At 57.2% G+C, this 57,671-nt stretch carries 48 protein-coding genes and 1 tRNA gene (1 of these 49 running past the window's edge); 15 read left to right on the top strand and 34 right to left on the bottom strand.

Annotated features, from left to right (window positions below):
* On the bottom strand, positions 1–599 hold the 5' portion of the coding sequence (locus tag AC2FJZ_RS08015) for a 16S rRNA (uracil(1498)-N(3))-methyltransferase (RefSeq protein WP_496776919.1). 127 nt of this gene lie to the left of the window's left edge; only the first 599 of its 726 coding nucleotides appear in the window; its start codon is at positions 597–599; its stop codon lies off the left edge, out of view.
* A gap of 12 nt (positions 600–611) precedes the next feature.
* On the opposite strand from AC2FJZ_RS08015, the gene ubiA reads away from it, so the two are divergent.
* The 3 genes from ubiA to AC2FJZ_RS08000 all read left to right on the top strand — a co-directional run bounded on the left by ubiA (position 612) and on the right by AC2FJZ_RS08000 (position 3,886).
* The gene (ubiA, locus tag AC2FJZ_RS08010; RefSeq protein ID WP_496776918.1) at positions 612–1,574 is read left to right on the top strand and encodes a 4-hydroxybenzoate octaprenyltransferase; all 963 of its coding nucleotides are present in this window, start codon (positions 612–614) and stop codon (positions 1,572–1,574) included.
* A gap of 64 nt (positions 1,575–1,638) precedes the next feature.
* Positions 1,639–3,564, top strand: a complete 1,926-nt coding sequence (locus AC2FJZ_RS08005) for an OmpA family protein (RefSeq protein ID WP_496776917.1) — start codon at positions 1,639–1,641, stop codon at positions 3,562–3,564.
* Position 3,565: 1 nt separating this feature from the next.
* Positions 3,566–3,886 (top strand): hypothetical protein, encoded by a 321-nt coding sequence (locus AC2FJZ_RS08000; protein ID WP_050603973.1) that lies wholly within the window; start codon positions 3,566–3,568, stop codon positions 3,884–3,886.
* A gap of 21 nt (positions 3,887–3,907) precedes the next feature.
* On the opposite strand, the gene AC2FJZ_RS07995 is transcribed toward AC2FJZ_RS08000, so the two are convergent.
* Entirely contained in the window at positions 3,908–4,675 is a 768-nt protein-coding gene (locus tag AC2FJZ_RS07995) for a trans-sulfuration enzyme family protein (RefSeq protein WP_496776916.1), read from the bottom strand.
* A gap of 124 nt (positions 4,676–4,799) precedes the next feature.
* Here AC2FJZ_RS07995 and AC2FJZ_RS07990 point away from each other — a divergent pair, with 124 nt between their 5' ends.
* Positions 4,800–5,330, top strand: a complete 531-nt coding sequence (locus tag AC2FJZ_RS07990; protein WP_050603971.1) for a hypothetical protein — start codon at positions 4,800–4,802, stop codon at positions 5,328–5,330.
* Between the two features lie 46 nt (positions 5,331–5,376).
* On the opposite strand, the gene AC2FJZ_RS07985 is transcribed toward AC2FJZ_RS07990, so the two are convergent.
* From AC2FJZ_RS07985 to pgsA, 3 genes are read right to left on the bottom strand one after another with little or no spacing between them, the layout of a single operon-like run.
* Positions 5,377–5,820, bottom strand: coding sequence for a molybdenum cofactor biosynthesis protein MoaE (locus AC2FJZ_RS07985; protein WP_050603970.1), 444 nt, complete (start codon positions 5,818–5,820; stop codon positions 5,377–5,379).
* 3 nt (positions 5,821–5,823) lie between these two features.
* A complete protein-coding gene (moaD, locus tag AC2FJZ_RS07980) occupies positions 5,824–6,069 on the bottom strand; it encodes a molybdopterin converting factor subunit 1 (protein ID WP_496668438.1) in 246 nt (81 codons plus the stop codon).
* 3 nt (positions 6,070–6,072) lie between these two features.
* Positions 6,073–6,741 carry a CDP-diacylglycerol--glycerol-3-phosphate 3-phosphatidyltransferase gene (gene pgsA / locus AC2FJZ_RS07975; RefSeq protein WP_050603968.1) on the bottom strand — a complete coding sequence of 223 codons (669 nt, stop codon included), beginning with the start codon at positions 6,739–6,741 and terminating at the stop codon, positions 6,073–6,075.
* Between the two features lie 174 nt (positions 6,742–6,915).
* Between pgsA and AC2FJZ_RS07970 the strand changes: the two genes are divergently transcribed.
* Complete coding sequence (locus tag AC2FJZ_RS07970) at positions 6,916–7,800, top strand: DMT family transporter (RefSeq protein ID WP_496776915.1); 885 nt, start codon at positions 6,916–6,918, stop codon at positions 7,798–7,800.
* On the opposite strand, the gene uvrC is transcribed toward AC2FJZ_RS07970, so the two are convergent.
* From uvrC to AC2FJZ_RS07940, 6 genes are all read right to left on the bottom strand, one after another.
* Positions 7,797–9,659, bottom strand: coding sequence for an excinuclease ABC subunit UvrC (gene uvrC, locus AC2FJZ_RS07965; protein ID WP_496776913.1), 1,863 nt, complete (start codon positions 9,657–9,659; stop codon positions 7,797–7,799). The two genes, AC2FJZ_RS07970 and uvrC, sit on opposite strands and share 4 nt — an antisense overlap.
* A 290-nt stretch (positions 9,660–9,949) precedes the next feature.
* On the bottom strand, positions 9,950–10,729 hold the full coding sequence (locus AC2FJZ_RS07960; protein WP_050603965.1) for an SDR family oxidoreductase: 780 nt from the start codon (positions 10,727–10,729) through the stop codon (positions 9,950–9,952).
* A 21-nt stretch (positions 10,730–10,750) separates the two neighbouring features.
* Positions 10,751–11,710, bottom strand: coding sequence for a calcium/sodium antiporter (locus tag AC2FJZ_RS07955; protein ID WP_050604224.1), 960 nt, complete (start codon positions 11,708–11,710; stop codon positions 10,751–10,753).
* Between the two features lie 171 nt (positions 11,711–11,881).
* Positions 11,882–12,679 (bottom strand): S49 family peptidase, encoded by a 798-nt coding sequence (locus AC2FJZ_RS07950; RefSeq protein WP_496777123.1) that lies wholly within the window; start codon positions 12,677–12,679, stop codon positions 11,882–11,884.
* Between the two features lie 113 nt (positions 12,680–12,792).
* Positions 12,793–13,554 carry an ABC transporter permease gene (locus AC2FJZ_RS07945; protein WP_050603963.1) on the bottom strand — a complete coding sequence of 254 codons (762 nt, stop codon included), beginning with the start codon at positions 13,552–13,554 and terminating at the stop codon, positions 12,793–12,795.
* The gene (locus tag AC2FJZ_RS07940) at positions 13,551–14,480 is read right to left on the bottom strand and encodes an ABC transporter ATP-binding protein (protein ID WP_496776912.1); all 930 of its coding nucleotides are present in this window, start codon (positions 14,478–14,480) and stop codon (positions 13,551–13,553) included. The genes AC2FJZ_RS07945 and AC2FJZ_RS07940 overlap by 4 nt, the downstream gene beginning before the upstream one ends.
* Positions 14,481–14,650: 170 nt before the next feature.
* Here AC2FJZ_RS07940 and AC2FJZ_RS07935 point away from each other — a divergent pair, with 170 nt between their 5' ends.
* Positions 14,651–15,739: a CaiB/BaiF CoA transferase family protein gene (locus AC2FJZ_RS07935; RefSeq protein ID WP_496776910.1), complete on the top strand. Its 1,089-nt coding sequence runs from the start codon at positions 14,651–14,653 to the stop codon at positions 15,737–15,739.
* An 81-nt stretch (positions 15,740–15,820) separates the two neighbouring features.
* Here the strand turns inward: AC2FJZ_RS07935 and hemE are convergent, their stop codons facing one another.
* A complete protein-coding gene (gene hemE / locus AC2FJZ_RS07930; RefSeq protein WP_496776908.1) occupies positions 15,821–16,855 on the bottom strand; it encodes a uroporphyrinogen decarboxylase in 1,035 nt (344 codons plus the stop codon).
* Positions 16,856–16,961: 106 nt separating this feature from the next.
* Here hemE and hemC point away from each other — a divergent pair, with 106 nt between their 5' ends.
* Entirely contained in the window at positions 16,962–17,927 is a 966-nt protein-coding gene (gene hemC / locus AC2FJZ_RS07925) for a hydroxymethylbilane synthase (RefSeq protein ID WP_496776907.1), read from the top strand.
* 222 nt (positions 17,928–18,149) lie between these two features.
* Here hemC and AC2FJZ_RS07920 read toward each other — a convergent pair whose 3' ends face one another.
* The 7 genes from AC2FJZ_RS07920 to AC2FJZ_RS07890 all read right to left on the bottom strand — a co-directional run bounded on the left by AC2FJZ_RS07920 (position 18,150) and on the right by AC2FJZ_RS07890 (position 26,961).
* Entirely contained in the window at positions 18,150–19,421 is a 1,272-nt protein-coding gene (locus tag AC2FJZ_RS07920) for an aspartate aminotransferase family protein (protein WP_496776906.1), read from the bottom strand.
* A gap of 1 nt (position 19,422) precedes the next feature.
* Entirely contained in the window at positions 19,423–20,526 is a 1,104-nt protein-coding gene (locus tag AC2FJZ_RS07915; RefSeq protein ID WP_496776905.1) for a mandelate racemase/muconate lactonizing enzyme family protein, read from the bottom strand.
* Positions 20,527–20,635: 109 nt separating this feature from the next.
* Positions 20,636–21,751 (bottom strand): mandelate racemase/muconate lactonizing enzyme family protein, encoded by a 1,116-nt coding sequence (locus AC2FJZ_RS07910; protein ID WP_496776903.1) that lies wholly within the window; start codon positions 21,749–21,751, stop codon positions 20,636–20,638.
* Complete coding sequence (locus AC2FJZ_RS07905) at positions 21,748–22,854, bottom strand: mandelate racemase/muconate lactonizing enzyme family protein (protein WP_050603955.1); 1,107 nt, start codon at positions 22,852–22,854, stop codon at positions 21,748–21,750. Before AC2FJZ_RS07905 ends, AC2FJZ_RS07910 begins: the two co-directional genes overlap by 4 nt.
* Positions 22,851–23,429, bottom strand: a complete 579-nt coding sequence (locus AC2FJZ_RS07900) for a dimethylsulfonioproprionate lyase family protein (protein WP_496776902.1) — start codon at positions 23,427–23,429, stop codon at positions 22,851–22,853. Before AC2FJZ_RS07900 ends, AC2FJZ_RS07905 begins: the two co-directional genes overlap by 4 nt.
* A complete protein-coding gene (locus AC2FJZ_RS07895; RefSeq protein ID WP_496776901.1) occupies positions 23,426–24,508 on the bottom strand; it encodes an alcohol dehydrogenase family protein in 1,083 nt (360 codons plus the stop codon). Before AC2FJZ_RS07895 ends, AC2FJZ_RS07900 begins: the two co-directional genes overlap by 4 nt.
* Positions 24,508–26,961, bottom strand: coding sequence for an FAD-dependent oxidoreductase (locus AC2FJZ_RS07890; protein WP_496776899.1), 2,454 nt, complete (start codon positions 26,959–26,961; stop codon positions 24,508–24,510). The genes AC2FJZ_RS07895 and AC2FJZ_RS07890 overlap by 1 nt, the downstream gene beginning before the upstream one ends.
* Before the next feature lie 67 nt (positions 26,962–27,028).
* Between AC2FJZ_RS07890 and AC2FJZ_RS07885 the strand changes: the two genes are divergently transcribed.
* The 8 genes from AC2FJZ_RS07885 (at position 27,029) to AC2FJZ_RS07850 (ending at position 33,344) form a co-directional block, all read left to right on the top strand.
* Complete coding sequence (locus tag AC2FJZ_RS07885) at positions 27,029–27,916, top strand: MurR/RpiR family transcriptional regulator (protein WP_050603951.1); 888 nt, start codon at positions 27,029–27,031, stop codon at positions 27,914–27,916.
* Positions 27,913–29,001, top strand: a complete 1,089-nt coding sequence (locus AC2FJZ_RS07880) for an aromatic ring-hydroxylating oxygenase subunit alpha (RefSeq protein WP_496776898.1) — start codon at positions 27,913–27,915, stop codon at positions 28,999–29,001. The genes AC2FJZ_RS07885 and AC2FJZ_RS07880 overlap by 4 nt, the downstream gene beginning before the upstream one ends.
* A gap of 19 nt (positions 29,002–29,020) precedes the next feature.
* Entirely contained in the window at positions 29,021–29,839 is an 819-nt protein-coding gene (locus tag AC2FJZ_RS07875; RefSeq protein ID WP_496776896.1) for an aspartate racemase/maleate isomerase family protein, read from the top strand.
* 20 nt (positions 29,840–29,859) lie between these two features.
* On the top strand, positions 29,860–30,600 hold the full coding sequence (locus tag AC2FJZ_RS07870) for a sulfotransferase-like domain-containing protein (RefSeq protein ID WP_496776894.1): 741 nt from the start codon (positions 29,860–29,862) through the stop codon (positions 30,598–30,600).
* Positions 30,601–30,617: 17 nt separating this feature from the next.
* Positions 30,618–31,001, top strand: coding sequence for a carboxymuconolactone decarboxylase family protein (locus AC2FJZ_RS07865; RefSeq protein ID WP_496668401.1), 384 nt, complete (start codon positions 30,618–30,620; stop codon positions 30,999–31,001).
* A gap of 314 nt (positions 31,002–31,315) precedes the next feature.
* A tRNA-Ser gene (locus AC2FJZ_RS07860) sits at positions 31,316–31,405 on the top strand.
* A 90-nt stretch (positions 31,406–31,495) separates the two neighbouring features.
* Positions 31,496–32,188, top strand: a complete 693-nt coding sequence (locus AC2FJZ_RS07855) for a hypothetical protein (RefSeq protein WP_496776892.1) — start codon at positions 31,496–31,498, stop codon at positions 32,186–32,188.
* Positions 32,189–32,471: 283 nt separating this feature from the next.
* Positions 32,472–33,344: a class I SAM-dependent methyltransferase gene (locus AC2FJZ_RS07850; protein WP_496776890.1), complete on the top strand. Its 873-nt coding sequence runs from the start codon at positions 32,472–32,474 to the stop codon at positions 33,342–33,344.
* A 538-nt stretch (positions 33,345–33,882) separates the two neighbouring features.
* Here the strand turns inward: AC2FJZ_RS07850 and AC2FJZ_RS07845 are convergent.
* The 15 genes from AC2FJZ_RS07845 to AC2FJZ_RS07775 form a co-directional block, all read right to left on the bottom strand.
* Positions 33,883–34,911 carry a GlxA family transcriptional regulator gene (locus AC2FJZ_RS07845; RefSeq protein WP_496776889.1) on the bottom strand — a complete coding sequence of 343 codons (1,029 nt, stop codon included), beginning with the start codon at positions 34,909–34,911 and terminating at the stop codon, positions 33,883–33,885.
* 650 nt (positions 34,912–35,561) lie between these two features.
* Complete coding sequence (locus tag AC2FJZ_RS07840; protein WP_496776887.1) at positions 35,562–37,298, bottom strand: Mur ligase family protein; 1,737 nt, start codon at positions 37,296–37,298, stop codon at positions 35,562–35,564.
* A 14-nt stretch (positions 37,299–37,312) separates the two neighbouring features.
* Positions 37,313–40,114: a cyanophycin synthetase gene (gene cphA, locus AC2FJZ_RS07835; protein ID WP_496776885.1), complete on the bottom strand. Its 2,802-nt coding sequence runs from the start codon at positions 40,112–40,114 to the stop codon at positions 37,313–37,315.
* Between the two features lie 20 nt (positions 40,115–40,134).
* Entirely contained in the window at positions 40,135–41,025 is an 891-nt protein-coding gene (locus AC2FJZ_RS07830) for a cyanophycinase (protein ID WP_496776883.1), read from the bottom strand.
* Between the two features lie 55 nt (positions 41,026–41,080).
* Positions 41,081–42,247 (bottom strand): beta-aspartyl-peptidase, encoded by a 1,167-nt coding sequence (gene iadA / locus AC2FJZ_RS07825; protein WP_496776881.1) that lies wholly within the window; start codon positions 42,245–42,247, stop codon positions 41,081–41,083.
* 268 nt (positions 42,248–42,515) lie between these two features.
* Entirely contained in the window at positions 42,516–43,148 is a 633-nt protein-coding gene (locus AC2FJZ_RS07820; RefSeq protein ID WP_496674016.1) for a tyrosine-type recombinase/integrase, read from the bottom strand.
* Between the two features lie 285 nt (positions 43,149–43,433).
* Positions 43,434–45,263 (bottom strand): DUF3604 domain-containing protein, encoded by a 1,830-nt coding sequence (locus AC2FJZ_RS07815; protein WP_496776879.1) that lies wholly within the window; start codon positions 45,261–45,263, stop codon positions 43,434–43,436.
* A gap of 543 nt (positions 45,264–45,806) precedes the next feature.
* Entirely contained in the window at positions 45,807–48,467 is a 2,661-nt protein-coding gene (locus AC2FJZ_RS07810) for a molybdopterin-dependent oxidoreductase (RefSeq protein ID WP_496776878.1), read from the bottom strand.
* Positions 48,467–48,799 carry a nitrite reductase small subunit NirD gene (gene nirD / locus AC2FJZ_RS07805; RefSeq protein WP_496674027.1) on the bottom strand — a complete coding sequence of 111 codons (333 nt, stop codon included), beginning with the start codon at positions 48,797–48,799 and terminating at the stop codon, positions 48,467–48,469. The genes AC2FJZ_RS07810 and nirD overlap by 1 nt, the downstream gene beginning before the upstream one ends.
* Positions 48,796–51,231 carry a nitrite reductase large subunit NirB gene (gene nirB, locus AC2FJZ_RS07800; RefSeq protein WP_496776876.1) on the bottom strand — a complete coding sequence of 812 codons (2,436 nt, stop codon included), beginning with the start codon at positions 51,229–51,231 and terminating at the stop codon, positions 48,796–48,798. Before nirB ends, nirD begins: the two co-directional genes overlap by 4 nt.
* A 4-nt stretch (positions 51,232–51,235) precedes the next feature.
* Complete coding sequence (locus tag AC2FJZ_RS07795; RefSeq protein WP_496776874.1) at positions 51,236–52,915, bottom strand: ABC transporter ATP-binding protein; 1,680 nt, start codon at positions 52,913–52,915, stop codon at positions 51,236–51,238.
* 5 nt (positions 52,916–52,920) lie between these two features.
* Positions 52,921–54,003 (bottom strand): ABC transporter permease, encoded by a 1,083-nt coding sequence (locus AC2FJZ_RS07790; protein ID WP_496776872.1) that lies wholly within the window; start codon positions 54,001–54,003, stop codon positions 52,921–52,923.
* Between the two features lie 70 nt (positions 54,004–54,073).
* Entirely contained in the window at positions 54,074–55,438 is a 1,365-nt protein-coding gene (locus tag AC2FJZ_RS07785) for a CmpA/NrtA family ABC transporter substrate-binding protein (RefSeq protein WP_496776870.1), read from the bottom strand.
* 270 nt (positions 55,439–55,708) lie between these two features.
* Positions 55,709–56,878, bottom strand: coding sequence for an ABC transporter substrate-binding protein (locus AC2FJZ_RS07780; protein WP_496776868.1), 1,170 nt, complete (start codon positions 56,876–56,878; stop codon positions 55,709–55,711).
* A complete protein-coding gene (locus AC2FJZ_RS07775; protein ID WP_050606146.1) occupies positions 56,875–57,459 on the bottom strand; it encodes an ANTAR domain-containing response regulator in 585 nt (194 codons plus the stop codon). The genes AC2FJZ_RS07780 and AC2FJZ_RS07775 overlap by 4 nt, the downstream gene beginning before the upstream one ends.
* Positions 57,460–57,671: the final 212 nt, after the last annotated feature.

Raw genomic sequence — 57,671 nt, 5'->3', positions numbered from 1 at the left:
TCTTTATTGGAAAAGCCACCTTCCGGGCCGATGAGAATCGCCCACGGGCGACCTTTTTCATTGGCAGCCAATCGCAGGGCCGATCCGACCTCGGCCTCGTTGCAGAACATCAATTGCCGGTCTTCAGGCCAGCCATCCAGCAGGCGATCCAGCCGCTGAAGATCGGCGACCTCGGGCACGAATGTTCCACCACACTGCTCTGCCGCCTCAACTGCATGGGCCTGCAACCGGTCTTGCCGGATGCGTTCGGAATTGGTGAATTCGGTCTGCACTGGCAGAATGCGGGCTGCGCCCATCTCGGCAGCTTTTTCCACGATGAAATCGGTACGCGCCTTTTTGATCGGCGCGAACAGGAACCACAGATCGGGCGGCAACTGCAACGGTTTCGTCTGCTCAAGGCAGGTTAGCGTCCCGCTGCGTTTGCCCGCGTCGGACACTTCCGCCAGCCACTCTCCATCTTGCCCGTTGAACAGGGCGACCTGCCCTTTGACAGCAAGACGCATCACACCAAAAAGATAATGCGCCTGGTCACGCGTCAAAGGAACCGATTGCCCCTGACCCAAGGGCTGCTCTACATACAGTCTGATCTTCGCACTCATGAGACCTTACATATGCAAGGCAATGCGCCAACACCAGATGGTCAAGTCGCCGATGCCGTCACCGGCAATTGGGTCGACACTTATGCCCCGGCCTTTACCCGCCCCTATCTGCGCCTCAGCCGCGCGGACCGGCCCATTGGCACGTGGCTGTTGTTGATCCCGTGCTGGTGGGGGCTGGCGCTTGCAATCCTGCATGACGGTCAACCCAGATGGGAAGATCTTTGGATTGCCGTTGGATGCGCATTGGGGGCTTTTCTGATGCGTGGTGCCGGCTGCACCTGGAACGACATCACCGATCGAGAGTACGACGGGCAGGTTGAACGCACACGCTCGCGCCCGATTCCTTCGGGGCAGGTCAGCGTCCGGCAGGCTGCAACCTGGATGATCCTGCAATGCCTGCTGGCGCTTGGCATCCTGTTGAGTTTCAATCAGGCGGCGATTGCCATGGGCGTGCTGTCCCTGCTGCCGGTGACGATTTACCCATTCGCCAAGCGGTTCACATGGTGGCCGCAGGTGTTTCTGGGGTTAGCCTTCAATTGGGGCGCGCTTTTGGCCTGGGCAGCGCATAGTGGTTCGATCGGGTGGCCCGCAGTAACGCTGTATCTGGCAGGCATCGCGTGGACCTTGTTTTATGACACGATCTACGCCCATCAGGATGCCGAGGATGACGAGCTGGTGGGGATCAAGTCCACAGCCCGCCTGTTCGGCAAGGATACAGCGAGGTGGCTGAAGTATTTTCTGGTTGCGACGGTATCGTTGATGGGGCTGGCCATAATTGATGCAGGGGTGCCGAACATCTCGATCCTGGCTCTGGTCGTTGCGCTCGGCGGTCCTTGGGCCATGGGCTGGCACATGATGTGGCAACTGCGCTGTCTGGATCTGGAAGACAATGCCAAGCTGCTTCAACTGTTCCGGGTCAACCGAGACACCGGCCTGATTCCGCTGATCTTCCTCTGCGTCGCGCTGCTGCTCTGATTGCACCTGCCGATTGGGGGTTGTAAAGATCGGGCCAAACGCCTGAGGAGTGTCAAACCCAAACATGCGTCTGCCTTTTTTTATCGCTGTTGTGCTGATCTTTTTGGTCTCAGCCGGGCTGTCCCTGGTGGCGGCAAGCTATGCCGTTACCAAGATCGAAGAGACATCAGAATTCGCTGTACGGCGGTCACTGGACCTCAAAGGCCATGACTGGGCCGAGGTCGAATCCGACGGTCTGCGTGTGATCCTGACAGGAACCGCACCGGACGAGGCCACACGGTTCAACGCGTTGACCGCTGCGGGAACCGAGGTCGACACATCCCGTGTGATTGATGAAATGGAGGTCGAGGCCACCTCGGCCCTGGCCCCACCGCGATTCTCGGCAGAAATTCTGCGCAACGACAGCGGTATCTCGATCATCGGTCTGATTCCGGCCAGCGAGGACAGGGCCGATCTGATCGACCGGCTGAGCAATCTGGACCCGAGTGTTGCAGTTTCGGACTTGATGGAAACCGCGGACTATCCCAAGCCCAACGGCTGGGATGCTGCCGTGTCTTACGCCATCGAAGCCCTGGCGCGCCTGCCCCGCGCCAAGATTTCCGCCAGTTCTGATCTGGTCCGGATCACCGCGATTGCCGACAGCCAGCAGGAAAAACAACAGCTCGAGCAGGATCTGACCCGCGCCGCGCCGCCCAGCCTGAGGATCGGATTGGCGATTTCGGCCCCTCGACCGGTCATTACACCTTTTACGCTGCGCTACTTGATCGATGATGAGGGCGGGCATTTCGACGCCTGTTCTGCGCAGGATGAACAGGCTCGCGACCGCATCGTGGCCGCCGCGCGTGAGGCGGGATTACAAGGCATCTATAGTTGCACCATCGGCCTGGGAGAACCCTCACCAAGCTGGCCCGAAGCCGCCGAACAGAGCATTCAGGCCCTTTCCAAAATCGGCATGGGCACCGTCACGCTGTCTGATGCGGACATCACGTTGGTTGCGGCGCAGGGTACAGACACTGTCCTTTTTGACCGGGTGGTAGGTGAGCTTGAAGCCGCCTTGCCGCCCGTATTTGCTTTGCACGCCGTGTTGCCGGAACCAGAGATCGCGGATGCATCCGGCCCGGTTGAATTCTCGGCAACCCGCAGCCCCGAGGGGCTGGTGCAACTGCGTGGCCGTCTGGGCGATGAGACCCTGCGTGACATGGTCGACAGCTACGCCCGTGCAGCTTTTGGATCCGATCAGGTTTACACCGCCACACGCATTGTGTCCGATCTTCCCTCGGACTGGCCTGTGCGTGTTCTGGCCGGGCTGGAGGCTTTGGCGCAGCTGCATAACGGGGCCCTGACCGTGACGCCTGATACCGTCGAGCTGGTCGGCCTCAGCCACGAGGAAGACGCCAAGGCCCGTATCGCTGGTCAGCTGTCGGACAAGCTGGGTGAGGGGCAGGAATTCACCCTGATGATCACCTATCAGCCACCGCCGGAACCTGAAGACGCTCTGCCTGACCCGGCGATTTGCGAACAACAGATCGCTGACGTCCAAGCGTCCAGCAAGATCGCATTCGAACCCGGATCAGCCACGATTGCCTCGGCCTCGCGCGATACCGTGAACCAGATTGCCGATATCCTGCGGGACTGCGGGCCGATTCGGCTGGAGATTCAGGGCCACACCGACAGCCAGGGCCGTGAAGAGATGAATCAGCAGCTCAGTCAGGCACGCGCGCAGTCCATTCTGAACGAATTGCGTGGGCGACGCATTCCTACCAGCAGCTACTCCGCAGTGGGATATGGTGAAACGCAGCCCATCGCTGATAATGACACCGAGGAAGGTCGGGAAGAAAACCGCCGCATTGAATTCCGCCTGATCCGCCCCGAGCCTGTCAGAGCCGACGAAACAGGTCTCGAAGCGCTTGAGGCTGAGACAGAAGCTGACGCGCCCGAGACAGACCAGACTGACACGACCGCACCAGATGCGGATGCAGAGGACCAGTAAGTTGAACAGAACCGAATTCATCATCGCCACGGCCATCATTCTGTTTGCGGCCTTCTGCATGGGCTGGTTTGCCAACTGGCTGGCCCACCGCCTGTCCCGCGTTCGCCAAAGCGACGTGGCCGACCTGGACCGGATGAGTCAGGAATTGCACGAGGCTGAAGAAACCCGTGATCAGGCCATCACCTATCTGCAACAGCGCGAGGCAGAGCTGACCAATCAACTGACCCAGACCGAAGCAGAGCTGGCCGCCGCCATGGACGGCCTGCGCGCCGCGCGGCAAGAGGCTGAAGAATTGCGCGGGCGGATCAACAACGCTGATTGACGCGACCAGCGCGCCGTCGGGTCACAAAACCTGCGCTAGATCGGCGATCAGGTCCTCTGGGTCTTCCAGACCGACCGACAGCCGGAACACGCCATCCCCGGCATAATCCCGGTAGCTTTCCAACTGCGCCCTTTCCAGACGGAAAGAGGTTTGCATCAAAGCGTCGGTGCCCATCCAGAAGATCAGGCTACGGTGATGGCCAAGCGACACGGCATAGTGGACGATCTGCAGTTTATCGATCATCTGCTGGGCCAATGCTTCTCCGGTCGCGTTGTCACCCACCTGAAAGGTGATCATGCCGGATGTATTCCGCATCTGCCGCTGTGCCAGTTCGTATTGTGGGTGCGATTTCAGGCCCGGATACACGACTTTGGTGACAGACCCGCGCGTCTCAAGCCATTCAGCTACAGCCGTGGCCCCTGCCTGATGCGCCTTCATCCGAAGCGGCAATGTGGCCATGCCCCGGGCAATCATCCACGCGTTGAAAGGTGACATGATGCTACCGTGATGAATGGCCGACTCGTTGCGGATCTTCTCGATCAACTCTTTTCGGCCAGCCACCGCGCCGCCAATGGCGTCACCGTGCCCGCCGATAGACTTGGTCGCGGAATGCATGATCAGATCGACGCCCAATTCTTTGCTGGGCTGCCCCAGTGGCGAGGCGAAGGTCGCGTCACACGACAACAACGCGCCCGCGCCATGCGCAATTGCGGAAACTGCAGCCAGATCGGTCAGTCGCCCGATTGGGTTTACCGGCGTTTCCGTATGGATCAGTCGCGTATTCGGCAAGATCGGCGTATTTTGGCCGATACAATTGGCTGGACTCCAATTTTCGTTTCAATTCAATAATGTGAATGAGTGCGTATTTGCCTGCACATACCCAAGTCCGCTATCCAATAAACTGGAGTGAACTATGTATCTCAAGTCAACATTTAAGACCGCCGCCATCTTGACAGCGTTTGCAACCACATCTGCTTTTGCCTCAAGCGATGTGATACCGTCAGAGAACGACACCTTTACAAAGTGGGGCGAAGAATCTGGTTGGACCATCTTTGTCGATGAAACCCGGGGTTCATGCCTGATTGAGCGCGTGGATGAAAACAATAACGTCGTGCAAATGGGCCTGACCAAGGATCAGGAAATGGGCTATCTTGGTGTCTTCACTCAGAACGACATCGGCTTGAAAGGTAAGAAGGAAAAGATATTCCTGTCGCTTGACGGCAACCTCTATGAAGCCGAAGCACGCAAGAAAACCAAGCATTTGGCTGAAGGATACACCGGAGGCTATATCCTGGCGAACAATGCGCAATTCGTTGATGATGTTATGAAAAAATACGAAATGACCGTGTTTCCCGAAAAGGAATTCGCTTTCACCGTAAGCCTGGACGGAACGCTAAAAGCCATTGAAGCCGCTCGTACCTGCAATTCCGAGCAAAGCAGCTAAGTTCTCCTGCCACATCCGGCACCTGAAACCTGGGTGCCGGAAGCACCTACCACCGGGTGAGTGCATCTTCGTCTTCGTCTTTGGCAGCGACCCATTCCGCGCCGGTATTGGTGACTTCCTTCTTCCAGAAGGGCGCGCGGGACTTCAGATAATCCATTAGATATTCCGCCGCTTCAAACGCATCTTTGCGATGCGGCGCGGCGGTGGCCACCATCATGATCCGGTCGCCCGCGGCCAAGCGACCATGGCGATGAATCACCAGCACATCACCCAGTGACCAACGATCCTTGGCCTCTTGCGCAATCTTGGTCAGAGCACGTTCAGTCATGCCCGGATAGTGTTCGATCTCCATCACATCCAGATCACCGCTTGCAAGGTCGCGCACAACGCCGGTGAAGGTTACGATGGCACCGTTTGCGTCATCCCCGGCGGCAAAGGCGTTGGCCTCGGCCCCCAGATCGAATGCCTCTTCCTGAACTGCGACGCGCATCGCTTAACCACCCGTCATCGGTGGGAAAAATGCAACCTCGCGCACACCTGCCAACGAAGCATCAAAATCAGAAAGCTCCTGATCCAGCGCAACCCGCAAAGCGGACAGGTCGGAAAAGGCTGCGGCATAGCGGTCTTCCCGGGCGCTGAGTTCAGCCACAAGATCGTTGACCGTGGCTGCCTGTGTGTCGACCTTTTCCTTCGGCAGGCCGATGCGCTCGCGCACCCATGCGAAATACAGAACATCCATCGGTTAGCCCTCCTTCAGATGTGGCATGGCTTTACGTAGGTAGTCATAGCCCGTGATCAATGTCAGCGTCGCCGCGATCCAAAGCAACCACAACCCGATCTGGCCGGCCCAATACATGCCGTCGACATTCCATCGCAAGTGGTTCACGTCTTCGACCTGACCTGTAATAATTTGCTCGACCAGCTCGGCATCCATGCCGAAACTGGCCATTACGGCATAGTGTTCAAAGATGCCCTGAGAAAACAGAACCGCGATGGCGATCATCTGTGCTGTGGTCTTCCACTTGGCCAGTTTTGTGACCTTCAGTGTCCCCGCTACATCGCCCAGGTACTCACGCAGGCCTGAGACGAAGACTTCGCGAAACAGGATCACGGTGGCGGGCAGCACCAGCCATGGCGTCCAGTGTTCGGTCGAGTAGCCAACCAGAATCATCAATGCGATCACCACCATCGCCTTGTCGGCAATCGGGTCCAGCATCGCACCGATCTTGGTTTCCTGTTTCCACGCTCGGGCCAGATAGCCATCGAACCAATCCGTGATCGCCGCCGTCAGGAACAGGATCAAAGCGAACCAATCCGCATAAGGACGGGTGAAATACAAAAACATAACGGCCAGGCTGGGCGCGGCCAGCAGGCGCAGGACGGTCAGGATATTGGGTAAATTCCACTTCATGGCTTGGACCCTATATCGCCGGTCCGGGACAGAAAAGGCAAACGGTTAAAAAACTGCATCCCTCGCAACCACTTGGTCAAAGCGCCGCAGGCCTGACACCAAAGAACTGTGCCTCTTGGCCTTTCCCGGCTTAGCGGTCAGATTGCCAGTCGAACGCAAGCCCGAAAGTGCAAGATGACAGCGCATATTCAAACCGATGCCCGATCGAACATGATCGGCAGCCTCTGGATGATCGCCGCAATGGCGGGCTTCGCCTTGGAGGATGCCTTGCTGAAAGCGGCCTCGGCCGTACTTCCGATCTGGCAAGTCTTGGTGCTGTTCGGCGCGGGCGGGTCCGTGATTTTTGCCGGGGTCGCATTGGCCCGCGGGCAACGCTTGCTGCATCCCGATGTCCTTTCCCGCCCGATGAAAGTTCGGGTTCTGTTCGAAATCTTTGGTCGGTTGTTCTATGTGTTGGCCATTGCTTTGACGCCTCTGTCTTCGGCCACAGTGATCCTGCAAGCCACGCCGCTTGTCGTGGTTGCGGGTGCCGCGCTGTTCTTTGGCGAAGCGGTCGGCTGGCGGAGGTGGAGCGCCATTTTCGTCGGAATGATCGGTGTCGTGATCATTCTGCAACCGAACGGTGACAGCTTTTCGATGCTGTCGATACTGGCGGTGCTTGGGATGTTGGGGTTTGCCGGGCGTGATCTTGCCAGCCGTGCGGCCCCAGCCACCTTGGGGACTGAGGTTCTGGGGTTTTACGGGTTCCTAAGCATTATCGTGGCGGGTCTCGCCTATCGGTTTTGGGAGGGTGCGCCTGTGGCACCGGTTGGCATCCACACCAGCCTGCACCTGACCGGCGCGGTGCTGATGGGGGTCATAGCCTATGCCTCGCTGATGAAGGCCATGCGCACAGGCGAAGTGTCCGCCGTGACCCCCTTCCGCTATACCCGCCTGCTGTTCGGCATAGGGCTGGGTGTAGCGATGTTCGGTGAGAGTCTTGATCCTGCAATGTGGATTGGAAGCGCGCTGATCGTTGCATCAGGCCTTTTTATCCTATGGCGGGGTCGGCGCGCCTAACCTTTGTCGTGGAAGAAATCATAGACCTTCTGCGCCAACCCGGCTGAGATCCCGTCAACAGCCTTCAGATCCGCAAGATTGGCCCGGCTGACGGCCTTGGCGCTGCCGAAATGCGTCAGCAAAGCACGTTTGCGCGCAGCACCTACGCCGGGAATTTCGTCCAATGGTGTCGCACCTACGGCCTTGGCCCGCTTTGCGCGATGGGTGCCGATTGCGAACCTATGCGCTTCATCCCTTAGGCGTTGAATGAAATACAGCACCGGGTCATTGCGTTTCAGGGCAAAGGGCCGCTGTCCGATCCGGTGAAACTCTTCCTTGCCATGGTCGCGGTCGACCCCTTTGGCCACACCGACCATAGGAATGTCTTCAACCCCATGGGCCTGCATGATCTCATGCACGGCGCTCACCTGCCCGGCACCGCCATCAATCAGCAGCAGATCGGGCCAGAGCCCTTTGTCCCGATCCGGGTCTTCCTTTTGCAGACGGGTGAATCGACGATTCAGCACCTCTTTCATCATGCCGAAATCGTCACCCGGTGTCAGATCATCGCCCCGGATATTGAACTTGCGATAGGCGTTTTTCATAAAGCCTTCGGGGCCTGCGACGATCATGCCGCCTACTGCGTTGGTGCCCTGAATGTGTGAGTTGTCGTAAACCTCAATCCGGCCCGGCGGGCCATCGAGATCAAACGCTTCGGCCACCCCGCGCAGCAGTTTGGCCTGCGTGGCGCTTTCCGACATGCGGCGGGCCAGAGACTCCCGTGCATTGCGCAAAGCGCCTGCAACCAGCTCCTGCTTTTCTCCGCGTTGGGGCACCAGAATTTCTACCTTGCGGCCAACCTTCTCGGTCAATGCATCCTGCATAAGATCCGCGTTTTCGATGGCATCCGACAGGATCAATTGTCGTGGCGGTTCCTTGTTGTCGTAAAACTGGCCCAGAAAGGCCTCCATCACTTCGGCTGGCGAAACATCCGGCCCGACGCGTGGGTAGAAATCCTTGTTGCCCCAGTTCTGGTTGGCGCGGATGAAAAACACCTGAACACAGGCCTGTCCGCTATCCATATACAAACCGATCACATCCGCCTCGGCCACGCCACGTGGGTTGATGCCTTGCGAGGTCTGCACCTGTGTCAGCGCCCGGATACGATCACGCAGACCAGCAGCGCGTTCGAACTCCATCGCCTCGGACGCGGCCATCATCTGTTCGGCCAGGTCCTCCTGCACTTTGGTCGACCGGCCCGACAGGAAGCGTTCTGCGTCTTTGACGCTTTCGCGGTACGCCTCTTCCGAGATTAACCCGACGCACGGCCCCGAGCAGCGTTTAATCTGATAGAGCAGACAGGGCCGCGTTCTGCTGTCGAACATGGAGTCCGAGCAGTTGCGCAGCAGGAACGCCTTTTGCAATTGGTTCAAAGTCCGATTCACCGCACCGGCACTGGCGAAGGGGCCAAAATAAGCGCCTTTCTCCTTTTTTGCCCCGCGGTGCTTTTTGATCTGCGGAAACGCATGGCTTTTCGCGACCAGAATATTCGGGAAACTCTTATCGTCGCGCAGCAACACGTTGTACTTGGGCTTGAGCTGCTTGATCAGGTTTTGCTCAAGCAACAGCGCCTCAGTCTCGGTCCGCGTGGTCAGGAACATCATCGAGGCGGTCGAGGCGATCATCTTCTCGATCCTGCCAGAATGCCCGGGGCGTGTATAATTCGACACCCGCGCCTTGAGGTTGCGCGCCTTGCCCACGTACAGAACCCGGCTGTCCGCATCCAGCATCCGATAAACGCCCGGCGAGCTGTCCAGCGTTTTCACATAACGCTGAATACAGGCATAGCCGGTGGGGGACGATTCGCTGTCGGTGGTCATGACCTTGAGATATGATTCTCTGGCACTGGCTGCAATCTCACGCTTCTCAGATCAAGAGAAAACAAATCCACGGATTCTGTGGATAAGTATGCAGATAAGTTTCTGGAGGATCGGAAAATCCCTTGTTTCCTTACCTTTTCCTTTACCTGCTTAAAAAATAGGCAATAATATAAGTACTTGTTTTTTAACAACATATTTTTCGAAACTTAGCAAGTGTATGAAAAAAAAGACATTTTTGTAACGTTAAGGTAACGGAAATGAGAGCAGTGCAAAACTTGCAGCAAAATTGCTTATTCAACGCCCAGAACATCCGGTGTTTTCCATCCCAAATGCTGACCTCCATCGACGCAGAGCAGTTGCCCCGTGACGGCGTGCGCATCCAGAAAATACCCCAGCGCGGCTGTGATATCTGAAGGGTTCGACCCGCGTTCCAGAACCGTGTTCGATCGTTGCGCCTGAAAATGTTGTTCGCTTTGGCGATGCCCCTGAACCGTCGGACCGGGACCGATCGCGTTGACCCGAATGTCAGGTGACAGGGCCTGCGCAGCCGTTCGGGTCAGGGCCCACAGCCCCATTTTCGCGATGGTGTAGGACATGAACTCTGGCGTCAGCTTTCGCACCCTCATGTCCACCATATTGACGATCAAGCCCGCGGCCAGAGGTTCGCCGCTTTCATCTGTGTCGGCGGTCAACCCCTGCTCTGCCATAGCCTGCGTCAGAACGAATGGCGCACGCAGGTTGCTGTCGAGATGGCGATCCCAGCTTTGGCGGGTTGCGGTGTGAATATTGTCGTATTCAAAGATCGATGCGTTGTTCACCAGACAGGTGATCGGCCCACCCAGCGCTTCTGCTGCCTTGGGCAGCAGCGCCTGGACCTGAGCTTCGTCCAGTAGATCGGCCTGCAGTGCCACCGCTTGGCGGCCCAGCGCCGTTACCTTGGCTACAGTTTCCTGCGCGGGCTGTTCCGATGTGGCGTAATGCACGGCCACATCATATCCACGACCTGCCAGATACAGCGCCATGGCCCGGCCCAGGCGAATACCGGCACCGGTCACTAAAGCTCGGGTCATGCTTCACCTCGTTCTGTCAGATCACACCAGCAATACGGTGACATAAAGCACATAAAGGAAAGTCAACACCAACCCCCAGATGCGCGAGATATCCTGTTTGAAAAATACAAACGGAGCCAGCAGCAGCGATGCGCCCAGCATGACCCATAGGTCGAATTGCAGGAATTCGGGATCAACAGGTATGCGACCAAACCAGGTTGCGATTCCGATGATGGCCAGTAGGTTGAACATGTTTGAGCCGATCACATTGCCCAGCGCCACATCCGCTTGCCTGCGCAGCGCAGCCATGACGGTTGTCGCCAGTTCGGGCAAAGACGTTCCGACCGCGATCAACGTCAAACCGATAACCGTTTCACTGACCCCATAGGTCCGTGCGATGATCGTCGCGTTATCCACCAACAGATGCGCACCCATCGGTAATCCAATCAGCCCGAGGATAAGGTAAAAAGATACCTTCCAATACGGCATGTCAGGGTCGGCTTCTTCCAGACCCTCAAGCTCTTCACCCACGCAAGCCTCGCCACAGGCTTTGCGATGTGCCTTTGCCTCACGAAAAGCGTTCAGAAGGACAAAGCCCAAAGCCGCCAGCAAGATCAGACCACTGAAGAAGGTAAAGGTTCCGCAAAATGCCAACCCGATGAACAGAACCGTCGCCATCAGCATGAACACATAGTTCCTGCGGCTGTTACACTCGCTGGTATGCAAAGTCGCAAGCAGCGCGGGAAGGCCCAGAACCAACAGGATATTCGCCGTGTTAGATCCGACCACATTACCCAGTGCGATACCGGGGGCGTTTTCTTTCAAAGCACTGATCGCAATCAGAAGCTCGGGTGCGGATGTGCCGAAGGCCACAATCGTCAGGCTGACGATCAACGCCGGAACACCCAGGCGCAGGCTCAGGTTCACGGCACCTCGTACAAGGGCGTCGCCTGCCAGCAACAGAATCAACAGGCCCAGACCGGACAACAGCCAAGTGGAAATCAAGTCCGGCCTCCTTTTTCGCAGGCGCAGGGGCCTTTGCCGATTCGATACCGCCCGCAGCGCGGACATTTCGCAGAGCTCAACTTCTTTTGCCCCGGAAAGCGCAGCTTGCCAAACATCGCCAATACGACCATGGCAATCAGGAAAAGGGTGACAGCCTTGATGATCACGTCACAAACCGAAACGCGCGTAGGCTGCACGCTCCTCTAATCCGGCGATAGCATCCTGAGCCAGGCTGGCCCCAAAGCGCGTCCAGATCGGTTTGCGCACGCTGTAGCGGCGGAACTTGACCTTTTCGCCAAAGCGTTCCTGCATCTTGGGTTTGAGATGGGCAATGCCATCAATCAGACCCAATTCTTGCGCACGGCGCGCCAGCCAGACTTCACCCGTGAACAGATCGGCACTGTGATCCAGCTTGTCGCCTCGTCGCGTTTTGACATGGTCAATGAAGTTTTCGTGGATGTCTCCCAACAACCCCTGAAGGCGGGCCACGTCCTCTTTCTTTTCCGGCGCAAACGGATCCAGCATGGATTTCGATTGGCCCGCCGTATGCACGCGCCGCTCGAACCCCTGCCGAGCCAAAAAGACATGCGCTCCAAACCCGGCCGAGATTACCCCGATCGAGCCCAGTACCGAGCTGTCATCGGCCCAGATCTCATCCGCAGCTGCAGCCAGCCAATAGCCGCCCGAGGCCGCAACATCCTCGACAAAGGCAATAACGGGCACATCCAGCTCTTTCGACAAACGCCGGATACGGGCACCGATCAGCGAACTTTGCACCGGGGACCCGCCCGGGGAATTAAGCTCAAGCGCCACTGCCGCAGGTTTTCCCTTGCGAAAGGCCTTTTCCAGAACAGGGGCCAGGGTCGTATCGTTCAACGCGCCCCGCCCCGCCATTCCAATCGCGCCGGACAGGCGGACAATGGCCACGCAAGGGTGCTTTTTAACAAACGGCAGGCTGAGTTTCATGGGTGCCGATGTAGAGTGCCCCCAACCCGTAAACAAGGGACTCATCAGGCCTTAAGCGCGCCGCCAACCAGATTCACAGACTCAATGGGCAAAAATGCAACGCCTTGGCAATGTCAGCTGCGAATGCGCCAACCGGTTTTGAAGATCCAGCCGATGACCGCCAAACAGAGTCCTGTAAAGGCGAGAATAGCCAGCAAACTAAGAACAATCGGCACATCCGCCGACCCGTAGAATGACCAGCGGAAGCCCGAAATCAGGTAAACGACGGGATTGAACAAGGTAATGGTCTGCCACAACGGAGGCAGCATCGAGATCGAATAAAACGTGCCGCCCAGAAAGATCAGTGGCGTCACCACAAGCTGCGGCACCAGTGACATCTGTTCGAAATTGCTGGCCCAGATGCCGATGATGAATCCCAGCAAAGAAAAGCTGAGGCAGGACAAGATCAGAAACGCGGCCATGGCAAAGGGATGTTCGATTCGTATATCCACAAAAAAAGTGGCCGTCGCCAATATCACCAGACCCACAAACAGCGCCTTGGTGGCGGCTGCGCCAACATACCCGATCACGATTTCGAAGAAATTGACCGGCGCGGACAGCAGTTCGTAGATGGTGCCGAGAAACTTTGGGAAATAGATTCCGAATGACGCATTAGAAATCGACAGCATCACCACCGACAACATAATCAGCCCCGGTACGATGAACGCACCGTATGAGACGCCCTCGACCTCTTGAATGCGGCTGCCGATGGCTGTGCCAAATACCACGAAGTACAACGACGTGGACAAGACCGGCGAAAAAAAGCTCTGCGCGAGAGTGCGGAAGAACCGGGACATTTCGAACCGGTAGATGGCAGCAATTGCAGTCCAGTTCATACTGTTTCTCCGGATACGAGGTTGACGAATATTTCTTCCAAGCTCGATTGCCGGGTCTGTACGTCGCGCAAGACCAGCCCGGCTTGCGACACGTCATTCAACAATGTCGTGATTCCGGTGCGATCCGCATGTGTATCGTAAGTGTAGACTAGAACATCCCCTGCGCCATTCAGTGTCAGGTTATGCAGTGCAAGACTGACAGGGATTTGCGCAATGGGCTCTGACAGCATGACTTCGATCTGCTTTTTACCCATCTGCGCCATCAGCGTGTCTTTGTCCTGCACCAGCAGCAGTTCACCCTTGTCGATGACGCCGACACGATCAGCAATGGCTTCGGCCTCTTCGATGTAGTGGGTGGTCAGAATGATAGTGACCCCGTCCCGTTTCAGCTCGGCCACGATCTCCCACATATCCTTGCGCAGTTCGACATCCACACCGGCAGTGGGTTCGTCCAGAAACAGAACGCGGGGCTCATGCGCCAGCGCCTTTGCGATAAGGACCCGACGCTTCATACCGCCAGACAATTCCTTGATCGCGTTGTTGCGCTTATCCCAAAGGGACAGCTTGCGCAGAATCTCTTCGATCCGCGCATTGTCTTTGCCAAGGCCAAACAACCCTCGCGACAGGCGCACCGTGTTCCAGACATTCTCAAACGGTTCCAGGGCAATTTCCTGAGGCACAAGCCCGATCATCCTGCGCGCTGCGCGATAGTCAGTCTGGATGTCATGTCCACCCACTGTGACCTCACCGGAACTCGGAGTCGTGATCCCGCAGATGGTTGAGATCAAGGTTGTCTTTCCTGCCCCGTTTGGACCCAACAAGGCAAGAATCTCACCTTCTTCAATGTCCAGAGACACACCCTTCAGCGCCTCAAACCCGTCAGCGTAAGACTTTCGAAGATCCCTGATGGATAAAATGGTCGTCATGCCCGTTCCCCGTTCTGGCGTGGACCCTATCGCGCCAAATCCGTGTATAACAGGTCAATTCGGCACCGATTGATGCACATCTGCCGAAATGGCGACCATCTGCGCCATCGAATATCCAGCTTGCAATCCTCCCACCAGCCCGCAAACTCTGCCCGAAACGGAGGGCAAGGATGCTGAGCGGAATTCGAATTGTCGAAATCGAAGGGTTGGGGCCTGGCCCGTTTGCAGCCATGCAGTTGGCCGATCTGGGCGCTGACGTCATAACTGTCCAGCGCAAGGGTGGTGCTGCAACACCTGGAATGCCCGAAAGATCACTTCTGGATCGCGGGAAGCGGTCCATCGCGCTTGACCTGAAAGACCCAGATGATCTGGAAATTGCTCTGCGTCTGATCGACACCGCCGACGCCCTGATCGAAGGTTTTCGCCCCGGTGTTATGGAAAAGCTGGGTCTTGGCCCCGAGCCCTGTCTGACCCGCAATCCAAAGCTGGTCTATGGGCGCATGACGGGCTGGGGTCAGGATAGTCCTCTGGCCAACACCGCAGGCCACGATCTGAACTATATCGCCCTTTCCGGGGCGCTCTGGTATGCCTCTCAACCCGGCCAGCCGCCGCAAACACCGGCTACTCTGGTAGGCGATATCGGTGGCGGCGCAATGTATCTTGTCGCAGGGATTCTCGCTGGCCTGATCAATGCACAAAGAACTGGCGAAGGCACAGTTGTCGATGCCGCAATCTATGACGGTTCAGCCCATATGATGAACCTTCTGATGACCATGCGCCAAACAGGCAACCTGTCCGACACTCGCGGCGACAGCCTGCTGGACGGCCCACACTGGAGCCGCGCATATGCCTGTGCCGATGGCCGCTTCATTACGGTTCAATGCCTCGAACCCAAATTCTACACTCAGTTTTTGCAGACCCTCGGTCTCGCCAATGACGCCGAATTCCAGAAACAATATGACCGCTCACTGTGGCCCGACCTGACGCGACGGCTTGCCGATATCTTCGCCAGTCACCCCCGCGACCACTGGGACGCCTTGTTCCGCGGAACGGATGCCTGCCTCGCCCCGGTGCTCAGTCCACAAGAGGCGCAGGTTCACCCGATGAACACCCATCGCAACAGCTGGCAAGAGATCGACGGCGCCCTGCAATCCACCGCCGCGCCACGGTTTTCAAACCACCAGTGGCACCCCAGACCAAGCCCAACACGCGGCGAGCACACAAATGAAATTCTCGCCGAGCTCGACGCCCCACGTTGATCCGAACTTCATCTGGCTAAAAATATCTCGGGGGATGAATTGGCCGCAGGCCAAGAAGGGGGCTGGCCCCCTTTCACCCGCTTATCGTCCGCGCACCGTATCGATCATCAGTTGCACGTTTTCAGGATCTGCATCCGGTGTGATGCCGTGCCCCAGATTGAAGATATGCGGCCCTTTCGAGAACGCCTCGACAATGAGACGCGTCTCATCCACCAGCGCCTGTCCGCCCGTCACCATATGGGACGAGGCCAGATTGCCCTGTACACAGCCATCAATCTGCACATGCGCGGCCGCCCAATCCGGCGACACCGAATTGTCCAGCGCGACACAATCCACACCCGTCGCCTTGGCAAACCCGATATATCCGTCGCCCGCCTCACGCGGGAAACCGATGACCGGAATGCCCGGATGCCTCTCTTTGATAGCCTGGGTAATCACGCGGCACGGCTCGACCGCGTATTTGCGGAACGCCTCACCTTTCAAAGACCCCGCCCAACTGTCAAAGATCTTGACCACCTCGGCCCCGGCTTCGATTTGCGCGGACAGATATTCGATCGTTGCGGCCGTGATCCGGTCCAACAGTGCCTCGAACAGCGCGGCATTCCCTTCACGCAACGCATGGGCAGGACCCTGATCCGGCGTGCCGCGCCCTGCGATCATATAAGTTGCAACCGTCCACGGCGCGCCGGCAAACCCGATCAAAGTGGTTTCCGAGGGCAATTCCCGCGACAGGATTTTTACCGTTTCATAAACGGGCGACAGTGTTTCATGAATCGCGTCAACCGGCTTCAACGCGTCAAACTCGGATTGCTGCGTGATGGTCGACAGGCGCGGGCCTTCGCCGGTCACAAACCACAGATCCGCCCCAAGGGCCTGCGGCACCAGCAGGATATCTGCAAACAGAATCGCTGCATCAAACCCATAACGCCGGATCGGTTGCAATGTGACTTCGGCGGCCAGCTCAGGGTTATAGCACAAGGACAGGAAATCACCGGCCTGCGCACGGGTGGCGCGATACTCGGGCAAATACCGCCCCGCCTGACGCATCATCCAGATCGGCGGCACATCCTGCACCTCACCCGCCAGCGCCCGCAGCAGTTTTTTTGTCTCGGCCATATTCGCCCCCAGTCATCCGGTTTTGGCAACGGGTCGTCCTTCGGCGGCAATTTGTCAAGCTCACCCCCCATTGTCAGGGCAATGTGACGCGACTAAAGCTGTGAGCATGACCGTGAATATGCCCACACCCGCATCGCCCTTCAGAATTGGTACCCGTGGTTCGCCGCTGGCTCTGGCGCAAGCGCACGAAACGCGCCAACGCCTGAGTGCCGCCTTCGACCTGCCAGAAGACGCATTCGAGATCGTGGTGATCAAAACCACCGGCGACAATCGCGCCATGATCGATGCTGATCGCCCGCTGAAAGAGATTGGCAACAAGGGCCTGTTCACCAAAGAAATCGAAGAGGCGATGTTGCGCGCCGAAATCGACATCGCCGTTCATTCGACAAAAGACATGCCCGTTGCACAGCCTGACGGCCTCGTACTGGACACCTTTCTACCACGCGAGGATGTGCGAGACGCGTTTATTTCTCCGCGTTTGGGTTCAATCCACGATCTGCCCGAGGGGGCCGTTGTGGGCACCTCCTCGCTGCGTCGTCGCGCTCAATTGCTGAACCGACGACCGGATTTGAAGGTGGTCGAATTTCGTGGGAATGTTCAGACCCGGCTGAAAAAGTTGGACAATGGCGTTGCCGATTGCACCTTTCTGGCCATGGCAGGCATTCGTCGTCTGGGCATGGATGACATCCCGGCCAGTGCCATTTCGCCTGACGACATGCTGCCCGCCATCGCGCAGGGCACCATCGGGATTGAACGGCGCGGCGACGATATGCGTGCGGCCGAGATGCTTGAGGCGTTGCATCATGCGGAAACAGGCCAGCGGCTGACCGCTGAACGCACGTTGCTGGCTGCACTGGACGGGTCGTGCGAAACGCCGATCGCAGGTTTGGCCGAACTGGATGGCGGCACCCTCAGGCTGCGTGGCGAAGTTTTACGCCCCGATGGAACTGAAACTGCAAGCCGGGATATCACAGGCGCAGTCGAAGATGGCGCGGATATGGCGCGGGCCATGGCCGCAGAACTGCTGGAACAGGCGGGGCCGGATTTTTTCGATTGGAAAAAATCAAAATAAATTCGCGCAATGTGAACTGGGTCACTGTAGCGACCCATTTGTTCATGCATTAAGGTGACATACCGATCAGGAAGTCAGGTCAGTCTCGAAAGTATCGAAAAGTTTCAAGATTGCGGTGATTTAATCAGTATTCGAGGGGGCGAGACTGACCCCCGGCTTCCAAAGGTTGCGGGTCGCTGTTGATGTCAACAGCGACCCGTTTTTTGTTCAGGCTTCTCATGCTCAGGAAATTGCAGCAACCGCGTGACGCACGGCCTCTCTGGTTTGATCCAGATCCGCATCTGTGACCGCCAATGACGGGTATAGCTTGCCCGGAGCTTTGAATATCCCATGCGACCGCAAAGCCGCGTTATATGTTGCGTTGCGCGCAGGATCATCATGACTGGCGCTGCGGTAGTCCCTGCATTCGGCCTCGGTAAAATAGATATCGAACAGGGTTTCGTCCCCGCAGATGCGATGCACAATACCGGCATCGCTCAGCGCGTCGGATTGCATCTGTTGCAACTGCCGCCCGATGTCGCGCAGGCGTTCATAGGCCCCGTGACGTTGCAGAATTTCCATTGTCTTCAACCCCGCGGCCGAGGCCACAGGATTTCCTGACAAGGTGCCCAACTGCATCAACCAGCCTTCTTCTCCGACCTTCGATTTGTCGAAATGCTTCATGATCTCGGCGCTGGCGCCCAAGGCGGCCAGAGGAAACCCACCACCGGTAATCTTGCCCAGCGTGCAGATATCGGGGGTCACGCCATAACGCTCCTGCGCCCCTCCATATGCCAGACGAAACCCGGTGACGATCTCATCGAAAATCAGCAGCACATCGTGTTTGTCGCATAAATCGCGCAATCCTTGCAGATATCCCGGCACCGGAGGGACAATCCGCTGCAGCGGTTCGACCATAATTGCCGCCACATCGTCATGTTCGTCCAAAAGAGCCGCCACAGCCTCAAGATCATTAAAGGGCGCGATCAGCATCTGCTCGGCCACACTTTCGGGAATTCCGGCACTGTCGGGCACGGCCTGAGGGAAATTGACCCGGCGGCTGGGCGCAAGACTCATTTGCGCCTCGGCGCTCATCCCGTGGTAGCCACCTTCGAATTTGAGGATCTTGTTGCGACCGGTATAGGCCCGTGCCAGCCGTATGGCATACATGTCGGCTTCACCACCTGATGCAACAAAGCGCACCTGTTCGCAGCACGGAACGGCATCAATGATGGCCTCGGCCAGTTCGATCCCCTTGCTGTTATTGGCAAAGAAGGTCATTCCCTTGGGAAGCTGTTCCAGCACGGCCTCCATCACCTCGGGATGGCCGTGGCCCAGCAACATCGGGCCGGACCCGATCAGATAGTCGATGTATTCCTTGCCATCCTCGTCCCAGACGTGGCTGCCTTCGCCGCGGGCGATGATGATGCCGGGATCGAAATTGCCGAAACCGCCCGCAGGCAAAACCTCGTTTGCGCGGGCGATCCACTCGGATTGTGTCTGGACTTTCAGCATCTCAATCAATCTCCAAAATCGGGGTGCCAAGAATTTCAAGATCAGGCTCCACACCTAAACCTGGACCATCGGGCGGCGCAATCCGCCCGTTTTCACGGTTTGGTGCGTCGGGGCACAGACGCGGGGCAACGTAAGAGGACAAATCGCAGGTATTCATAAGCGATCCATGCGGGGTTGAAGCGGCAAAATGCAGAGACGCTGCCGTGATGATATCCGACCCCCAGGTGCATTCGGCACAAATCTCGGCCCCTAGATGCACGGACAGATCACGCGCCCGTCGCATCGCGGACAGGCCGCCGAATTTCGACAGCTTCAACGCAACCGCATCCATGCAGCCCAGCCTGTGCGCCTGCATCAGTGATGCGAGGTCATACGCATTTTCGTCGATCTTCATCGGCAGGCCCGTGGCCTGACGGACCGCAGCGCAATCCTCAAGCGTTTTACAGGGTTGTTCCAACATCACGTCCAGATGCGCCACGGCGCGCCCTGTTCGCGTTGCCTGCAACCGCGAAGCGCCACAATTCCAATCACCATAGATCAACGGCCCCGACCCAACGGCCTCGCGCACTTTGATCAGACGCTCGGCATCAACCTGCCAGTCACCTTCGACACCCAGCTTGACTTGAAACTGGCGTATTCCGGCTTGATACGCGGTCTGGGCGATCCGGGCCATCTCGTCCGGTGCAATGCAGGTGATCGAGTGATACAGCGGCATGTCCGCCCGCGCGCGCCCACCCAAGAGTGCGTACACCGGCAGACCCGAGGCCCGACCAAACAGATCCCAGAGCGCGATATCCACGATGGATTTCGCATAGAGATGCCCGTGCAAAAACGCATCCAGCTTGCGCATTGGCGCATCGACGCCAAAAGGGGACATGCCAAGAATTTCGGGGGCCATCTCTGCCACGGCCGCTGGCACACCATCGGCATAAGCTGGCAGGTAATGTGGGATCGGACAGACTTCGCCCCACCCGTGCAGGCCCGTGTCCGTCTCAAGCCGAAGGACATGAGAGGTTACGGTGGCACAGGTTTTGCCCTCGGCCATGTGATAGGTCTCATGGCTGGTCAGGTCGACAGACCAGAGCGTTATCTTGGTGATCTTCATTCAGCCCTTCCTTTGGCTTTGAGTGCTGAGCTTTGAGAGGGGCCAGCCCCTCTCTTGGCCTGCGGCCAATTCACACCCCGGGATATTTCTGGCCAGATGAAGAAGTGGATCATCTCGGGGCCTCGTAGGTCGCAATGGGCGGCCCCAGTTGCTCCTCATCCGGATAAACGCCGAGTCCCGGCGATTCGGGCAGATGCAGATGTCCGTCGATGTTTCGAGGCCCGCGCCCCCCCGCGATGTCCACGGTGATCATGTCCTGGCAGGCCCAGACAGCGTGGCAGTTGTCATCGGGGATGGTCGCGGCCAGATGCAACGCCTCGGTATCGGCCAGAACCGACCCGCCGGTTGCCATCACAAACATGTCGATCCCATGTGCCAGGGCGATATCCCGCATCCGCGCGGCCTTGGTCAGACCGCCCACGCGGTTCAGCTTGATCCCGAATACTTCGGCCAGACCGTCCCGCGCAATCCGGGTCGCGTCCTGCAACGTCACCAGACTTTCGTCCACTGATACGGGAGACGCGTGAAGACCCGAAATCGCGGCGATGTCATCCAGCGATTCACCAGGCTGTTCGAACATCACGTTCAGATCTTCGCAAGCGTTCATCACCCGCAGGGCCTGCTGACGCGTCCAGCCGCGATTGACGTCGTAGAGGACAATCTCTCCGGGGCGGCGAATGCTTTCCACATCGCGGACACGGGCTATGTCCCGCTCGACATCGCCGCCAATTTTCACCGAATGGGCGATGTACCCTCGGCTACGATAGCGCTCCATAACCTCGCGGGTTTCCTCGACAGTCTTGGCCCCGACCGAGGATGCAATCGGGCGCGGCGTACGCGACCCGCCCCCCATCAGATCGGCAATGGGCAGACCCGCCGCCTGTCCGGCGATATCCCAGCAGGCCATGTCAATCGGACTCTTGGCGTAAAGATGCCCGGGCAGGGCCAGATCCATCGCCCGTTCCACATCCAGAACCCTGCGCGGATCGAGGCCCAAAATGAAGGGGGCCATCGTCTCGATACCTGCGCGAATGCCTGGTCCGTGAGCAGGCACATATGTATGACCCCAAGGGGTGCCCTCTCCCCAACCGACCAGCCCGGTATCGGATTCGATCTTCACAATCGTCGCGTCGAGTGTTTCGAACTTCAGCCGCCCGCCGGACAGCCAATAGGGATGCTCCAGCGGCAGATCGACGTGGTAAACAGTTATGGTCTTGATCTTCACAGAGTGTACTCCGCCACCGGCGCGCCGAGGCTTTCAAAGTCAGGTGTCACGCCCAAACCCGGCGTGTCGGTTGCATAGAGTTTGCCATCCTGGGCCGTCGGGCCACCGATGCCAGTTGATCGGGTGTTGTAGTTCATCAGATCAGTTGTGTTCTGCAAATACTCAGGCGGTGTCGACGCCGCAAAATGCGCCACCACAGATGTCGTGATCTCGCCCCCCCACGTGTCTTCGCTGACCACAGGGATGCGGTTGTCGATCAGATAGTCCCGCACGCGCCGCGCCTTGCTGATGCCACCCAGATTCGAGATCTTCAAACAGCAGATCTCGGCGCCCCGATCGGCGACGATCCGCTGCGCCATGTGGATACCTGTCACACATTCATCCAGTTTCATCGGTTGCTCGGCCACGCGGCGCACCTGCTGGCACTCTTCATAGCTGCGACAGGGTTGTTCGAGGATATAATCCAGATCGCGTGTAGCGCGTGCCACTCGGATTGCATTGTCGACACGCCACCCCTGATTGGCATCGGCCATCGCCTTTTCTCGCGGCTTCAGCAATGGAACCGTCGTGCGGATTCGATCTATATCAGTCGCCCAGTCACCCCCGACCTTGACTTGAAACTGGCGATAGCCCTGATCGCGATAGGCGTTCATCTCGGCCACCGTCTCATCCACCGCTTTTTGCGGGGCTACCCGATACATAGGTGCGCCGTCCGTCAACTTACCGCCCAACAGCATCCAGACCGGTTGACCACTGGCTTTCCCCAGAATATCCCAGCAGGCCGCGTCGAACGGGGCCTTGGCATAGCCGTGGCCCTGCACCAGATGATCCATCAACTGCTCGACCCGCGCCACCTGCCTTGGGTCCTCACCCAGCAGCGTCGAAGCAACCAGCCGCGCTAAAGCCACCACACCTTCGGAATGAGCGACCATGTAGTTCTCACCACAGGGCGTGAATTCACCGCAGCCCTGCAACCCCGCATCGGTATCGAGGACAACCACGGATGCAACAGCAGTCTCAATCGCGTTTCCTGCACCCCAGACATAGGCTCCGCCCACATAGGGCAGGCCCATTTGGTATACGCGGATACGGGTGATCTTCATGCAGCACCCATCAGAGGCAGACCACCCATTCCTTCCCCGCGCCAAAGGACAAATGTCAGAATCGGCTGATCCGTCGTGATCATGGCATGGCTCTGCCAACTTGAATGCTGACGCGTCTGGTTCGGGCCTATGTGGGTTTCGCTGCCTTCAATCTTGAAAAGGGCTGCTCCTTCGAGAACCAGATAAATCTCTTCGGCTTGGTGGCTATGCCAATCATAGGTCAGACCGGCCCCCCAATACCCGACATAGCCACGCAACTGGGTCGAATGGAAATGCCCGCTCGGACCAAACAATTCGTAGTAACCGTATCGGTTGAGAAAATCCGCGCCGACCTCTTCTTCGGTATAGGTTTGTTTCCAATGCCCCAGATGCGATGTCGCTTTGATCGCAGCGATCAGATCCCGCGTGGCGTCGGTTGTTTCAAGGTCAAAGCCAGCGACCTGATCGATTGCCGGAATATGCGCCGGCTGCAGGTTTGCAGGTTTCAGGTCATCGGGCCAAGGTGCAAACGCGGCCATCTCAGGATGCGATTGATGCAATTGCCGCGCGGCTTCCAGAACGTCATCCAGCGTCATGGCACCACCACAATATTGCCTGTGTGCTGCTTGGCAATGAAGGCCGCCTGCGCGTCACGCAATTCCTCCAGGGGATAGGTTGCCGCAAGTGCTGGCTTGAGGTCACCGGCCTCAATGTATTTCACAAGATTCTTCATGACCTGAGGGTCAATCACGGTCGAGCCCGTGAATGTCAGATCGCGCAGGTAGAAGGTTCGCAAATCAAGCTCGACCATTGGGCCTGCGATAGCACCCGAACAGGTATACCGACCGCCACGCTCCAGAATATCGATCAGGTTCGGCCAGTACGGCCCTCCGACAACATCCGCGACCACGGTGATCTTTTCATCGCCCAGCGCGTTGCGCAGGTCACCAGGGTCACGGGACAGGATCCTGTCCGGTCCAAGTTGGGCGACATCCGCGTGTTTGGCCTCGGACGCCATTGCGATGACCCGTGCGCCTCTCCGTTTGGCCAATTGGACAAGGGCACCGCCAACACCGCCCGATGCTCCGGGCACAAGCACGGTGTCCTTTTCAGTCACGTTGGCGCGGCTGAGCATACCTTCGGCGGTGGAGTAAGAGCAGGAGAATGTCGCAAGCTCGGCATCCGACAGGGCCGAGGTGATCGGCACCGCATTCACGGCCAGCGTTGTTGCATATTCGGCAAAGCCACCGTCGCGCTCGGATCCGAAATAACCTGTCTTGTTCATGTTGCCCGGATCAGTCGGATCGCGCAGCCAACCATCCGTTATGACCCGTTCGCCGATACGCACGCTGTCCACACCGTCACCAACAGCGACGATCTCGCCGCAGATATCAGCCCCTTGAATGCGCGGGAAAGTAATAGGTGCGCCACCCCAAGTCGGGTCTTCTTCGCCAACTTCTTCAAACGCACCACCAGTAGTGGCATCGGTTACAGTCTTGGAATACCAGCCGGATCGCGTGTTGACGTCGGTATTGTTCAGCCCACAGGCGGCGACTTTGATCAGCACCTCACCGGCGGCGGGTTCCGGGCGTGGCCAATCCTGGTGCAGGACGATTTGCTCCAAGCCGCCATGGCCCATCGTGACCATGGCTTTCATTTTGTCAGGAAGATTCATTACGCGGTCTCCAAAATGCCATCCGTTCGAGGCAACAAGCTTTGCGGATCATAGGCAGGCTCGCCCAGCACGCGGGCCGCGCGAGGTTTGCCGTGGATCACGACCTCCAATTCGGTCCCGACTTCAGCCGCTTCGGGCTTTATGTAAGCAAAGGCGAGGATATTGCCGACGGTATGACCGTAAGCTACCGAGGCTGTGGAGCCCACAACACGCCCGTCCAGCATCACAGCTTCGCCGCCATGACCATCAATCTCGCCATCCGGTTCGATTTCAAGATATGCGCAGATCCAAGGCAAATCGGTGTTCAGCGTCTTGTCTTTACCCAGATACTCCTTATCGGTGCGGGCAAAGCGCAGCACGTCGGCCTCGGCCAAAGTGACCTCGTTGGTCAGTTCACCTGCGCCTTTAAAGCCTTTCTCCATCCGCATCACATTCATGGCAAAGCTGCCGTAGTCGGTGATGCCGTGCGGCTCACCCGCCGCCCAAAGCGCTGTGTAGACGTCGAGACAGGCGGCGTTGGGCATGTGCAGTTCCCACCCAAGTTCACCGGCATAAGACATACGGAAAGCCCAGACTTTGCGACCAGCGATGGTGATCTCTTGCGCAGACAACCAGCGGAAACCGGCATTGGTCAGATCGGCGTCAGTGCAGCGCGCCAGCACGTCACGCGACCGCGGGCCGTTCAGCGACAGGGCCGACCAGTCGGCGGACAATGCGGTGATCTGCACGTCCTCATCCGCGCGCTGCTGCGCCAGATGGTCCAGCAGACGTTGTTCGAAGAAGGCCGCGCAGACCAGATAGAAGCGGTCTTCGGCCATACGGACAATCGTCGTCTCCAACTCGATCCGACCGCGACGGTTTAACATGTGGGTCAGCGTGATCGAGCCAACCTTTTGCGGCATCCGGTTGGCCGTCAACCGATCCAACAGGGCATAGGCGTCCAGCCCCGAAACCTCGACCTTGGTGAAGGCGGTTACGTCCATAATACCGACGCTCTGGCGGACCGCTTTGACCTCGGCCGCGACCATGTCGTCGGCGGGGGTCCGGCGGAAGGAATAGTGATCGCGCTGTTCCACACCGTCCCGTGCGAACCAGCGGGGTCGTTCGAAGCCATAGACTTCTTCATGTACCGCACCCTTGGATTTCAACAGCTCATGCAGCGGCGACGGCTTGATCGGACGCCCCTCCAAACGGTTGAAATGTGGGAAAGGGATTTCGTGGCGCAGGCAGTAGTCTTCCTCGGCCTTGATCACCTGCCAGTCCTTGGTGGCATAGCTGCCAAACCGGCGCGGATCGTATTCGCGCATCGAGATTTCAGCAGCCCCATGCACCATCCAGCGCGCCAGTTCGCGGGTCAGGCCCGGACCCCAGCCGATACCGATCTGTGTGCCGCAGCAGCACCAATAGTTCCGCACTCCGGGCGCAGGGCCAATCAGCGGGTTGCCATCTGGCGGATGCGAGATCGCCCCGTGCACGTCGCGTTGAATGCCCAACTCGGCAAAGATCGGCATCCGGTTCAGGCTTTCTTCAAGCCACGGCATCACCCGGTCGTAGTCCGCGTCGAACAGCCAGTTCTCGTATTCCCACGGGCAATGGTCATGCCAGACCGAGTTCGGGTTCTCTTTCTCGTAGATCCCGATTAGCCCGCGCTGCTGCTCCATGCGGATATAACCGGAGACCTTTCGGTCATCGCGGATAACCGGCAGTTCTTTGTCAAGGTTCCGGAACTCTGGCACCGGCTCGGTCACAAAGTAATGGTGCGTCATCGAGGTCATGGGCAATTGCAGCCCAGACCATTCGCCCATCTGACGGGCATAGGTGCCGCCAGCGTTCACCACATGCTCGCAGATGATCGTGCCCATCTCGGACTCGACAACCCACTCGCCATTCTCGCCCTGCGTAATGTTAGTCGCACGGCAGTTGCGGAAAATGCGCACGCCTTTCTGACGCGCACCAGTGGCCATCGCCATCGTCACGTTGGTCGGGTCTACGTGACCATCGTCCGGTGTGTGCAGCGCACCCAGAACGCCTTCGAGATTGTAGAACGGGTGCAACTCGGCCACTTTCTCGGGCCCGACCAGTTCGATGTTGAACCCAAGCGACCGACCCACCGAAAGTGTGTGGCGCAGCCAGTCCATCTCATCCTCGGTATAGGCCAGACGGAATGACCCGCAGCCATGCCACGTAACGGGCTGGCCGGTTTCCGCCTCAAGCTGACCGGAATAAAGTCCGATGTTGTAGTCCACACATTTGCCCAACCCGAAGCTCGAGGTCGAATGCGTGATCTGCCCCGCCGCGTGCCATGTGCTGCCGCTGGTCAGCTCGGATTTTTCCAGCAGGACAGTGTCATCGCCCCACCCTTCATGCGCCAGATGATAGGCTAGGCCAACCCCCATTACGCCGCCCCCGACAATGACAACGCGTGCATGTGATGGCAGTTCGTTCCCGGACATGATTTTCCTCTTCCCGAGTCGCTTTTCTGCTCGACAGGCTAATTCCACACTTGTACCATCGTCAATCATGAATGACACAAATGTATCATCAACTGTTCTGGGCCGCCTGACCGAAGAGTGGGACGCCTTGACCCCAGAGGCGCAGAAAGCCGCGCGCTACGTGCTGGAAAACCCAACGGATGTCGGCGTTTCGACCGTGCGTGAAATCGCAGAAGCCGCCAAGGTCAAACCCAATACGTTCGTGCGCATGGCGCGGCAGGTGGGTTTTGACGGGTACGAAGATTTCCGCGAACCGTTTCGCGAAGCAATCCGCAATGGGCAGGTGTCGTTTCCGGATCGTGCCCGGTGGCTACAGAATATCGGCAAGTCAGGTGAATTGGGTGGACTCTATGCCGATATGATCGGCGCCGCGATCCAGAATATCGAAGAAACCTTCGCCGGGATCGATGCTACGCGCCTGAAGGCTGCCGCTGAAGATATCTGGAATTGCCGCCAGATCTTCACTCTGGGCGTCGGCGTCAACAACTCGAACGCGCGCAATTTCACTTATCTTGCCTCGACAGGGATGAAACAATTCCACGCCATCCCCCGCCCCGGCTCGACCCCGGTAGACGATCTGGCCTGGGCCGATGAGCAGGACGTGCTGATCGCAATTACCTGCCGCCCGTACCGCACCGAAGTGATCGAGGCGATCAAGCTGGCCCGACAACAGGGGCTGACCGTCGTAGGCATCTCGGACAGCCCCGCCAGCCCGGTCATTCTAAACGCCCATCACGGGTTCGTTGTCGCAGCCGACACGCCGCAGTTTTTTCCATCATCCGTCTCGACCATCGCATTGCTGGAAACGTTACTGTCCTTTGTGATCGCAGTTTCCAGTGACGAGATCGTTGAACGGGTCGAACGTTTCCATCTTCGCCGTCATCAACTTGGCCTTTACGCGGAGGAGCCAGAATGAACGCCCCCCTGACCCACTCTCTGGACGCCCGATATTATACCGACCCCGGCATTTTCGAGCAGGAGATGCTGGGGCTGCTGGCTCGGACGTGGCAGTTCGCGGGCCATGTCGCACAGGTCAGGGAACCTGGTGACTACTTCGCCTTCGAGATTGCCGGGCAAAGCCTGTTCTGCATTCGTGGCCGCGATGACGAAATCCGCACCTTCTACAATGTCTGCCAGCACCGCGCACATGAAATGGTAACTGGTGCGGGCAATACCCGCGTCGTCGTCTGCCCATACCACGCCTGGACCTATGAGCTATCCGGCCAGCTGCGTGCTGGCCCTAATATCAAATCCGTTCCCGGTTTCGACCGCAGCGCGATCTGCCTGACCTCGGTCCGGACCGAGGTGTTCAACGGTTTCATCTTCGTCAACCTCGATGACAACGCCGCACCCATGGATGAATGGTACCCCGGCGTGCGCGAGGAAATCCGCGCCTTCGTTCCGCATATCGACGATCTGGAACCGCTGGAATGGGTCGAGATTCCGGAAAATTGCAACTGGAAGGTCAGTATCGAGAATTACTCGGAATGCTACCACTGCCCGACCAACCACCCCACCTTCGCCGAGGGCGTGGTCAAGCCCGAAACTTATGACATTCAACCCGATGCAGGCGGCGGCTATGTGCTGCGTCACACGACCGAATGCCAAAGCCTCGACAAGATGACATATCCCATTGACTTGTCGGTACCGCATGCAGGCGACTATCAGTCGTGGTTCCTGTGGCCGATGTTCTCGTTCCAGTGTTACCCGGGCAACGTGCTGAACACTTATCACTGGCGCGCTGTTGATGCCGATCACTGTACCGTCTGGCGCGGCTGGTACACCGAAGGTGGTTCGGAAAACGCGGTTATCCGGCAGTTGGCTGTTCAGGACCGCGAAACAACGGTCGAAGAAGACATCTGCCTAGTAGAATCCGTCCACCGCGGCCTGAAATCCCGAGGTTACCGTCCCGGCCCGCTGGTGCTGGATCCGGGGTGCGGAGTGATGTCGGAACATTCGATCGCGCGGCTTCAGAAATGGATGCGCGAGGCTGTGGAGTGATGACCGAGGTGACGCGCCAATGCTGATGCCCGAAGACTGGCGCCCAGAACACAAACTGTTTCCCCATCAGGTCGGCTTTACTTCGCCGCCGTTCGACTTTGACGCCGCCCCATCAGATTTTTTGAACATGTGCCCCGAAACCGTCGGCATTCATGGCTGGATGCTGCACGTGCCGGACTATGTACACGGTCTGGACCAACGCAAAAAGAACTTTGGTATGCTGGATGATTTCGTTCACTGCATGTCGCGCAATGGCGTGGATGTCTGCGGTCAGGTCGGTTCGAACTGGGTCCATGCCTGCGGGCTGGGCGTGGAAGGTGTCCGGCAACACTGCGAAGACCTGTCAGACAAATATGGTACCCGCTTTCACATGGCGGGTTATGCCATGGTCGAAGCCCTGCGCGATATGAATGTCGAGAAAGTGGCCCTGAACGCCGCCTATCACTGGCCGGAATGGTGGCAGGGCACGGTCAACTTCCTGAAAGAAGCCGGATTCGATGTGGTCTGGGCCGGAAATTTTCACGACCAAGGCTGGTTCGACAGTCAGGAAGACGTCAATTCCTATCGCTGGGTCTTTGACGGAGATCTGGCATTGAAGAGCTTTGAATACGTCACCGAAAAAGCTCCGCAAGCCGATGCAATCCTGATCAACGGCATGTGCAACTTCCGCACAGGACCTGATGGCCTGCCACAGCGTCCGCTGCATCTGGCCGATACGCTTGAGGCCGCCCTGGGCAAGCCGGTAATCGGTCACGATATCGCGCTTTACTGGCGCATTTTCAAATCCCTCGGTATCGCGCCTGACACACCGCGCGGGCAATTGCTGAAACGTCTGTGACTGCACGAAAGGCCATGACAATGCACAAGATCCTCGCGCTATGGGCTGTGCCCCGATCCACCTCGACCGCGTTTGAGTGGATGATGCGGCAACGTGGAGATCTGGATTGTCTGCACGAACCCTTTGGCGAGGCGTGGTATCAGGGCGAAGACCCCTTGTGGCACCGGTTTCAGCCGGGGGACGTTACGACACAGGGCCTGACGCTGGACTGTGTCTGGCAGAATGTTCAGGCGAGAGCAGAAAAGGGCCCGGTCTTTCTCAAGGATTTCCCGCATTACATCAACCACATGTGGAATGCCGAGTTCCTGTCGCATTTCACCCATGCCTTCCTGATCCGGGATCCGGCCAAGACCATCACGTCGATGTACAAGCAATGGCCCGACTTTGCCGAAGGCGAGGTTGGCTTTCCCGAACAGCGTGCCCTGTTCGATCTGTTGACGGCGCTGAACGGAACGCCGCCGCCGGTTATCGACAGCGATGACCTTCTGGAAGACCCCCACGGCATGACCCGGGCCTTTTGCGAGCAGGTGGGTATCCCCTTCCTCGAAGACGCGCTGACATGGGCGCCCGGCGGAGACCCGGCGGCCCACAGTTGGTGGGACGGAGGATCGTTCCACGGCAACCTTGCGAAATCGACCGGACTTGCCCCACAGCCGCGCAAGCATATCGACATCACGGACGCGCCAGATCGGGTGAAACAGGTGCACCGCCGGATGAAACCGCATTACGATCACCTTTACAAACACCGCCTGACACGCTGACACACCGGAGACCCGCAATGGCCGATATTTTTGACGAAGACCTGTTTCTCAAAGGCTTGGAGCAACGAAAGAGCACGCTGGGCGCAGAATACGTGGAAAAGAACCTTGCCGCCGCCGATGACTTCATCCGCCCGTTTCAAGAGGCAATGACCGCCTGGTGCTGGGGTTTCGGCTGGGGTGACGACGTGATCGATGCGAAAACGCGATCGATGATGAACCTGTCCATGATCGGCGCGTTAGGAAAAATGCACGAATGGGAAATTCACTGCCGGGGCGCCATCAACAACGGTGTGACCAAAGAAGAAATCCGCGCCATCATCCATGTGATCGGAATCTATTGCGGCGTGCCACAGGCGCTGGAGTGTTTTCGCGTAGCCCGAAAGGTCCTGGAAAACCAATAACACACCTTTGATGCGCTGCGTTCGGGGAAATGCCGGACCGAAAGTCCAAAAGCAAATGGAACCGCTTTGTGTTTCCCCGAATGCAAACCAAGGAGTTCGGGCGAAGGGTCGCCCCATCAGCGCCAAACTGCGCGAATCCCTGTCTTGCATAAGCTGAATAAACCCCAAAGCGCTTTACGGATCTGAGTTGATGAGTGCGGAAAACCTAAGCCAACAAGAGTAATTCTAAGGTTTCCTGGGAATCTAAAGAAATCTGTCAAACCGCTGACAATTGACCTTGTACTACCAGCGTTTGCAAGGATATACCCGTCGACGGAGACGTGGCCGAGTGGTCGAAGGCGCTCCCCTGCTAAGGGAGTAGGCCCGGAAGGGTCTCGAGGGTTCGAATCCCTTCGTCTCCGCCATAATTCATTAAACTCAAAGGGCATTTTTTGGCTTCATTGGCGAAATCCGCCCAATAGGCCGCCATCCCAAATGTGCTTGATTGCCACGCCATGCGGCGGTTGAATCAGTTTACGGGCGTTGATGAAACCGCGACCGTATCCAGCGGGGCGCGTGTGGTTGGCTTGAGTGCCGGTACCGTCGCCAATCGGCAACTGGCGATCTACGACAAGCGGGCCGAGGTGACCCAGCAGAACAAAATGGGCTGGCTAACCATCTGGAATGCCGCACTGGAAGCTGCGGGCAAGCCACCCCTTGATCTGACCGACCGGGCTACAAGTCAGGTCTGGCGCTTCGAGATGCGGCTTGGCTCCAAACAACTGCGCAACCGGTTTGAGATGCGGAACTGGCAGGACGTACGTGATATCATCGGAGACGCCTTCACAGACGCGCTGGAACGCATTCGCTACTGTATGCCTACCGCTAACAGAAACCGTGCGCGCTGGCTCACACATGAGCTTTGGCAGCAGTTTGAAGTTGTGATTGGAAATGATCTTTTGCAGAACTGTGCGGGCGTTCTGCCCCGCAACGTAATGGACGCTAACCGCGCTGCTAAGATGCGGGAACTCGACGCGCAGCTTGCAGGACTGTTTGTCACCTGTGCTGCGATCTCAGACGTTTCTGCGGACGGCTTCGGTGAGTTTTTGGGAAGGCATTCCGATGTGTTGGTTCGGCTGATTGAAGAAAACTCTACACCGCTCCCAGAAAGGCTTTCCAAGGCACGCGGGAAATACCGGTTGTCTTGAGAGGCGACCAAGCGACCATTCGCTGCGGCGGCGGCATCTCCTGACGGATGCCATGCACAGAAAGTGATCTTTACAATTTCTAAGTCGCTTTATCGCTGATGGAATTGCATCCAAAGGGGTTATCAACGAAGCCTTGAGCGCAACGTAACAATTTGGTGTCCCTTTATGTATAAATTAGTGTATCGAACTTCATAAGATACCATCGTAACCCTATTTTTGGTGGACCACCATGGCTCGAACCTTTGTCGATAAGCTTGAAGCAATCGTGCTGCCAACTCCCTAGATGGGTATCGAAAGCTTTGAACGCGACCCCAATATTAGCTACGTCTCATCTGATAGCCCATTGAGCCAAGGCCCGTTGCATTCAGAAATCGCAAGAACAGGTCGACTAAACTCAAAACAATTTCGTGCCTGCATAAACGAACTTCGGCTTTCACATGTTCACCACCGTAAGCATTGGGAGTTTGCTTTCATATTGGAAGTTTTGCGCGAGCGCGGCCTTCTCAAGCGTGGGATGAAAGGCTTAGGTTTCGCAGTTGGGAAAGAAAGAATCCCTGCTTACCTTGCGGCGCACGGTTGTGAAGTTTTAGCGAGCGACCTTGCGAATGATAACAAGGGAAACAAAGGCTGGGGTGTAACTGGTCAATGGAGTGCGGCAGTCGAAGATTTAATGTTCCCTGATATCTGTTCGAAGGAAATCCTTCGAAAGAACGTCAAGTTTCAACCCATAGACATGAACCATATTCCGAACGATATATCGGGTTTTGACTTTACTTGGTCCACGTGTTCTTTCGAGCATTGCGGTTCTCTCGAACTCGGCATTCGTTTTTTAGAGAATCAGATGAATTGTCTGCGTCCTGGTGGGGTCGCAGTACATACAACGGAGTTTAACCTCTCATCGAACTCCCGGACTTCAAAAGGCGGTAAAACTGCAATCTATAGGTTACGTGACATTGAAGACGCAGTGAAACGCCTCCAAGACAAAGGACACTCTGTGGAACCGCTGGACATTCGCTTAGGTGACGACCCGCTTGATCTTACCGTTGATAGGCGCAAAGGAGATCCAAGGCAATACTCTGACACCAAGCACATGCGATTGCTGTTGAACGGATATGCTACAACGTCGATAGGACTGATAATCGCAAAGTCGACATAGTCGATGCTACTTGGGATATCTAAATACGCCATGAAACTGCACAGAGTAAAACCGAGTATCGTTATCAACTCGGAATTTCACTATTCATCTAAAGGCAAAGTCTAGCAAAACGAACAGTGTATGTATGCGCTTTTGGCTCATGGCGACCAGTTTACGGGGACTTGTGCGGACGGCCTCTGTTGCACGTTCACCATACGGTTTTTCCCGTCCCTTTTTGCTTTCACGGTGCTTCCAGTTGGTTTGGCTCAATGCAAAATGCCCCGCGCTATGCGAGGCTAAGTGATTGTTATTTTGACCTTAAAGTTGGTTGCGGGAGCAGGATACCAACGATGTTTGCAGTCTCTGCTCTACAGTACCGCATAGGCGCAATTCACATTCTTGCCCAGGGTCTTCTTAGTCGCGTGACATGTGTCGAGACTGTTGCACTTATGCACTATTGTCCGCTTCGCGCTGGCAAACGGACATCCGACAGAAACAGTCAGATGACCGCTTCGAGCCCTAAGCGGTCAATAGGATTGCTAATCTTGAACGCCGTCCATCAGGAGTAGTTTGAGAACCGAGACAGGCCGAACATTTTGCGGTGTTCGACAGGAGTCAGTCCTGTCTTTCGTTTGAACAACCTCCTAAACGAAGGCGTATCGGCATATCCGACTGCTTCTCCGACCTCCACCACGGAGCAGTCGGTGGTTTCAAGCAACTGGCGGGCTTCTTCAATTCGCAGCGCCAAAACGTAGTCTTGCGGTGACTTACTCGTGGCTTTGCGGAAGCGTCGCGCAAACGTAGTTGGCGGCAACCCGGAACGTTTAGCCATTTCTGCGACTGGGTTATCGATGGCGTAATTGTTGGAAATCCATAGCTGAGCCTGTGAGATTATGGCGTCAGCATGAGGTGTAGTAGTAATCATTGAACAGAATGGTGACTGGAGTTCTCCGCGGTTGGCCATAAGCCAGACTTTTGCTGCCCGTACCGCCCTTTGCGTGCCGCCGTAATGCGCGATCAGGAACGTAGCGAGTTCCTGCCACCCGGTTGTCCCACCCGACGTTACAGGCCCGTGAGACGCATCAGCAAAGCAAAGGCCGCGGTCGATGCGGAGCCGCACATTCGAATAGAACCTTCGAAAAAGGCCCTCCCAAGCCCAATGTGTGGTCGCTTCAACCCCATCCAAAATACCTATTTCCGCCAAATAGACCGCCCCTGTACAGGCTGACACGATACGCGTCTTGGCCAAGTCGCGCTTAGCAAGCCAAGCTAAACAAGGATGTAGTTCGGGGTCGAGGCGGTCGTGCGGTGAAAGTGTCAGTCCAGGTACGACAATAATATCAGCGTCGTCTGCGTTCTTAAATGTCTGGTCTGGCACGATCCATATGCCACTTCCGCAACGAAACCCTTCAATGTCCGGGCCAACGAGACTGACGTCAAACACCGGCATTGGCTCCTCGCCGCTCACCAAATGTTCCCAGTCCCGCCCTGCGGCCACCAAAGTGTCGTACAGGCCAAACACGCTGGAGGCGCTGGTTTCTGGGGTGGCAACGATTTGAACCGAATATGGCATCGGCAAAATTCCCAAAGTGGTGAATTTGCCCCCTTATTAGCCGTTCCGCCACTCACGCGAAACGAAAAATGTCGTGCAGTCTTCAAGGGCACGTAGTTCGTTGGAGGTGTTAGCGATGATGAACGCAGTTTGGAGTATTTTTTTTGACATTGAAAAGCAAACCTTTCCAAAAAGGCCCGCCTCAGGAGAACTCAGCCCAACAGACGAACAAGGAAGAGGAACCGACAACTACAAAGTGACGGAAGAGATGTGGAATTCGGTGATCTATCTTGGACCAGGCTGTTCACTGGTGAGAGACCGTTAGTTTGAGCATTTTCAATGTCCGCTTCGTTCGCAAGCCGGTCGTAGCCAAGATTTGGGAGAGCGACCGCTTTATGGTGAGAGCGGTCGTTCCTGTTCGAAACTCCGAGTTTTCGGGGGTGAACGTCCGCTCAAGGCCGCTAATCGGTCATCTAAGTAAATCCGTCAGGTGACTGCGCTGAGCCCAATGTACCGGATACTGCGCAACGATCACTTGGCGGGTTCTGCACCGTAGTCCGCCTCCGATCGGTCTCAGGACGAAGGTGCAACATTTTTGGTGCATACTTCCCCGCCTGTTTGCATTTGCGCGCGCTTGCATCGCCGTGTGCTAGCTACAACTGCGTGACACCGGCACCCGGCTCTGTTTATCGGTCGAGCATCGCGAGAACGGCGTCGCGATCGGACAGAACCAGCAGCAAGGCAACATCTCCCGGCTCAAGCTTTTCAAGTATCATTGAAGCGGCTTGTGTGGGTGAAGGAGCTCTGAGTATTTGGTGCGCACCATACCCATGGTCCAACGCTGCCCGTTCGATCAGATCAGAAATGTCACCCAATTCGCGACCTCTGAGATACCCCTCAAGTTCTGTTGCGACGACCACGTCGGGTTTGAAGTTCAGCGCCGTCGCAGTGACGTCATGGATATCCTGATCGGATCTGTCCCCGGCATGGCTGAGCATTATAAAACGCCGTTTTGCCGGCAGGCTGGACAGGGCATCGCAAACGGCCGAAATCGAATGCGGGTTATGGGCAAAATCCACAAAAACCCTCGCGCCATTATAAAGAAACTCGTTGCAACGGCCCGGGTTGTCCCTGGCGTCGGGCTTGAACCCTGCCAACCCCTTTCGAGCTGCCTGAACGGGCAGGTTCAATGCCAGGGCAAGGCATAAGGCCGCTAGGGCGTTAAGGGTGTTGTATTTTGCTACGCCCCCCATGGTCAGGGGCACATCGCCGACAGCGATCACCACCCGTTCCGCCGCACCATCGAAAAAGACGATTTTTCCAGACCGCACATAGGCACAGCACTTGCCCGCATCGCGGGCCTGACGGATCAGGGCATTCTGCGCATCCAGCGAATACCACCAGATATTCGCAGATGTATTCGCCGCCTCGGCACGGACAAATTCATCATCGGCATTCAGTGCCAGCACGCCACCCTCGGCCAGCGTGCGATGCACAGCGAATTTGGCCTGAGCCAGTTCCGGCACCGTGTTGACCCCGTATTGCCCCAGATGGTCGTTTGCCACATTGGTGACCGCCGCTGCCGTTGCCGCGCGGGTCGGCAGACCCCGGCGCAGGATACCTCCGCGCGCGACTTCCAGACAGGCGACCTCCAGCCTTTTGTCACGCAACAGCATTCGACCGCCGCCAGGACCGGAATAATCGCCACGGTCGAGAATGTCGTCTCCCACCCGCACAAATTCGGTCGAGGTCAGCCCGGCAACCTTGCCAGAAGCGCGCGCGATCGCCTCAAGCAAACGGGTTGTAGTTGTTTTGCCGTTGGTTCCGGTAATGAAGGCCACCGGGATATTGTGCAGAGCCGACCAGTCCAAGTCATCGGGGGTAGGCAGCGCATCGACCGGCCAGGTCTGACTGCCAGTACCGTGCCCGATCGACACTTCGTCATCATCGCACAGGATATCCACACCATGCGCCTCTGCTGCCGCAATCAGGGCAATCAGCGCGGGATTGGCTTCCTTCTCCATAACGCTTTTGACATCCGCAACCATCTGATCGAAATCGCCGGGCTCGGATGCCAACAGTTCGGCAGCACAGAAATGCCAGACGCTTTGCACCGCGAAGATCGCGGAATAGAGCTGATCCATCGGCGCTGAAATCGCCAGATTGACGCCACCGGTGAAACTGCGGTGGGTTACGTCCTGATCCTGCCAGCCAAGCCCGTCCAGCACGCGGCGCGCGTGTTTTTCCCACAAAGCGGTGACCTGCGCGGTGCCGATATCGGTGAAAAACACATCCATCACCGCGCCAGGGCGGTTCCACAACAGTCCCGGCCCGGTCAGGCGTCGGGCATCGTCTACCCGGATATGATCGGCGTACGCGCTTTCAATTGTCAGCGCGTTTTCAAGCTCTTCGATCCGGTCCATTCCGGTACCCCCGCTCAATCCGCGTCTTCGCTGATGTCGCGGGCCAGGCGCACGCCGCGCGCATCCCGGATCAGGTTCTGGTCGCTTTCGAACATGTCCTCGAACGAGGTGTCGATGGGGCTTGCCACCGGCGCAGCCTCTGTGACTGGCGCTTCGCTATCGGAGTTGAAATAGATGATCTGCTTCCAGCAGCGCGTTGTGTCATCACCGAAAATCACCAGCAGATCGCCCGGTGCGGCCTGTTCCAACGCTGCAGTCACCGCTTCGACCTCATCCGGGATGATCGTGATCGCGGCATCATCGACGCCGTTGTCGATCAGGGCCTGCCGCATCATTTGCGGCACTTCGTCGTGTCCACGGCCCCGGCGGCGGTCATCTGCCTTGCAGATGAAATGATCAAAATGCCCGGCCAATGCGGCGGCCCCGTCTACGATATCCTCATCGCGCCGGTCGCCGGGCATCGCAACAACGCACAGCCTTCGGCCCTTGACCTCCAACTGATCGGCCAACGCCGCCATCGCCGTGAGCGCGGCAGGGTTGTGGCCATAGTCGAGAATCACCTTGAAGGGATGCTCGTCATAGACATTCATCCGCCCGGGTGCCTGGAAATAGCTGGTGTCGAAGGTGCGCAGCCCGTGGCGGATATTGTCCAGGTCCACTCCGAAACTATAGGCCATCGCGGCGGCGAACATTGCGTTCTGGACGTTGAAAATGGCCTTGCCTTCCAATGCCGCCGGGATCAGATGCGACCACAGCACCGGGATATGAAGACCGTTGTCATAAATGGTCAGCATGTCACCATTCATGCCCTTTTCAAGCACAATGGCCTTGCCGCCTGCTTTGATATGTTCCTTGACCAGGCTGTGCCCCGGGTTGGTGGTGACATAAAAGATCTGATCCGCACCGGCATAGTCGGCCATTTTCAGACAGTTGATGTCATCGGCATTCAGAACGGCCGTGTCGGTGGCGCTTTCCACCACCACGCGTTTGACAACGGCCAGTTCCTCAACCGTGTTGATGCCGCCAAGGCCCAGATGATCTGCCGAGACGTTCAGACAGGCCGCTACGTTCGAGCGCTGATAGCCCAGACCCGACCGCACAAGTCCGCCACGTGCGGTTTCCATCACCGCAAAATCGACAGCCGGGTCGCGCAGAACGATCTGTGCCGACTTGGGTCCCGTCATGTCGCCCTTGACGCTCAGCTTGCCGTCAACATAAACACCATCGGTCGAGGTCATGCCAACGGTCTTGCCGCTGGTTTTAATGATGTGCCCCAGCATCCTTGAAGTGGTCGTCTTGCCGTTGGTTCCGGTGATTGCCGCGATGGGGATGCGGGTTTCCTCGGTGGCCGGAAACAGCATGTCGATCACTTTGCCCGCCACGTCGCGCGGCTGACCTTCGGACGGTGCCACGTGCATCCGGAAACCGGGGGCGGCGTTCACCTCGACAATCGCGCCGCCGATATCCTTGTAGGATTTGGTGATGTCGTCGATAAGGAAATCGACACCGCCCACATCCAGCCCGACGGCCATGATGGCACGCTCGGCCATGTCACGGTTGTCAGGGTGCACCACATCCGTCAGATCAATGGCCGTGCCGCCGGTCGACAGGTTCGCGGTTGATCGCAGATAAAAGACCTCGCCGTCAGGCAGCACAGTTTTTTCCGTCACGCCCGCATTTTCCATCAGGCGTTTGGCCTGATTGTCGATCTCCAGCATGGTCAGCACTTTTTCATGCCCGATGCCACGGCGTGGATCCTCGTTCACGATATCGACCAGTTCGGCAATCGTGTGCGTGCCATCGCCTACCACATGGCCCGGCACGCGCTTGGCCACCGCGACCAGCTTGTTGTTCACCACCAGCATCCGGTGATCGAACCCGGTGATGAAGCTTTCCACCAGAATGGCGCGGCTGCGGGAATGTTCCTTGGCTTCGGCAAAGCCTGCCTCGACCTCTTCATCCGAGTTCAGGTTGATCGAAACACCGCGCCCATGATTGGCATCGAGCGGTTTGACCACCACCGGGTGCCCGATCCGTGCGGCGGCGCGCACGGCTTCACGCGCGGAATAGACCATGCGTTGCTGCGGCACAGGCAGGCCCAGATCGTTCAGCAGATTGTGCGTGTCTTCCTTGTCGCAGGAAATCTCGACCGAGATATGCTTGGTCTCAGAGGTTATGGTTGCCTGAATGCGTTTCTGGTATTTGCCGTGCCCGAACTGAACCAGTGACCCAGAATTCAGCCTGATCCAAGGGATGTCACGCTCTTGCGCGGCCTTAACCAATGAGCCGGTTGAGGGACCAAATTCCTTGCGCTGCGCCCGCAGCACAAAGCTACGCAACTCGTCATCCCAGTTGAATTCCGGGTCGAAGCCGTAGTCCACCTGTTCCTTGAGGGATTGCGGCAATAGATGCATCAGCAGCCGCATTGCCAGCTTGCCTGCGTCCAGACCAACATCGCGCTGGCGGTATTCGTAAACCATGTTGTATTGGCCGGGTTCGCCTGTGCCGCGCGTGCGGCCAAAGGTTACATCCGAACCGGCCACGTTCTGCACTTCAATGGCACAATGTTCCAAAACATGACCAAGCCAAGTACCTTCATCTTCGCGCAATCGGCGGATGAAACCACCGGGTTCGCGGTAGGAACAGCCATGTTCCGCCAGACCGGGAAGGGCCTGGGTCAATGCATCAATAAACTCGGAACCAATTTTGGCCGAAGGCCAATCTTCCAAAACGCCCAGATCAATGACGTGGCGAATGACCGGAAAACTTGCCCAGACATTCGGGCCGACAAAGACATTGGTCGAGATTATTTTCATGAGGTTCCTCGTTGGTTAGATTATTGTTTCCCCCCGCTGGCGGCCTCATCCCCGGACAGATCCGGCAATGTGCAGAACGCCATATGCTCATCCGGCGGAAAAGCCTGGCGAGCCGTCAGATCATAACGGCACCCTTCACCCAGAACGTCAAGCCGAAGTCCAAGAAGGCTGAGTGCTTCGCCGCGACGGGCATCCCACATCGAAGAATGGGTCAAATGGCTCGCATCCACCACGGTAACCGTTCCGCTGCCGATTACTTCAAAGACGTTATCGGGCCCAATGAAGGCCGCCGTGTCTTCGTCAACGCCCAATCCGATTAGAAACGGGTTAAAAGATGAAGCGGTTAGCAATCGACCCAGGCGGTTGCGTTGGGTGAAATGCTGATCAATGATGACGGCGTTGGTCAAACCCATACCGGGAGCCATCGTGATGTTACCTTCGGCTGGACCAGAGTTGCTGCTGCCGCCTGCTACCATATGCTCGGACATGATCGAAGCACCGGCCGAGGTTCCTGCAACCGGCACCCCTGCCGCGTTTCGGCGCCGGATTTTCTGGGCGACCAGCGTGCCTCCAAGAATCGCTGACAGGCGCAACTGGTTCCCACCGGTTAAAAAAATCCCGGTAGCACGATCCAGCATCCCCGCGTAATCCGGGTTGTCGCAATCGGCGCGGCGCGAGATAGGCAGGAATTCAACCTTGCCTGCACCAAGCTCGGAAAAGATGCGGTTATAGTCCGGTCCGGTTTCTTCCAGCATCGAGGCTGTTGGGATCACGACGATATCAGCGTCGGCACCGCCGGATAGTTCTACGAACTTTCGGTGAATCTGCATTTCCTTGACGCGGTCTTCACCGCCGCCGATCGGAATGATGAACCCGCGCGGGGTTTCTGCATCAACGGGTGCAGGGCACATATCTTAACTACCTTCCGGTGCTATAGCGGGCAGCCACCGAGGACCGCGCGGACGCTCAAACCTGTTCATACATGCCGCGTCGAGCTATCTGGCCGTCGCGTACATGCCATTCCCCCCGGGCCATCACATGCCGCACGGCAGTGTTTTCGTCAAGAACGACCAAATCAGCGTCCATACCCACGTTCAGACGACCCTTTCGGTGCAGCTTCAGCAGGTCAGCGACATTTGAGGTCAGCGGAGCCAGAGCTTCGGGCATTGGTACTCCTCTGTTCGTGAGTTCGCGCAGCATGTCCGGCAAAGTGTCGGACAAACCCACACCGAACCGTGTCAGATTGCCTTCATGGTCAAAGGCGGGCAGGCAGCCACCACCGTCAGAGCTGATGGTGAAACGGTCCGCGTGACCGCCCAAATCGCGAAACTGAATGTAGGCCTCAGCAGCAGAGATGCCCGGCTCGACATGTCCGCAAGGGAATGCGGTTGCGTCGATGTAACATCCGTGCCGTGCTAGTGCCACGGCCTGTTCGAAGAGTGGTTTGTTGCGATTGACATGGGTTGGATTGAAGACGCGTGCGGGGATTTCGCAGGTCGCGATAGCCTGTTCCAACATTGACAGCCCTCGCTCGCCATCTCCCATATGGCAATGCACAATCCCCGCCTTGCCAGTCATCAGACCCGCGACATGCGCCTCGCTCGCGATCCGCAGAAACTCGTCCAATGTCGGTTGGCTCGACCGGTGATCGCTGATCGCCAGTTCCCCAACACCGATGACCGGATCAAGGAACACAATGTCTCCACGGGCTGAACCGGTGAGGGTGGTCAGTGGGACGTGATAGCCACCGGTGTGACACCAGGCTGAAAGTCCTTCTTCCCGCAACCCATAGGCCTGTTGCACCAGCGTCTGGGTGTTGCGTGTCAGATCGTCCGTGCCCAATACTCCAACGACTGAAGTGACACCGGCACGCGTGAAAGAGGACAGGACAAGCGGCGGCATCCGACTGGCTGGTCCGGTTTCACCGCCACCGCCAGTTATATGCGCATGCCCATCAATAAAACCCGGAACAACCGCTGCACCTTCGACGTCAATGATCTCTGCCTGAAGCTGGTCCGGCAATTCGGGATTTTTACTGCCGAGGTAAATGATGCGCTCACCCGCGGTGAGAATATGGCCCAAACCTACAGGCTCAGGTGAATAGAGACGCGCATTCTTGATGAGCTTCAACACGTTGCAAATCCGTCAGTAGGAGCGAAGACGTCCTTCTTTGCACCAAATGGCAGCAAAAGAACCATCCCCTTTTTCAGGGAAAGCGTAGATGTCGGTCGTACGCCACTAGCAGACAATGAGAAAAATGAAGCGGATGGCAAGTTTGTCCGCATGGCGGTCATCGAACGCAAATAAACCAAAGTCTGGTATCTGAAGGAGCAGCCGTTCGCGCCTAAACCTTCGGAACCCGTTTTGAGATGACGAACGGCCGCTGCCGTCCGTCAAACCGTCAGATGTCGATCTTCTCCGCGATGCTCAACGCGTCGTCGAGTTCGACCCCAAGGTACCTGACCGTGCTATCAACCTTGGTGTGTCCGAGCAGGAGTTGGACGGCCCGAAGGTTGCCAGTCTTCCGATAGATCAGCGCAGCCTTTGTCCGCCGAAGAGAATGCGTTCCGTACCCACAAGGATCCAGTCCGATGACCGACACCCAGCTGCGCACGAGACGTGCGTATTGCCGAGTCGAAATGTGCGATGAACTGTGGAACCTGCTTGGAAAGAGGAACTCGCGACCAAGCATGGCGGGCGATCTGACCCACTCAAAAATCGATCTTCGCGTGTTCTCGGACACTTCGAACTGAACTGGCCTGCCTGTCTTGCTCTGGACGATCGATACGCGGTCTCGAACTGCTCCGGCAACGACGAGATCCGCCACTTTCAGGCGAACAAGATCACAACCGCGAAGTTTGCTGTCGATAGCAAGATTGAACAGCACAAGGTTGCGCGGGTTCCCGGCGAGTTCGAGCCGCGCACGAATTGCCCAAACCTGTCTTGGCAGGAGTGGACGTTTCTGACCAATTCGTCGGTTCTTGTTCCACGGCGGCTGAGACGGTCTGATTATTGGAAGCTGAATACTGGACATGGTGAAGTCTCCATCCAGCCCTCCCACACCAGGCATCGGCACCCTGCCAATAAGCGCACTTTACTGTCTTTGCCATCATAGAAACCGATCGCGCGCATCTCAAACTGCAGTTCAAAACACTCAATGGCCGCTTCTGATCAAGTCGGACCTCCGATGAAGACGAGCCTATGACCGCCATGCGGACAAAGTTGCCATTCAATAGCACACACAGAGGCTCTACGAATTCACAGAAGCTCCAATTACGGAAGCATAACAGAAGCCCTGCTGCACTGCCTTTGTGGGCTACTACTCCGGTGAATACCAAATTGGCGAAGTCCATGCTCGTTCTTGTATCCACACCGCGACATCCTCAAGGAGCGGCAGGCCGTGGCGGACGGCGTCATACGTCGTCCAGCGTGGAGTGGGGATTTCGATGACGCGCATGTAGTACAGAGCATGTTCGCCAGGATCAAAATCGTCGTCTGTCCAATGACCAAACAACTCCGCAGCTCCGATTGAGTTACTGTAAGTCGCAGTTTCAGGATCAACCGTATTGCCAACGGGCGGCAGCTTGCCATTCACATCCGGCACGCGATCTCCTGACCACACTACATCTATGATGCGTTCTTGCGGCGCTCCGCCTTCATCGACCCAACCCTTGATGATTTGTACGCGATCGAGGTTGGCTCCGATCGGATCTTTTAATGCGTGCACCGCAAAAGTTGGTGGGCCGTCCAAAGCTGTCAGAGAACCGCCCATCGGCACGCCGTTGGCATAACCGTCTATTACAAGCTTTACGGGATCGTTGTTGCTTTGGAGCATTGCACCGCCAAAGAAACGCGGCTGTATCCTAGGGCCTGATGTGGCGAAGGTTTCGCGGCTTTGCATCGCGTCAAAAATCGCACTACGTGTGTTCTTGGACGCCCAGACGCCTGCGAGCGAGCCCGGGTTGGCGTCGGGGCCAAGCAACCAGCCGTCTATCTCGCCTTCGCGGCGTTGCTCGATAGTACCGTCGGCAACACCATGGCTGCCATTATAGGTCGCCTCATCGACATCACTTGGGGTACCATTATGATTGTCGGTGCCTCCGATGAAACCAAGTTTCCAAGGGTTCGCACCTAGCTTCTGCTCATAGTCGAGCCCTTTAGTCGCAGCCCAACGGACGAAGCCATCGTTGCGGAAGAAACGTTCACTGAATGTGGCGATACTCTCTGCATTCTCGAAGTTCGCAAACTCGTCGTTAGGCGAAACGCCGGGATGGGTTTCGGAATTGCCTTTGATCTGCATCATTTCGATCAACGGTTCCCACTTGGCGCGGCGCTTGGCATATTCACGCGTGATCGGACTTCCAGCATTGTCGATCGGCTCAAACATCAAGCCTTTGCTCCCGTTGGAATTATGTGGGATGGCCAACAGTTTAGAGCCCGCAGCTTCTTGCTCTTCCATCCACTCCCAAAGTTCTTCCTCGTCTGTAGTATCAAGCGCACTAAGCGGGATGTCCGGCACTTTGTTGTCTCGGAAAATCACGTTGCGATGCATGTTTCCGGCATTGGGGGCCGACGTCCATTCAAACGCGATAAGGCTGGTAAAAGTCCCTGGCTCGTAATGCGCCTCGGCAGCCCCCACCACATAGTATTCCCAAGCCGTTGCAGTTGTCTCAAGTCCAGCAAAAAAAGGTGGATGCTCAGGCTCACCAGATCGCATGTTGCTTATTACATATTTTACGAACCATGCGCGTTGAGTTTCTATGTCCGACAAACCGCGCAGCTCAGCAAGAGCTTCTTGGTAATGCCCTGGAGCAGATGGGATCTGCGTTGAGAGCATCTCGCCAAGAAATTCTGCATGATCGGAAACGGCCGCAAAATCCAGAGGTCGACCAATTCTGCGCTGCACGTTGTTTACCGAGACAGGTTGGCCCTTCGCGAAGCGATACGCGTCCGAAGGTGTCAGACGTGCACCTCCAATGTAGGCATCAAGAGAAAACGAAGTATGTACATGAGTTTCGCCGAAGTAAGCGTTCTTGATCGGGTTCTCAGGTACCGTGGCCTCAAGCGCGCTCCAATCATCTTGTGCCAAAGCGGGAATTGCTACGGTCAGAAAGAGGAGTGGCAATGTTGGCAATGACTTTCTTTTCATTAAAACTCCCTTTCAATCTGTATCTGCCGATTATGGTGGCGAAAGACGGCTCCAAGCAATGTTAAATAGTTGGCAGATGCCATTGCACCTTTCCAATTTGTCGCAAGTGAAAGGTGAGAACATAGACATACGGGTGACTGTCATTGGACTAGTTGGCGCGGCAAAAATCCACTCGCGGGGCAGGCCTTGAGTGGCCGCTTTGGGCTTGGAGCAGTCATTGACTGCGACAAATGCGAATGGCAGTTCCGCGGACGAACCAGACAATCGGGCCTCAAGCTTCAACATCAGCAAACAACCCTAACCTGCCATTCGACTTCGATCGCTTTAGCTATTGTGCGGCGCATCAGAGGAGGCATTCGCCGCAAACGCGAAACTGGGACAGGGGTGTAGATCTGGAACACAGGACGAAGCCATCGTCTGACCAAATTGTTCGAACCTATTAGGAAGGTCCAATTGGTTCTGTTCTATAGAGTGAATGGAACCCGTGCTTGCTTTGAAAGCCAATCAAAGCGGACCGCATTCCCGTTAAAAATAACCTTGTGTCTACGCTGATTGTTCTTGCGGGTAGTTCTGCGGTTTGTTGCGGATTGATTTCGAATGCTCGGTGAGCAAGTCAGCCAACTCTGGCTGGCAAGACCCACAATTCGTTCCAGCCTGAAGGGCATTGCCAATATCGTCCACACTGATCAAATGCTTGTTATGAATGGCATGGATGATGGTTCTTAGCCCGACTTCGAAACAGGAACAGACTATTGGTCCGCAATCTTCTGAAGACGCGGAGGAACGACCGGACAAAATCTGCTGAGGCGTCACCTCGGGAAAGGTTGCCAAGTAGCCTCGCATTAGTGTGATAGGTTGGCGGGAGACGAAGAGCGCTGCCAATATGCTCTGTCCGTCTGACAGCGCAATTCTGTACGAGCCGCGCTTGGGATCTTCTACCACGGAGGCCTGGGCATCAGGTAACCCAAACCAATCGCGGGCAGTGCTTTCCCAATCGTCTATCATCTGTTTGCCTGCCAACTCCATCCTGTAGCCGTTGGTTGTTTTGGCAGTTGCCCAATATTCTGCCCTAGGGGACCCTACTGCAACTGAAACGGCAAAGCCGTACCACGCGGCATGCATGCGCCGTACAGATACCGCAGTTGACTTACTTTCCGGCTGTCCTGAGATCGGATCAGTGACACTTGGAACAAGTATATCCACACAGGCTGATGGGGCCGTTTCACCCGTCCAGTGAATTGGCGCAAACACTTGGCCCGGTGCCACAGACTCTGTGATGCGAAGTCGAAATATACCGCTTCCAACTGAGCTGTTGAGTTCGACCAAATCTGCGGCACTAAGACCCAACCGATCAACGTCGTTTGGGTTAACCTCAATATATGGTTCAGCAAGATGGGCTGACAGACGCGGCGACAACCCGGACCGGGTCATGGTGTGCCACTGGTCCCTGTTTCGCCCAGTGTTCAAAAGAAACGGGTACTGTTCAGAAGTCGTCGCCATTGGTGGACGATGCGCGACCGGCACAAAACACGCCTTGCCGTCAGGATGAAAAAACTGCCCATCGCCAAAAAAACGGTCATCTGATTTGCGAGATTTCGTTGGCCACCGTGTTGGGCTTAGCGCCTCATAGTCTTCGTCATCAATGTCCGAAAAACTTGTGATATCCAAATCCTTGCCAAATGACACGGCGAGCGAAGTCATCTTAGCGTATTCTCGAAAAATCTGTGCTGGGGTCTCATAGCTGAAAGCTTCTGTCCAGCCCATGCGGCGGCCCACTTCGGCCAAAATATCCCAATCAGCACGCGCTTGTCCCGGAGGCGCCAAAACGGTGCGCTGTCTACTGATCGTGCGGTCTGAATTGGTCACTGTACCGCTTTTTTCGCCCCAACCCGCAGCTGGCAGCAATATGTCTGCAACACGCGCGGTGTCTGTCCTGGCTGTCAGGTCGCTAACAACAGTGAATGAACAACCCTCGATAGCCGCCTTCACTCGGTCTGCATCTGGCATAGTGGCCGCCGGATTGGTGTGGATGACCCACAGTGCTTTGATCTGGCCGCTTTCAACAGCACGAAACAGGTCAACCGCTTTGAGCCCCTGCTTCTGTGGCATGTTGGGTGCCTTCCAGAATTCCTGGACAGCGGCTCTGTGGGCTTTGTTTTCGATATCCAAATGGCAGGCGAGCATGTTGGCCAAGCCGCCCACCTCTCGACCACCCATGGCGTTTGGCTGACCGGTGACTGAAAACGGACCCATCCCCGGGCGCCCGATCCGTCCGGTGGCCAAATGGCAGTTCAGTATCGCGTTGACCTTGTCGGTTCCGCTAGAAGACTGGTTCACACCCTGACTAAAGATCGTCACAACGCGCTCGGTACCGATCCATAGATCGCAGAAAGCTTCAATCTCACCAGGGCTCAGCCCCGTCTCATCAGGGTCGTCAAGCTGTGCCAGCTCGACTGTCTCATTGAACCCAACGCTGCGATCCAGAAATTCCGCTGACACATGTCCGGTTTGGTGAATTCTGGCCAACAAGCGGTTGAACAATGCGACGTCGCTGCCCGGTTGAAGCGCCAGATGGAGATCGGTTTGATCGCAGCTTGCTGTTCGACGTGGATCAATAACCACAATCTTCGTTCCGCGAGCCTGACGCGCAGCTATGACCCGTTGATAGAGCACAGGATGGCACCATGCGAGGTTCGAGCCGACCAGCACAACCAGGTCGGCCTGATCCAGATCCTCATAGGTTCCAGGGACCGTATCCGTGCCGAAAGCGCGTTTGTGTCCTGCCACAGTAGAGGCCATACAAAGCCGAGAGTTGGTGTCGATATTCGCCGAGCCCATAAAGCCTTTCATCAGTTTGTTGGCGACATAGTAATCCTCGGTCAGCAACTGCCCCGAGACATAGAACGCCACGCTGTCCGGCCCGTGTTCAGCTATCGCGGCAGAGAACCGATCTGCGACCAGTTGCAACGCATTGTCCCAACTGGTGTCCTCACCAAAGGCGTGAGGAGCCAGCAACCGGTGTTCCAACCCCACGGTTTCGCCCAAAGCCAACCCTTTCGAGCACAAACGACCATGGTTCGCTGGATGATCCGGGTCGCCCCGGACAGTCAGCCCTCCAACTCCATCAGGTCGCAGAAGCACACCGCAGCCAACGCCGCAATACGCACAGGTCGAGCGAACTTCGGGCAGACCACTTCCGTCCATCAGGCCGCGCTCCGCCGGGAAACCGCGCTGTCGTCCAGTAGGATACGACCGTCTTCAAGACGCACCGGATAGGTGGTGATGCGGCCATCATCCGCGCCTTTAGCTTCGCCCGTGTTCAGGTCAAAGACCCAGTTGTGCAGGGGGCAGGTTACCGACTGGCCGTGGACGATGCCCTCGGACAATGGGCCGCCTTTATGCGGACAGCTGTTGGTCGCGGCGAATACTTCCGCCTCGGCGGTGCGGAAGACGGCGATACAGCCGATATGGGCTTTCACCAGACGCGCTCCGCGCACCGGCACCTCATCAATATGTCCGATGTCGACCCAGCTCATTCCGCGGCCTCCAATGCAAAATCTGCAATCGGCGCGTAGGTCTGCGCTTTTTCTTTGACGTGTTCGGCCCACGGGTCTTTGCGATAGATGCTTTGCGATAGTTCGAACCGGGCGACCAAAGCAGCGCGGTTTTCAAGATCGTCCACGACCTCCGCTTTGACCCAGTCCATGCCAACCTTGCCCAACCATTTATACAGGCGATCCAGATACTTGCCGCCCTCGCGGTAGGCTTGGGTCACGGCCATCACGACCTCGATTACTTCGTCCTCGGTGGAGACTTGGCAGAGCAACTCGGTCTCTTTTACGTCCATGCCTGCGGCTCCGCCGATGCTGATCTGATAGCCCGAATCCACGCAGACGACGCCAATATCCTTGCACGTCGCCTCGGCGCAGTTGCGCGGGCACCCGGATACGGCCAGCTTTAGCTTGTGCGGCGTCCACGACCCCCACAGGGTCTTCTCTAGCTTGATACCCAGGCCCGTACTGTCCTGTGTGCCAAACCGGCAATGATCCGTGCCGACGCAGGTTTTGACCGTGCGCAGACCCTTGGAATAGGCATGGCCCGAGACCAGACCGGCCTTGTTCAGATCCGACCAGATCGCAGGCAGGTCCACACCCTTTACGCCCAGCAGATCGATGCGCTGACCGCCCGTGACTTTGACGGTTGGCACGTCGTACTTATCGGCAGCATTGGCAATGGCGCGCAACTCTTCCGGTGTCGTTATCCCTCCCCACATGCGGGGCACGACACTGAATGTGCCGTCTTTCTGAATGTTGGCGTGTTTACGTTCGTTGACGAAGCGGCTTTGCGGGTCGTCTTGGTATTCCAGCGGCCAGTCCGCCAGTAGATAATAGTTAATCGCCGGGCGGCACACATGGCAGCCGTTGGGCGTGGTCCAGCTGAGTTCCTGCCAGACAGCGGCCTGGCTTTTCAGTTCCTGCCCCTTGATCAGACGACGCACATCCTCATGCGTCAGATCGGTGCAACCGCAGATCGGTTGCGCGGCAGGCGTTTGGAAGTCGTCGCCCAAAGTGACCTGCAATACCTGTTCCACAAGCCCAGTACAGGTGCCGCAGGAAGCACTCGCCTTGGTGCCTGCACGTACCGCGCCCAGATCGTCGGCACCTGCGTTGATCGCCTCGACAATCTCGCCTTTGCATACGCCGTTGCAGCCGCAAATCTCCGCCTCAGGCGGCAATGCTGCAACGGCTGAGAGAGGGTCCGCGGTGTCGCCCCCCTGATAGGCCGGGCCGAAGATCAGCGTCTCGCGCATGGCTTCGATGCTGGTGCCGTCCTTGATCAACCCAAAGAACCAGCTGCCATCGGCGGTGTCGCCATACATAACGGCTCCGATCAGCCGATCTTCTTCAATCACGAGGCGCTTATAGACCCCGCGCGAGGGGTCGCGGAACACAATGTCTTCACGCCCCGGACCGTCAGCGAAGTCGCCAGCACTGAACAGATCACAGCCGGTGACTTTCAGTTTGGTCGAGAGGGTTTTCTGCGCGAATGCAGCGTCTTCTTCCAACAGAGCACGCGCCGCCACTTTCGCTTGATCGTAGAGCGGGGCGACAAGGCCAAAGATCTCTCCGCCATGTTCGACGCATTCACCCACGGCATAGACATCCGGGTCCGAGGTCAGCATTTGATCGTCCACATGGATGCCGCGACCGGTGGCCAGACCGGCCGCTTGCGCCAGCGCCGTGTTGGGACGGATACCCACCGCCATAACCAGCAGGTCGCAGGGCAGTTCGGTCCCGTCATCCAGCAGCAGTGCGCGAACCTTGCCATCTTGCCCCAGAACTTCCTTGGAATTCGCCTGCAGGCAGATCTTGATGCCTTTGTCTTCCAACGATTTCTTCAGCAGGTAGCCTGCGGCCTCGTCCAACTGACGCTCCATCAAGTGGCCCATGATATGCACGACGGCGACGTCAACACCATGCGCGGCCATCCCCGCAGCGGCCTCGAGCCCCAGCAAACCGCCGCCAATTACGACGACCTGGTTTCCCGAACCCATGCCCATCATCTGCTGCGTGTCTTCCAAATCGCGATAGGCGATCACACCATCCAGATCATGCCCTGGCAAAGGGATGATGAACGGGTTCGACCCGGTCGCGACGACCAGCTTGTCATAGGGCACATGTCCGTTCTCGCCCTCGACCACCTTCATCTCACGGTCGATCTTGGCAACCTTCTCACCAAAGCGGCAGGAGATGCCCCGCTCGGCATACCAAGTGTCGTCATGGGTGACGATCTCTTCATAGGTCTTCTCACCCGACAGAACCGGGCTGAGCAAGATGCGGTTGTAGTTCCCGCGCGGCTCAGCGTTGAACAGGGTGATTTCGAACGCATCCGGTGCGGCGTCGGTCAGGTGTTCCAGCACCCGACCCGAGGCCATGCCTGCGCCTATAACAACTAGTCTTTGCTTCATGATTTCACTCCGCTGCAATCGCCTTTGGGGCGGGCGTTTTGGGCTTGGCGCCATGTTCGTATTCTTCAAGGAAATCGAGAACTTCCAGCCGGTAGGCGTAGTAATCTGGGTGCTCCAACAAAGCTTTGCGCGTGCGTGGCCGCGGCAGATCAACCTTGGTGATCTTACCGATGGTCGCTTGCGGGCCGTTGGTCATCATCACCACGCGGTCAGCCAGCAGGATCGCCTCATCCACGTCATGGGTGACGCAGATCGCGGTCACTTTGGTGCGGGACCATACCTCCATCAGCACTTCCTGCAATTCCCAGCGCGTCAGGCTGTCGAGCATGCCAAAGGGTTCATCCAGCAGCAGCAGCTTGGGGGACAGGGCAAAGGCGCGGGCGAGACCGACTCGTTGCTTCATGCCGTTCGAAAGATCGCTGGCGGATTTGTCCATCGCGTCAGCCAGACCGACGCGTTCCAGATAATATTCAACGACATCCTGCCGCTCGGCGATGCTGGCCTTGGGATAGACTTTGTCGACCCCGATCGCGACGTTCTCTTTAGCGCTGAGCCAAGGGAACAGGTTGGGCGACTGAAACACCACCGCACGTTCAGGATCAGCCCCTTCTACATGGCGGCCGTCCAGCTTAATCGCGCCTTTCGAGATGTCGTTCAGCCCGGCGGCCATGGTCAGAACTGTTGATTTGCCACAGCCCGAGTGTCCGATCAGAGAGATGAACTCACCCTTGTCGATCTTCAGGTCAAAATCCTCGACCACGGTCAGAGGGCCTTTGGGCGTCGGATACACCTTGTGCAGCTGCGAGAAATCGAGGAAGCGGTTCTCAATCATCCCCTTTTGCGCCTCGGCCACCGCCGTTGGAACCCCGTGGATTGGGGTGACATCCGGTAGGATACGAGTGCCTTCGACCTTGGCCTCGATCCCTACGTCCATCAGATATTTGGTGACGTCCGCCCGCAGGCGTTTGAACGTCTCATCGTTGTTCATGGCACCGCGTTCGCGCGGTCGCGGGATCGACACGTGGAACTCCTGCCCCAGCGTGCCATCGGGGTTCAGTGCAATGATCCGGTCGGCAAGAATGATTGCTTCATCGACGTCGTTGGTAATCAGCACGCAAGTCTTCTTGTCGGCTTCCCAGATGTGTTCGATCTCGTCCGCCAGATTGGCACGGGTCAAAGCGTCGAGCGCCGACAGAGGCTCATCCAGCAGCAATACCTCAGGGTTCATCGACAGCGCCCTCGCCACGTTGACCCGCTGGCGCATCCCGCCGGACAGTTCCGCCGGGCGGCGCGTCGCGGCATGGCTGAGGCCCACCATCTTGACGTAATGCGCGACTTTTTCGGCTTTCTCAGTCTTGCTGAGATCCGGGAAGACCGTATCAACCGCCAGCCCGACATTGCCACCGACCGTCAGCCAAGGCATCAGCGAGTAATTTTGAAAGATCACCCCCCGTTCCGGGCCGGGGCCCTTGATCGGAGCGCCTTTGAACGTGACCTCTCCGCTGGTCGGGTGATCCAGCCCGGCCATCAGGTTGATCAGGGTCGTCTTACCAGTGCCTGAGAAACCAAGGATCACCAGAAACTCGCCCTCTTGCACGTCCAGATCGATGCCCTTCAGTACATCGGCGCGCGCAGTGCCTTCACCGAAGGATTTAGAGGCGTCCTTGAAGCTTAGAATGCTCATCGTGCTCACCGGTTCTTCGTGAAGGTGAAAAGGGATTGCAGGGCATACATCACACGGTCCAGCAGGAAGCCGATGATGCCGATGGTAAAGACCGCAACCATGATCTTGGCCAAAGAGCTGGAGGAACCGTTCTGGAACTCATCCCAGACAAACTTGCCCAGGCCGGGGTTCTGCGCCAGCATTTCCGCGGCGATCAGGACCATCCAGCCAACACCAAGCGACAGGCGCAGACCAGTGAAGATCAGCGGCAAGGCAGAGGGCAGCACCAGCTTGGTGATCTTGGTATAGGTGTTCATTTTCAGAACCTTGGAGACGTTCACTAGGTCCTTGTCGATGGACGCCACACCCAGAGAGGTATTAATCAACGTCGGCCAAAGCGAACACAGGGTCACCGTGATGGCTGAGATCAAAAAGGCCTTTGCGAACCATCCGTCATTGGAGACGTAGACAGCCGAAACGATCATGGTGACGATCGGCAGCCATGCCAGCGGCGAGACCGGTTTGAAGATCTGGATCAGCGGGTTCAGCGCGGCATTTGCGGTCGGAGACAGGCCAGCGGCGATGCCCAGCGGGACCGCAAGGGCAGTGGCGATCAGAAAGCCGAAAAACACTGTTTTGATCGAGGTCCATATCTGTTGATAGTAGGTCGGAGCCCCGGTGAAAGCGACGTCTTTCACCTTCTCCGGCTGGCCGGCAACAATAAACTTTTGATTGCGCGTCTCGACCATGGCTTCGAACTTGGCGCGTTTTGCCGCTTTAGCTTTGGCGTCCTCATTCAGGCTGACCATCTCCGCCCAAACCTGCGCTGGCCCGGGGACCGCGCCCAGCGAGGTCTGCACCTTAGGGGCCAGTGTGGCCCAGAGCAGCAGGAAGGCACAGATCGATAACAGTGGTACGATCAGCAACCGCCAAATCTCTGTCATCTGGGCGCGTGGGTTGTCGCCAGCGACAGCCTTTAGGACAGGCGTGGCCCAGCTGAGGCCCAACACCTGGAACCACTTGTCGGCGGCGTTGATGCGAGTGAAAAGGCGGGCGCGACGTTCCTCTCGGGCGGCGTCTGCGTTGAATTCGGGATCGACCGTTGTCATCTGAGGTGTCCTTGCAATGGCGGGGCACTTTGGGGTCTGCGCCCGGCGAGGGCCGGGCGCGGCTGGGGAATTAGCCTTGCACGTCCGAGCCGACGATCGTCTGACCGTCTTTCAGACCGATGGACAGGCTTTCGAGATAGGCATTGGGGGTGCGACCGTCATAGGCGATACCATCAATGATATCCTCGGCGGGCGTTGGTGCCTTGTAGCCGTCACTCTCCCAAGGGAAGTCAGCCTCATTCGCAAGGCCGTCGTCGACTAGCAAGCGCGCGGCTTCCAGATAGATTTCGGGCTTGTAAACTGACTTAGCGACTTCGTCATACCAGCTGTCTGACTTGGCGTCGGCGATCTGACCCCAGCGGCGCATTTGGGTCAGGTACCAAACCGCGTCCGAGTAGAACGGATAGGTCGCGTTGTAGCGGAAGAACACGTTGAAATCGGGAACCTCACGCTTGTCGCCTTTTTCATATTCGAAAGTGCCAGTCATCGAATTGGCGATGACGTCGTAGTCCGCACCCACATATTCCGGGCGGCTTAGGATCTCGACGGCTTCGGGGCGGTTGGCATTGTCGTTCTCATCCAGCCACATCGCCGCACGGATCAAAGCCTTGGTCACCGCCAGAGTAGTGTTCGGATATTCCTCAGCGAACTCAGCCGTGATGCCGAAAACCTTCTCGGGGTTGTTCTTCCACAGCTCGTAATCGGTAATAACCGGAACGCCGATGCCCTTGAATACCGCTTGCTGATTCCACGGCTCACCCACGCAGTAGCCATAGATTGTACCGGCCTCCAATGTGGCTGGCATCTGTGGTGGAGGTGTCACCGACAAAAACACATCCGCACCGATCTGACCGGTCACGTTGTCCGGGCTGTAGTACCCCGGATGCAGCCCACCCGCGGCCAGCCAATAGCGCAGTTCGTAATTGTGGGTCGAGACTGGGAAGACCATGCCCATGTTAAAGGGCTTGCCTTCGGACTTGTATTTCTCAACGACCGGAGCAAGCGCCTCGGCGCTGATAGGGTGTTGAGGACGACCATCCTCCATCACCGGGATGTTTGGTTTCATCTCTTCCCAGATTTCGTTGGACACGGTGATGCCGTTGCCGTTCAGGTCCATCGAAAACGGTGTGATGATATGCGCCTCGGTCCCGTATCCGACAGTCGCGGCCAAAGGCTGTCCGGCCAGCATGTGTGCACCGTCAAGCTGCCCGTCGATCACGCCATCCAATAGAACTTTCCAATTGGCTTGTGCTTCCAGCGTCACGAACAGGCCTTCGTCCAGAAAGTACCCATTCTCGTAAGCGACAGCCAGCGGCGCCATATCGGTAAGTTTGATAAAGCCAAAAGTCAGTTCGTCTTTTTCCAGTTCCAGTTCGGCCAGCGCCGGAGACACAAGCGCCGTAGTTGCGACGAGGCCTAAAAGAAGCTTTTTCATTTCGATCCCTTTCGGTTCAGCCCAACCTCTTGGGCAAACAAAAAAACCGCCGACACAGTCCGCCGGGAGGAGGTGGCGGATGGTCGAGCGGCTTTGCTCTTGTGAGGTGCCCTGGATTATGGGCGAATTCCGTCGGTGGGCGTCGTTGCCTTCCGATGTCCCGATTAAGACATCCTTGATCCGGGCCGTCACCCGGCTTTGAGCGTCAAAGTGCGATTTTTCTGCACTGCAGCGTGATTTGATGCTGCGTTGCAAAAATTTTGGGCACTCTCACCCCGTTGGCTCGAAAATGCGACGATCGAAGAAGACGTTCGGTGCCAGAATCAAGCTTCCGTTTGTCGAGGCTACGGTGGTCGGTTCTGGAAGCGCCCCTTCCCGCTTCTCTGACGCTCCGGGGGTTTCGACACCCAGCCCGAACAGCTCGCGCCGATAGAGGTCGCTGCGAAAGACACGGGCGGCCTGACGTTCGGCCGTGCTGGCATCGATCCCGTTCCGTTGTGCTAGCTGATGCGCGATCCACTTGGCCTGACTGCGCCATGGGAAGGTGGCAGCGCCATCAAAGAACTCGACAAACCCATCCACATGGCGTTGCTCGCCGCGCGCCGAGGTTGTGAGTTCGCCCATCAATGCACGGTCGATTAGTTCGGGTGAGACATTGAGGTAGGTTTTGCGCGATAGCATCTCGGACGCGGTCGTTCGGCTGTCTGTGTTTGAAAGCCAACGTCCCGCACGCCAAACGGCCCGCATGAGGCTACCCAGCAAATGCGGCTCAGTTTCGGCCCAGTCGTTTCTAACCGCCAACACCTTTTCAGGTGCGCAGGTCCAGATCGCCTTACCGGGCAGCAGCAACGCGCCAACATTGTCATCCACGGCGAATGAGCCCCAAGGCTCGCCCACGCAGAAGGCATCGATCTCGCCGCCTGCAAGCGCCTGCGCCATGAGAGGGGGCGGGACAGTGCGGATTTCGATCTGTTTCGAAGCCAGTTCGGTTCCCGTAACCCAATAGCGCAGCAGTTCAACATGCATCGAAAACGGAAAAGGCACTCCGAACACCAAAACCTCACCGGCAGCCTTTACCAGTGCAGCCCCAGCCGCAGCGGCATCAGTGAAATCGAAGTCATAGCCCTGATCGGTCAGACGCCTTGCCAATTGGGTTCCAACGCCTATGACGTTGCCATTCAGGGATAGGACAGACACTGCGGACAGCGGCGTCGCGATACCGCCCAAACCCAAGGCCATCGCAACGGGTACAGGTGACAGCAGATGCGCCGCGTCCACATGCCCAAAAGCCAACATATCGCGCAGAGATGACCATGACGGGGCCGGTCGCAGATCCAGAGAAACGCCTTCGGCATGGTCAAACCCCATCTCGCGCGCGACAATCAACGGGGCCGCGTCAACCAAAGGCATATAGGCGACAGGCAATGTTACAGTTCTCATGACAACAAACCCGAAGCCGTGACCAAGGCTTCGGCCACATCTGCAACACGGCGGTTCTGGTTCATCGCTGTTTTACGCAGTAGGGCATAGGCCTCTTCTTCAGATACACCTTTGGCTTTCATCAACAACCCTTTGGCGCGGTCAATCACTTTGCGTTCTTCTAAAGCACGGCGGGTCTCTGCCAGTTCGGTCCTCAGCTGGCGTAGTACCTGAAACCGGGCGATGGCGGTATCGATCACAGGTTTGATGCGCTCGGCTTGCAGGCCATCGACTACATAGGCTGATACCCCTGCCTCAACGGCGGCTTTCGCTAATCCGCCCGCAGCGCCCGAGACGAACATGGCCACCGGTCGCTCCATCGGACCGGAGGCAACGGTCAACTCTTCCAGCATATCCCGCGATGGATTGTCTATGTCGATCAGAACAATGTCTGGGCTATGCATTGCGATTTTACGTGCCAACCCGGAGACATTACCGATTACAGAAACGTCTACGTTTCCAGACCCTTTTAAGGCATCCACAATTGCAAAAGCACGTTCTTGATTTTGCTCAACGACAACGACAGTAAGGTGTTGTTTCATAGGCACCCAAATGAGCCCAAGCTTCATCGATCGCAATTCCAAGGCCACTAAGCATTTCATCAGGCTGCCATTTTGCCTAATTTGTCAGCTTATTTTTACGTGTAGCGGAATGTCTGCACAGTTTTTCTACATGCCATCTAGGGTCAGGACCCATTGATTTTCGTTTTGCAGCATGATTCACGGTTCTAAAACTGAGCGGTGAACATGTCTGA

It is taken from the genome of Ruegeria sp. CDSA079 (assembly GCF_059612245.1).
The sequence above is the reverse complement of the archived record's forward strand: the minus strand, read 5'-3'. Positions and strand labels throughout refer to the sequence as shown.

Excerpts from the sequence above, each read along its gene's own strand:
- AC2FJZ_RS07810 (WP_496776878.1), bottom strand. The coding sequence starts at position 48,467 with ATGGACGGAAGTGGTCTGCCCGAAGTTCGCTCGACCTGTGCGTATTGC.
- AC2FJZ_RS07950 (WP_496777123.1), bottom strand. The coding sequence starts at position 12,679 with ATGAAACTCAGCCTGCCGTTTGTTAAAAAGCACCCTTGCGTGGCCATT.
- AC2FJZ_RS07880 (WP_496776898.1), top strand. The coding sequence starts at position 27,913 with ATGAACGCCCCCCTGACCCACTCTCTGGACGCCCGATATTATACCGAC.
- AC2FJZ_RS08005 (WP_496776917.1), top strand. The coding sequence starts at position 1,639 with ATGCGTCTGCCTTTTTTTATCGCTGTTGTGCTGATCTTTTTGGTCTCA.
- AC2FJZ_RS07850 (WP_496776890.1), top strand. The coding sequence starts at position 32,472 with ATGGGTATCGAAAGCTTTGAACGCGACCCCAATATTAGCTACGTCTCA.
- AC2FJZ_RS07775 (WP_050606146.1), bottom strand. The coding sequence starts at position 57,459 with ATGAAACAACACCTTACTGTCGTTGTCGTTGAGCAAAATCAAGAACGT.
- AC2FJZ_RS07905 (WP_050603955.1), bottom strand. The coding sequence starts at position 22,854 with ATGAAGATCACCCGTATCCGCGTATACCAAATGGGCCTGCCCTATGTG.
- AC2FJZ_RS07970 (WP_496776915.1), top strand. The coding sequence starts at position 6,916 with ATGACAGCGCATATTCAAACCGATGCCCGATCGAACATGATCGGCAGC.
- hemC (WP_496776907.1), top strand. The coding sequence starts at position 16,962 with ATGACCGTGAATATGCCCACACCCGCATCGCCCTTCAGAATTGGTACC.
- ubiA (WP_496776918.1), top strand. The coding sequence starts at position 612 with ATGCAAGGCAATGCGCCAACACCAGATGGTCAAGTCGCCGATGCCGTC.
- AC2FJZ_RS07895 (WP_496776901.1), bottom strand. The coding sequence starts at position 24,508 with ATGAATCTTCCTGACAAAATGAAAGCCATGGTCACGATGGGCCATGGC.
- AC2FJZ_RS07900 (WP_496776902.1), bottom strand. The coding sequence starts at position 23,429 with ATGACGCTGGATGACGTTCTGGAAGCCGCGCGGCAATTGCATCAATCG.
- AC2FJZ_RS07870 (WP_496776894.1), top strand. The coding sequence starts at position 29,860 with ATGCACAAGATCCTCGCGCTATGGGCTGTGCCCCGATCCACCTCGACC.
- AC2FJZ_RS07915 (WP_496776905.1), bottom strand. The coding sequence starts at position 20,526 with ATGAAGATCACCAAGATAACGCTCTGGTCTGTCGACCTGACCAGCCAT.
- uvrC (WP_496776913.1), bottom strand. The coding sequence starts at position 9,659 with ATGACCACCGACAGCGAATCGTCCCCCACCGGCTATGCCTGTATTCAG.
- AC2FJZ_RS07780 (WP_496776868.1), bottom strand. The coding sequence starts at position 56,878 with ATGAGAACTGTAACATTGCCTGTCGCCTATATGCCTTTGGTTGACGCG.
- AC2FJZ_RS07945 (WP_050603963.1), bottom strand. The coding sequence starts at position 13,554 with ATGAACTGGACTGCAATTGCTGCCATCTACCGGTTCGAAATGTCCCGG.
- moaD (WP_496668438.1), bottom strand. The coding sequence starts at position 6,069 with ATGGATGTTCTGTATTTCGCATGGGTGCGCGAGCGCATCGGCCTGCCG.
- nirD (WP_496674027.1), bottom strand. The coding sequence starts at position 48,799 with ATGAGCTGGGTCGACATCGGACATATTGATGAGGTGCCGGTGCGCGGA.
- AC2FJZ_RS07790 (WP_496776872.1), bottom strand. The coding sequence starts at position 54,003 with ATGACAACGGTCGATCCCGAATTCAACGCAGACGCCGCCCGAGAGGAA.
- AC2FJZ_RS07855 (WP_496776892.1), top strand. The coding sequence starts at position 31,496 with ATGCGGCGGTTGAATCAGTTTACGGGCGTTGATGAAACCGCGACCGTA.
- AC2FJZ_RS07985 (WP_050603970.1), bottom strand. The coding sequence starts at position 5,820 with ATGCGCGTCGCAGTTCAGGAAGAGGCATTCGATCTGGGGGCCGAGGCC.
- AC2FJZ_RS07865 (WP_496668401.1), top strand. The coding sequence starts at position 30,618 with ATGGCCGATATTTTTGACGAAGACCTGTTTCTCAAAGGCTTGGAGCAA.
- AC2FJZ_RS07920 (WP_496776906.1), bottom strand. The coding sequence starts at position 19,421 with ATGCTGAAAGTCCAGACACAATCCGAGTGGATCGCCCGCGCAAACGAG.
- AC2FJZ_RS07940 (WP_496776912.1), bottom strand. The coding sequence starts at position 14,480 with ATGACGACCATTTTATCCATCAGGGATCTTCGAAAGTCTTACGCTGAC.
- nirB (WP_496776876.1), bottom strand. The coding sequence starts at position 51,231 with ATGAAGCAAAGACTAGTTGTTATAGGCGCAGGCATGGCCTCGGGTCGG.
- AC2FJZ_RS07840 (WP_496776887.1), bottom strand. The coding sequence starts at position 37,298 with ATGGACCGGATCGAAGAGCTTGAAAACGCGCTGACAATTGAAAGCGCG.
- AC2FJZ_RS07990 (WP_050603971.1), top strand. The coding sequence starts at position 4,800 with ATGTATCTCAAGTCAACATTTAAGACCGCCGCCATCTTGACAGCGTTT.
- cphA (WP_496776885.1), bottom strand. The coding sequence starts at position 40,114 with ATGAAAATAATCTCGACCAATGTCTTTGTCGGCCCGAATGTCTGGGCA.
- AC2FJZ_RS07785 (WP_496776870.1), bottom strand. The coding sequence starts at position 55,438 with ATGAAAAAGCTTCTTTTAGGCCTCGTCGCAACTACGGCGCTTGTGTCT.
- AC2FJZ_RS07795 (WP_496776874.1), bottom strand. The coding sequence starts at position 52,915 with ATGAGCATTCTAAGCTTCAAGGACGCCTCTAAATCCTTCGGTGAAGGC.
- hemE (WP_496776908.1), bottom strand. The coding sequence starts at position 16,855 with ATGGCCGAGACAAAAAAACTGCTGCGGGCGCTGGCGGGTGAGGTGCAG.
- AC2FJZ_RS07820 (WP_496674016.1), bottom strand. The coding sequence starts at position 43,148 with ATGTCCAGTATTCAGCTTCCAATAATCAGACCGTCTCAGCCGCCGTGG.
- AC2FJZ_RS07885 (WP_050603951.1), top strand. The coding sequence starts at position 27,029 with ATGAATGACACAAATGTATCATCAACTGTTCTGGGCCGCCTGACCGAA.
- AC2FJZ_RS07875 (WP_496776896.1), top strand. The coding sequence starts at position 29,021 with ATGCTGATGCCCGAAGACTGGCGCCCAGAACACAAACTGTTTCCCCAT.
- AC2FJZ_RS07960 (WP_050603965.1), bottom strand. The coding sequence starts at position 10,729 with ATGACCCGAGCTTTAGTGACCGGTGCCGGTATTCGCCTGGGCCGGGCC.
- AC2FJZ_RS07890 (WP_496776899.1), bottom strand. The coding sequence starts at position 26,961 with ATGTCCGGGAACGAACTGCCATCACATGCACGCGTTGTCATTGTCGGG.
- AC2FJZ_RS07815 (WP_496776879.1), bottom strand. The coding sequence starts at position 45,263 with ATGAAAAGAAAGTCATTGCCAACATTGCCACTCCTCTTTCTGACCGTA.
- AC2FJZ_RS07935 (WP_496776910.1), top strand. The coding sequence starts at position 14,651 with ATGCTGAGCGGAATTCGAATTGTCGAAATCGAAGGGTTGGGGCCTGGC.
- pgsA (WP_050603968.1), bottom strand. The coding sequence starts at position 6,741 with ATGAAGTGGAATTTACCCAATATCCTGACCGTCCTGCGCCTGCTGGCC.
- AC2FJZ_RS07830 (WP_496776883.1), bottom strand. The coding sequence starts at position 41,025 with ATGTGCCCTGCACCCGTTGATGCAGAAACCCCGCGCGGGTTCATCATT.